Genomic DNA, 48,347 nt, shown 5'->3' with positions numbered 1-48,347 from the left:
GATCGTGCAATCGTGGCGCAGAAACTGGGAGCGCATCACCCCGTTCTTCGATTACCCGCCGGAGGTCAGGCGCATCATCTACACGACCAACGCCATCGAATCGGTGAACATGAGTTTGCGCAAGATCACGAAAAACCGTGGAGCGTTCCCAAGTGACGAGGCGTTGTTGAAACTGTTTTATTTGGCGCTGAACAACATCGCCAAGAAGTGGACGATGCCGGTGCAAAACTGGAAGCCTGTGCTGAACCGATTTACGATCCAGTTTGAGGGAAGGATGCCGACGAATTAACACTCGCTCCGTTTACACAAAATTCGGGACACCCTCCACTGTTCAAGTATTTGCAGTTGTTTGTGATTTCCAACGGCACAGACAGCCGCTACTTTGCCAACACAACGCAGCGCAACAAAAACAGCTACGACTTCACCATGAACTGGGCGAAGGCGGACAACAGTTTGATTAAGGACCTGAAGGATTTCACGGCTACCTTTTTTCAGAAGCAGACTTTGCTGAAGGTGTTGCTGCACTATTCGGTGTTTGATGCGAGTGATACCTTGCTGGTCATGCGCCCTTACCAGATTGCCGCTACCGAGCGCATTTTGTGGAAGATTGGTGGCAGCTATCAGGCTAAAAATTGGAGCACCACAGAAAGCGGCGGCTTTATTTGGCACACCACCGGATCGGGCAAGACGCTGACCAGCTTCAAGGCAGCGCGTTTGGCCACCGAGCTGGACTTTGTGGACAAGGTGTTTTTTGTGGTGGACCGCAAGGACTTGGACTACCAGACTATGAAGGAGTACCAGCGCTTTTCACCCGACAGCGTGAACGGCTCTGAGAGTACGACGGGCCTCAAGCGCAACTTGGAAAAGGACGATAACAAGATCATCGTCACCACCATCCAAAAGCTCAATCACTTGATGCGTACCGAGGCCGATCTAGCTATTTACGGCAAGCAGGTGGTGTTTATTTTTGACGAGTGCCACCGCAGCCAGTTTGGCGAAGCGCAGAAGAACCTGAAGAAAAAGTTCAAGAAGTTTTATCAGTTTGGTTTTACGGGTACGCCGATCTTTCCTCAAAACGCTTTGGGCGCAGAGACCACGGCCAGTGTGTTTGGACGAGAGTTGCATTCCTATGTGATTACCGATGCCATTCGCGATGAGAAGGTGCTCAAGTTCAAGGTGGACTACAACGACGTGCGCCCACAGTTCAAAGCCATTGAAACGGAGCAGGATGAGAAGAAGCTGAGCGCAGCCGAGAACAAACAGGCTTTGCTGCACCCCAAGCGGATTGAGGAAATTTCGCAGTACATCCTGAACAACTTCCGCCGCAAAACCCATCGCTTGCAAACGGGCAGCAAGGGCTTTAACGCCATGTTTGCCGTGAGCAGTGTGGACGCGGCCAAGCTGTATTACGAGACGCTCAAAGACCTGCAAAAGGATAGCGACAAGCCTTTGCGCGTAGCCACCATTTTTTCGTTCGCCGCGAATGAAGAGCAAGAAGCCATTGGCGATATTCAAGACGAGAGCCTGGATGTGTCGGCCCTGAACAGCAGCGCCAAAGAGTTTTTAACAGCCGCGATTGCTGATTACAACGCGCTCTTTAAGACCAGCTTCAGTGTGGACAGTAATGGGTTTCAAAACTATTACCGAGACCTGGCCAAGCAGGTGAAGTCGGGTGAAATTGACTTGCTGATCGTGGTGGGTATGTTTCTGACCGGTTTTGATGCGCCAAGGCTCAACACCTTGTTCGTGGACAAAAACCTTCGCTATCACGGCCTGATTCAGGCCTATTCACGCACCAACCGGATTTTTGATGCCACCAAGACCTTTGGCAACATCGTGACTTTCCGAGATTTGGAAAAAGCCACGGTAGACGCGATCACTCTGTTTGGTGACAAGAACACCAAAAACGTGGTGCTGGAGAAGAGCTACAAGGAATACATGGAAGGCTTCACCGACGTTGTGACGGGTGAGGCGCGACGCGGCTTCGTTGAGGTAGTGGGTGAGTTGGAGCAGCGCTTTCCAGACCCAGCAGTCATCGAAAAAGAAGCCGACAAAAAAGCCTTTGCCAAACTGTTTGGCGAGTATTTGCGCATTGAAAATGTGCTGCAAAACTTTGATGAATTTGCCAGCCTGCGCGCCGCGCAAAGCTTGGACGTGCGTGATGCAACAGCGGTGGAGACTTTCAAGGCGCAGCATGGTTTGACAGACAACGAGCTGACTGCCATGCAGGGCGTGAACATCCCTAGCGAGCGGGCGCTTCAGGATTACCGTTCGGCCTACAACGATATTCGCGATTGGCTACGCCGCGAGCGAGAAGGCAAGCAACCCGAGCAGTCCAGCGTCGATTGGGACGATGTGGTGTTTGAGGTGGACCTGCTGAAGTCGCAAGAGATCAACCTCGATTTCATTTTGGGGTTGATCTTTGACAACAACAAAAAGGTCAAAGACAAAGTGGCGCTGGTTGAAGACGTTCGCCGTTTGATTCGATCTAGCTTAGGTAATCGAGCCAAAGAAAGCTTGCTGGTTGACTTCATCAACCAGTCGGACTTAGACAAGATGGGCGACAAGGCTGGCGTGATTGAAGCTTTCTTTGCTTTTGCGCAAGCAGAGCAACAACGCGAAGCACAAGAGCTGATTAGCTCTGAGAGCCTGAATGCAGAAGCGGCCAAGCGTTACATCACTAACTCTTTAAAGCGTGAGTACGCCAGTGACAATGGCACGGAGCTCAATGCAATCTTGCCCAAGATGAGCCCACTTAATCCGCAATATCTCACTAAAAAGCAAAGCGTATTTCAGAAAATCGCTGCCTTTGTTGAGAAATTCAAAGGCGTGGGTGGGCAGGTCTGAGTTTGCTAATCACCGCATTCGATGCGGTGATTAGGTTGCGTATTCACCGCACTCAATGCACCCCGAGGTAACACCCATCAGCCCGCTCCCCATCCACCTCATCACCTTCTTCGCTGCACAGCGCGGCAATCAAAGCTTGGTCCACCACTTGGCCGGGCAGCAGCAGTTCTTCATTCGTCCAGCGCTTGACCAAGTGACCATTGGCCACGCCGCCGGTGTGTGGGGCTTGGTAGGCGCGGCGGTGTTGCATGGTTAGCCGGCTGTTGGCGTTGGCGATGAAGCGGCTTTCGCCCAAGGCCCAAGGTTCAAAGTAGGCGTTGGCGGCAGCATCGACTTGGCGGAAGTAGCTGCGTGCGCCTTCGGCGTTGAGCTTCTTGCGCACGGTGCGCGTGATGAGGCCTTGCAGGTGGTCTAGCGCGGCGTAGCCCATTTGGCTCAAGGCTTCGGGGCTCATGTCTTGTGTGGCCAGCGCAGATGTGGCGGCCAGCTCTGCAGGCAGCATTTGCACCATGGCTTTGACCACATCGTGATGGGGCGCTACAGCGGTGGCTACGCCGCGTGTTTGCGGCTGGATGGGGCAGCGAATTTCTACAAAGCGCGGCTTGACGGGGCCTGTGCAGCCGTCGTGGTGGTAGTACTCGCCCTGGCTCAGCCGCCCTTTGCTAGAGCGCCCGCGCACGTCGCGGTAGGTGGGGTGTTGGGTGTGCGAATTCAGGCAGACGACCAAGCCGGTGGCGTCGACTAGCTTGTAGAAGGCTTCGCGCCATTCGGGCAACAGCAGTTTGTCGTGCAGGTAGTCGCTGGGCTCGGAGCCTTCATGACCGACTTCACCTTCAATGACCAACACAAAGGGCTTGGGTCGGCGCACGCGCCACAAGGCGTTGGCAAACTCCAGCACCGAGCTGGCGTGTTCAGAGTGTGTGGTGGCGCTGTGGGCCGTGGGTGCTGACATGGTGGGTTTTGAGTTGAGGCCGGGCTCGAACACCGAGCTTGGAACCAAGGGTCAATTTTAAGTGGCGCACCCTGCGCGGTGTGCGGGCTAACGCAAGGCCCTGCGCTGGGCCAACCACAACGCGGCTGTGCTGAGCACGCCCAGTGCAAAAAGCCATTGCAAGGCCAGCGCGTAGCCCTGTTGCGGCGACCACAGCAAGCCCATGGCCAGCGGTGCAGCAGCGCGGGCGAGGGCGATGGGCAGGCCGAGCAAACCGTTGAGTTGCCCCACATGGGCGCGGCTCACGTATTGGGCCATGGCCGTGCCTTTGACGATGGTGTTCATGCCATTGCCCAGACCGAAGAGCACCACAAACACCAACGCCGCGCTGGGGTTGAGGCCGCCGATCAGCAGGGCCAACAAGCCCATCGGAATGAGGGCTGGTATCCAGCGGTTGGCGGTGTGCACGTCCCAGTGGCGCTCAAACACCCACAGCAGCACGCGGCCCACCACTTGAATCACGCCGATGGCCGCCGGAATGGCAATCACCCAAGCGGAGGACAAGCCCGCTTCTTGCAGCAGCGCAATCATGTGCGCAGGCAGGGCCGAGGTGACGCCCATCATCAACAGCATGAAAACGGCCAGCAACCAAAACGGCGATTGCCGCAGATGCGCCCGCACCGACACGGGCCGCGTGTGGGCGTGGTCTGCGTGTTCGTTAGGCACTCGCTTGGGCGTTGCGCCGCGCAACAGCCGCGCATGCAAAGGTGCGCACACCAGCAGCTGCAAAGCCGCCAACGCCCACATGGCTTGACGCCAACCCCACAGGTCAATCCACCAGCTGGTGAGCGGAATAAACACGGTGCTGGCCAGCCCACCTAAAAAAGTCAGGGTGATGATGGCGCGGCGAAAGTCTTGCGGAAAGCGCCGTGTCACCACCGCAAAGGCGGGGCTGTACAAGGTGGCCGCCAGCCCCAAACCTAGCCAGATCCACGCGGCATAAAAACCACCGACCGACTGCACCCAGCTGTGGCCCAACAAGCCCAGCCCCACCCACACTGAGCCCAAGGTCATCACCGCCCGCTCGTGGCCCGCATCGATCCAACGCCCCACTTGGTAAGCCATCAGACCCTCGGCCAGCAACGCCAAACTGAAGGCCAAGGACGACTCGGCGCGGCTCATGCCCAGCTCAGCTTCCAGCGGCGTCATGAGCAACGAGAAGGTGTAAAACACGCTGCCCCAAGTGATGAGCTGCGGCAATGACAACCAAAAACTGAAAGGCCCCAGCGCGGGTGCTTTTGAGAAAAGCGCTTTCAGAAGTGGGTGGCGGTGCAAGTGCATGTGGGCATTATCTTGGCCTTGAATGTGCCGTTTGGCTGTCATGTGAAAGACTGGGGTGACGCCTATGGCGTGCCAGAATTTATGGACTTTTTAAACATAGAGAGACGCACCATGACTTTTAGTTTTCGCCTTGAGAAACGCCTGCGTGTGCAGTGTGTGTTGGGTTTAGCTTTGGCAGTGTTGGGCGCTCAGTCTGCGCTGGCGCAAACGGCGCCATCAACTTTTCCGAGCAAACCCGTCCGCATCGTCGTGCCGCAAACACCCGGCGGCGCGTCCGATGCACTGGCCCGCATGGTGGGGCAAAAGTTGTCTGAAAAATGGGGCCAACCTGTGGTGGTGGAAAACCGCGCAGGAGCAGGCGGCAACATCGGCATGGATGTGGTGGCCAAAGCACTGGGCGATGGCTACACGCTGTTGATGTCTTATGTGGGCTCGCACGCCATCAACCCTAGCATTTACAGCAAGCTGCCGTTTGACCCAGAAGCCGATTTTGTGGCCGTGGCCACGTTGGCCAACGTGCCTTTTATCGCGGTGGTCAACGCGGCTGTGCCAGTGACCAACCTCAAAGGGCTGGTGAGCTACTCGGCCGGCAAGCCGATTGCCTTTGGCTCTGCCGGCAATGGCTCGGTCAACCATTTGTTGGGCGAAATGTTCAACACGGCCAGCGGCGCCAAGATGCAGCATGTGCCCTACAAAGGGGCCGCGCCTGCGTTGACCGATTTGATTTCAGGCCAGATCCAAGTGGTGTTCACCAGCTTGCCTTCGGTGGCGCAGCACATTCGCAGCGGCACGGTCAAAGGCTTGGCGGTGACGGGCTCTAAGCGTGCAGCGGCGTTCAAAGACATTCCCACCATTGCTGAGTCGGGCTTTCCGAGTTTTGTGATCAACCCTTGGTTTGGCTTGTTTGCCTCCAAGGGCACACCTGCTGCCGTGGTCAAGCAGATCAATGCGGATGTGAAGAAAGTCATGGAAGACAAAGAGCTGCTCGATAAATTCACCGCGTTAGGGGCTGAGCCTTTTGAGTCCAGCCCACAAGACTTTCAGGCCATGCTGCACGCCGACATCAAAACGTGGGCGGCCGTGGTCAAGAGTTCAGGCGCGACCGCCGATTGATTCGAACAGACAAGGATTTATTTCAATGAAGATCAAACGCATCGCTGGGGCACTGGGTGCAGAAATTTCAGGCGTCGATTTGACCCAATCCATCTCGCCAGATTTGGCGGCAGAAATTCGTGAAGTTTTTCTGAAGCACGAGGTGATTTTTCTTCGCAACCAGCTCCTGAGTTCTCCGCAGTTCATGGACTTTGCCAACGCCATGGGCGAGCCTGTGGAGTACCCCTTCGTCAAAGGCTTGGATGGCTTCCCGCAGATCATCGAGGTCAAGAAGCTAGAGCATGAAACCGTGAACTTCGGTGGCGTGTGGCACTCCGACACCACCTACCTCGACCTGCCGCCCATGGGCTCGATGTTGCTGGCCAAAGAGATTCCTCCTTACGGCGGCGACACCTTGTTTGCCAGCCAGTACGCCGCTTATGAAGCCTTGTCGGACACCATGCAGCGCCTGCTTGAAGGGCTGCAGGGCATCAGCACCTCGGCCAAAGCCGACGTGTCGAAAACGCGCGAAGACCGCCTCAAAACCGACGGCAAATCCTCGACCCCGAAAGACTTCAGCAGCAAGCATCCGGTGGTGCGCACCCACCCCGAAACAGGTCGCAAAGCCTTGTACGTGAACATCGCGCACACCGCGGGCATTGAGGGTTTGACGGAGCAAGAAAGTACGCCCTTGTTGAACTTTTTGTTCCAGCACCAAGTCAAGCCTGAGTTCACCTGCCGCTGGGCTTGGGAGCCCGACACCTTGACGTTTTGGGACAACCGCTGTGCGCAGCACAACCCCATCAACGACTACCACGGCTTCCGTCGTGTCTTGCACCGCATCACGCTCAAAGGCGACAAGCCCGTTTGATGCCTATGAACATGCAGCCACAGCCCGACTTTGAGATGCGGGGCAACCGCTTCCAGCCCCTGACATGGCAGGCCATGACCGCTGAGCAGCAAGCGATGACGCGTGCCGTTTTGGATGGCAAACGTGGCTCCATGCAAGGCCCATACAACGTGCTGTTGCGCAGTCCTGAAGTGGGCCAATTGGCGCAGCAGTTTGGTGCGCAAACGCGCTTCAACTCGTCGCTGCCTTTGGCCTTGAATGAGCTGGCCATTTTGATGGTGGCGCGCGACTGGACGGCGCAGTTTGTGTGGTGGGCGCACCGTCGCATCGCCGAAGAGGCGGGCTTGTCGACGGCCTTGATACAAGCCATTGCCACCGGTCAATCAGCGCCTGAAGACCTGCTGCCCGAGGTGCGCGTGGTGCATCGTTTTTGCAGCGAATTACTGCGCCACAAGCAGGTGAGCGATGCCACGTATGCCGAAGCCGTCAGTCATTTTGGTGAGCGTGGTGTGGTGGATTTGATGGCCACCATGAGCTACTACACCTTGGTCTGCATGTCACTGAATGTCGATGGCTACCCGTTGCCCGAAGGTGCGCATGCCGAACTGCAAACTCTCACTTAGTTAGCGCAAGGTGTTGATGCGCCAAATCATTGCCAGCTTTTTCGTGGCCGCCGCCCATGCCCAAGCGAGTGATCGCGTCGCTTTGCCTGGCTTCGCCCTCGATCGCACCGAAGTCACCATCGGGCAGTTCGAGCGCTATGTGCGTGCGACGGGCAGCGTCACCCGTGCTGAAAAAGAGGGCGGTGGTTTCGAATACGGGGCAGGGTGGGAGCGGCGACCCGGCTGGACTTGGCGGGCGCTTGCCCACAGGCGCTGAGTGGCAAAAGGCAGGTTTTACCGAAATGCGCGATGCGCCCCCCAACCCATGGGTCAAAGGCCGTACCTACCCGTGGACCACCGGCCACACCCCACAGGGGGCCAACACCAGCGATGCAGATCCTTGGCCGCGAGCGGCGCACAGTAGGCGGCTCTTGGTGGTACGGCGCATTCAACATGAAGGCCGATGTGCAAGCATTCAAACCCGCAGACTTTGATGCGGTGTACATCGGGTTTCGCTGCGCGTATGAGCGTTGAGCTTTCATGAAGCCTTGGCGACACAGCCAAGTCGCGCCACGCAGAACGGGGTTGCACAATCCGCCGAGTTGATGCTTCTATTTTTAAACGTTGGAAAACCCATGACCGAACGCTTATCCCAGATCACCTACGCAGAGTTGCCCGATGCCGTGCGGCCGCTGGCTGACGACATCTTGAAGGTCTCTAGTGCCGCGTTGGGCGGCCCCTACAACGCCTTGCTGCGCAGCCCCGACATGGCCCGGCGTTGCTTTGATTTTTTAGATTACCTGCGCTTCAAAACATCGGTCAACAAACGTTTGAACGAGTTTGCGATTCTGATTCAAGCGCGCATTTCCAATGCTCAGTACGAGTGGTGGGCGCATGAAATCATCGGCCGAAAAGCTGGTTTGTCAGACGCGGTGATGCGCGATTTGCAGCAATGTCGCCGCCCGACCACCATGCAAGCCGATGAGCGACTGGTGTACGACTACTGTGTGCAACTGTCCCTCAACCACCGTGTGCCAGATGCGCTTTGGCAAGAGGCTGTGGACCACATGGGTGAGCAGGCTGTGATTGACTTGACCGTGTTGTCTGGCACTTACGTCATGGTGTCCATGCTCTTGAACGCCACACAGGTCGGCATTCCCAACGGCGGCGTACTGCCGCTTGAAGTGCTGGACCCTGTGGACATTCGTCAACGTTTGCTTGCTTGATAGTTGCTGAGTTTTTAAAAATTAAGGAGACTTTCATGAACACTTCCCTTCGTCGCTCATGGCTCGCGCTTGCTTTGCCTTTTGCAGCCGCATTTTTTAGCCTGCAGGCTGTGGGTCAAGATTTTCCTAACCGACCCATCACCATGATGATGCCGTATGCGCCCGGAGGCCCGGGCGACACCATCACCCGCGTGTTTGCGGGGGCCATGCAAAAGCAACTGGGCCAACAGATCGTGGTGGAAAACACGGCAGGCGCATCAGGCACCATCGGCTCGGCCAAAATCGCACGCGCCAAGCCCGATGGTTACAACTTACTGATGATCCACGTCAGCCATGCCACCAGTCAGGCGATGTTCAAGACCTTGTCGTATCACCCCGTGGATGATTTTGAGCCCATTGGCCGAGCCACCAGTGGCCCCATGGTGATCGTCACTCGCAACGACTTTCCAGCCAAAGACTTGAACGAGTTTGTGGGCTATGTCAAAGCGAATGCTTCCAAGATCAGCTTGGCCCATGCGGGCGTTGGGTCCGCCTCTCACCTGTGCGGTTTGATGATGCAAAGCGCTTTGAACGTGCAGATGAACGACATTCCCTACAAAGGCACAGGCCCAGCACTGACCGATTTGATGGGGGGACAAGTTGATGTGTTGTGCGACCAAACTTCAGGCACCGTGCCGTCGGTCAAGGCTGGAAAAATCAAGGCTTACGCAGCCGCTGGCAAGTCGCGCTTACCGGGTTTGCCTGATGTCCCTGCCATCGTCGAAGCGGGTGTGCAGGGCTTGGACATCAATATTTCGTTCAGTTTGTATGCCCCGAAAGGCACACCCAAACCTGTGCTCGAGCAACTGACGGCTGCTTTGCAAAAGTCGGTCGCTGATCCGGAAGTTCGACAGCGTTTAGAGGCCATGGGTATTTCAGCGGTCACGACCGATCAGGCGCGCCCTGAGGCTTTGCGTGCGCATCTGAAAAACGAGATGGACACCCTCGTCCCCTTGCTCACCAAAGCGGGTGTGAAACCCAATTGAGCAACTGGCTTGCGCTACTGCTGACGCTGGTGATTCAGGCCATGGTGTCGATGGCTCTGTTGACCTTGCCCGTCATGGCGCCGGTGATCGCCAAAGACTTGCAGGTCTCGCCCGCTTTGGTGGGCGTGTACGTGGCCATCACCTATGCCGGTGCGATGGTGTCGAGTTTGATGGGCGGCGCCGCTGTCAAACGCTTGGGGGCCATTCGCGTCAGCCAAGTCGGTTTGATGCTGTGCGCTTTGGGCTTAATGCTCTGCGCCATGCCTTGGTTGGTGGCCACCGCCGTGGGGGCGTTTTGCATTGGCTTGGGTTACGGACCGATCACGCCTGCGAGTTCGCACTTGCTCGCGCGCACCACGCCCAAGCACCAAATGTCGTTGGTCTTTTCGCTCAAACAAACCGGCGTGCCTTTGGGGAGCTTGTTGGCGGGCGCGATTGTGCCCACGCTGCTGCTGGGTTTGCCTTGGCAAGTTTGCATGGCGGTGGTGGCGAGCGTGTGTGTGATTTGCGCCGCCGTCTCACAACCCTTGCGCAACGACCTTGACCACGATCGTCAACCCACTTTACCCATGCACGGGGGCAGTTGGATACAGCCCATTCGTTTGGTGTTGGCGCACCGTGCGTTGGCCAGCATGGCGGCGTGTTCGTTCATGTTCTCGATGGTGCAACTCTCGCTCACCACCTACCTCGTCACCTTTTTGCACGACGATTTGGCCTACGGTTTGGTCGCCGCGGGCTTGGCCTTGTCGGTCACGCAGTTTGGCGGCATGGCGGGACGCATTGTGTGGGGCTATGTGGCGGATCGTTGGCTAGGTGCCAGTCGCATGCTCTTGATTTTGGCGGCCATGATGGCGCTGGGCGCGTTGGCCACGACCACCTTGACGCACGACAGCCCGAAGTCTTGGGTGATTTTTATTTTGCTCACCTTTGGCGCATCGGCCATTGGTTGGAACGGTGTGTACTTGGCTGAAGTGGCCAAACGTGCACCCGAAGGCATGGCCAGCGTGGCCACCGGTGGCACCTTGGTGTTCACTTTCTTTGGCGTGGTGGTGGGCCCACCCGTTTTTGGCGCCTTGTCGGCACTGTTCGGTACCTATCGCGCGGGCTTCACGGCTTTGGTGGTGGTGGCTTCTGTGTGCGGTTGCGTGTTGATTTGGAGTCAGCGCAAGCGCAAGGTGTGAGGCTTGTGCGTCGTTGCCGTCACGGCGAGTGACTGCAAATTTCGGGTTAGCCCGTACTTTGCTGCAAAGCGTCCCATACGCAAATCGCAGCATACGCATCGTTGGCGGCGTAGATCAATTGCGATTCGCTCAACTGCGCATTGGCCCAGTTGCTGGTGGCCGCTTTTTTGGATTTCTGAAAACGTTGGTTGAACAGCACCGCGACAGCGCCTTTGACGCCCATGTCTTTGCGGTAACCGCGCTCGCGAAAGATGGTGTTGAGCTCCAAGATGCCAGCGGGCTCAATGCCCAGTTTGTGGATGATGCGCTTGCGGTCATCACCCAAACCAAACCCAGCTTTGGCGATGCCGCTTCGTGCCAACAAATCTGCCGCCACTGCGCGACATTCGGGCTCGTGCAGCTGAAACACCCACGCGCGTTCGCGTGTGGAGAGCTGCAACACATGCGGCCCGTCCGACGATTCGCCCACACGGAACGTGGGTTTTGATTCGGTGTCAAACCCCCAAGCTTGCGCGACGACCAAGGCGTCGTGGGCGGCACAGGCTTGTGGTCCGGTGTTGACGAGGGTGATGCGGTCGAGGCCCAGGCGCTCGAAGGGCTCAAGCAGGGCGATGGCGTCTTTGTCGGGGGTAGCGTGGCGGGTGTTCATGAAGGCTGGTGTGTCCGTGCTTTTGTGTCAATGTGTTGAGCTCGGACTGTAGCTTCATGCCCCCAACAGTTGGGCGAGTATGGCCTGCGCATGGGTGTCAGCGTGGCCACGCCAAGCCACGATTTGGTCAGGCCGAATCAGGGTCAAGGGGGCTTCGTACAGCGCCAGCAGGTCGTTGCTGGTGTGTCGCACCACTTTCAGGTCGATGCCTTGGGCTTTGGCCGCCAACTCGAAAGCGTGGATGGCAGGGGGTTCAGCGCCTAAAACCAGTAGAGTCCACTCAAAGTTGAACGTGTCAAACAACGAGCGTCCGTCTGGCAGCCAAGCATGGGGCGGGCGTCCACCAGGTGTGGCGCAAGGTATATAGGTGTTGGCGGCATCGGGTGGGGCCGTGGTGCCGTCGCCGCAGATGACGGGGCTGTGGTCGTAGCGCCCGCCAAAGGTCACGCCGGGGATGTTGAACTCGCGCCGCACATGGCCATTGAGGTAGTCCGAGGCCAGCGCGCGGGCTTGTGTGCCTTGTGGGCTGTCGTCTTCCAGCTCGGGGGCGGCTTCAAACAAGCCAATCGAGTCGGCAAACTGCCGCGCGTACGTGGTGTTGCGCACGGCTAGTGCGTGGCGTTCGTGTTGGTAACTGTTGAGTAACGCGGGCGAGGCCTGTCCTTTGATCACGCTGGCCAATTTCCAGCTGAGGTTGACGGCATCCTCGACCGCCGTGTTGTAGCCCAAGCCTCCGGTGGGAGTGAACAGGTGTGCGGCGTCACCACCTAAAAAGACGCGTCCGCGTTGGAATGCTTCGGCGACCAAGGCGTGACCTGCCATCCATGTGGCCATGGACAAGATTTCGATGTCAATGCTTTGGCCAAAGGCCTGCGCAAACAAGCGCCGCGCGTCGGCTTCGGTCAGAGCCTCGGTGGCGGCGTCATCGGCCATCTGGATGTGAAAGGCGAATTCGCTCACGCCATCGACCGACATGATGAAAGCGCGCAGCTCAGGGTTGACCACCACGTACATCCATGCGCGGTCGTTGGGGTTGCGGGCGTAGAAATCGGGGGCCTTGAGGTACACGGCCAGCATCTTGCCGCCCATGAATTTGCGTTTGAAACCGGTGGCCCCTCCCCAAGCAATGCCCAGCTGGCTGCGTACAAAACTACGGGCTCCGTCGGCACCGATCAGGTAGGCCGCTTTCACGGCAACCGGTTCGCCGCCGTCGACCGCTTGCACCACCGCTTCAATGCCTGTGCCCAGATCGCTGAAGCTCTTGAGTTGCCAACCGTAGCGCATGTCGACGCTGGCTTGCTGCTGCGCATGCCGGTGCAGGCAGACTTCGACGTATTTTTGCGAGACACGGTGCGGCAGTTCTGCCGCGCTCCAAGAGCCCGACATGTTTTTGATCGCTTGAGGGGCCGCTGCCGCAGTGGGCAGGCGCAAGCGCGCCAGCTCCGTGCCTGTAAAGCGTGTGAGGTAAGCAATGTCGGTGGGGTGATCGGGCGGCAAGCCCATGCTGCGAATTTCGTGGGCAAAGCCCAGACGCCGGAAATGCTCCATGGTCCGCGCTTGTGTCGCGTTGGCTTGCGGGTTGAAGGCCGTGCCGGGTTTGGCATCCACCAGCAGGCAGCGGATGTTGCGCCGTCCCAGTTCGTTGGCCAGCATGAGACCGCAGGGGCCGCCGCCTGCGATGAGGACGTCGACTGTGAGAGTTTGGGCCATGAGCGTGCAGTGCAGTTGGGTGAAAAGAAGATGTCTAAACGTGTTTGGGATCAGTCTTCGCGGGCCAGCCGAATCGGCAGGTCAATCGCGAAGTACTGCGCGGGCAGCCCCAGCCGTGCGGCGGTGGCTGGGTCAGACTCGCTTTTGAAGTCGCACACCAGCGAGGCGCGCACGCCAAAGACGGCATCCTTGTCGAGCCACGGGTCCGACGCATCAAACACTTCGGTGATCAGGCTGCGGTAGCCGGGGGCTTCAACGATGACGTGGTAGTGGGCTGGACGCCAGGCATCGCGGTGCGACACGCGCAGCAGTTCGCCCACTGGCCCGTCGGTGGGCACGAGGTAGGGGCGAGGTCGGATGCTGGCCAGCTCGAAGCTGCCGTCGGCTTGCACCTTGAGTTGGCAGCGCAGGTTGTCCTGCGGCTGGCTGTCGTCCATTTGCCAGTACATGCCGTTGTCGGCGTTTTGCCAGAAGTCGAGGGTGGCTTCGGGCAGTGCTTGACCGTGGATGTCCGTCACGCGCCCGCGGATCAGCACCGGGTCGCCCACGTTGCCTTTGATCAGGTTACTGCCGTTGTCCATCCAAGGCGAGCCTCGGGTGTGGAAGGGGCCCAGCACGCTGCCTTCGGTGGCCCCAGGTCGAGCGGCCAGCAGGTCCACCAGCGAAGACAGGCCCAGCACATCGGACATCAGGGTGAACTCGCTGCGCGAGGGGCTGCTGATGTCGGCGGCGCGGTGCAAAAAGGCAATGCCGTCGCGCCATTCTTCGTGGGTCAGCTGAGTCTCGGTGGCAAAGGCGTGCAGGTGGTGCGCGAGGCGGTTCACCAAGTGCTTGAGTCGCTCATCGTCGATGTGGGCAAAGCTGCTTTTGACGGTGTCCGTCAGGTTGTCTCGGGTGATGTTTTTCATGGTGCTGTGCTCAGGCTGCGATCAAGCCGCGATCAGTTGGCCATCAGGCCGATTGGGTTGCGCAAAATGCCAACGCCTTCGATGTCGATCTCAATCGTGTCGCCAGGCTTCATCCACACGGGCGGCTTGCGCGCGTAGCCCACGCCGGCGGGCGTGCCCATGACGATCACGTCGCCGGGCTCCAGCGTCATGCAGGCCGACATCATGGCAATCGTGGGGGCCACATGGAACACCATGTCTGTGGTGCTGGCGCTTTGCATGACTTGGCCATTCAGGCGCGACTCGATGTGCAGGCCCACGCAGCCGCGCGGCAATTCGTCGGCGGTGACCAAGTGGGGGCCAAAGCCGCCGGTTTGGTCAAAGTTCTTGCCTACGGTCCATTGGGTGGTTTTGCGCTGGTAGTCGCGGAAGGTCGCGTCGTTGAAGCAGGCGTAGGCAAACACTGAGTCGAGCGCTTCGGCCTCGCTCACGTTGCGCGTGGTCTTGCCAATCACCAAGGCCAGTTCAGCCTCGTAATCCAGCGAGGTGGAGATGGGTGGGATTGGGATGGTGCCGCCATGCGCCAGCAGCGAGGACGGGCCCCGGAAAAAGATGGTCGGGTAGTCGGCCACCTTGTTGCCGCCTTCGGCCGCGTGGTCGTGGTAGTTCACGCCCAAGCAAATGATCTTGCTGGGACGGGGCACGCAGGGCAACAAACTGACTTGGTCCAGCGGCGTGGCCGTGGCGCTGGCTGCGCGCTGGGCAATGCTGGCCATCAGTGGCGCGTTGCCGCTGGCTTGGGCAAAGAAGTCGTTGATGCTGGCGGGCGCGTTGTCCATGCAGTGGCGCATGTCGACCACGCCTTGGTCCAACAAGACCCCGTAGCGTGTGGCGTTGTCGTGCGTGTAGCTGATGAGTTTCATGGTGAATGTCTTGGAATAGAAAAGATAACTTACTGCGGCTGAATCGCGAGGTCGGTGACCAGCTTCTTCATGGCCCGTTGTTGTGACGCAAAAAATTCACGCGCCACAGCCGGGGAATCGACGCGGGGATAGACGCCCATGTCGTTCAGGCGAGCCACCATGTCAGGGGCGTTGATGATGCGGTTGACGTCGGCATTGATCTTGTCGATGACCGCAGCGGGGGTGCCCGCTGGCACGATGATCTGGAACCAGCCAATGGCCTCAAAACCGGGGTAGGTCTCAGCCACGGTCGGAATGTCTAAGCCCGGCAGGCGCTGCGCGGACGTGACCGCCAAGGCCTTGAGTCGACCGCTCTTGATTTGGCCAATCAGGCCAGGAATGCCATCGGTGGTCATCAAGACGTCTCCGCCCAACAGGCCCGCCAGCGCCGCAGGAGGGGCTTGGTACGGCACCGCGGTCATGCCCATGTTGCCGGCTTTGTTCACCATTTCACCGGCCAAGTGCGGCAGCGAATTCGGCTGTGGCGCGGCAAAGTTGGCCTTGCCGGAGTTGGCGCGGGCAAAGCGTGCCAGATCTTGCAGGTTGTTGAGGCCCGAGGATGCATTGGCCACCAACACCAGCGGGCTGGTGCCGATGGTGGCGACGGATGTGAGGTCGGTGTCTGGGTTGAACTGTGGGTTTTTGTAAACCAGCGGTGTGATGGTGCCCATCGCAGCCGGCACGAAGCCGAGGGTGTAGCCGTCATTGGGCGAGCGCGCCAACGCCGACATGCCGGGGATGCCACCCGCGCCGGGTCGGTTCTCCACCACCACGCCTTGTCCCCAAGCTTGACTCAAGCGTTCGCCCAAGAGGCGGGCGATCACATCAGGCGCGGCACCCGCGCCCGCCGGAACGATCAATTTGACAGGTTTGTTGGGCCAACTTTGGGCCATGGCCCCCGTATTCAGCGTGGTCAAGGCAGCGAGCGCGACAGCGCCTAGGAAGCGACGGCTCAGGCCGTGGCGAGGGCTAAATTTCATGTGTGTCTCCATGGGGTGGGTGCCGCTTAGATGAAGCGATCTTGTGCGGAGTCTAGAGCGTCTTGGGGTTCTCAAAGAGAGGGCAAAATATGTTCTCTGTTCACAAAAATAGAACACTTTGATGAAACTCAACCAATTGCGTGATCTCGTGGCCATCGTGGAGCGCGGTAGTTTGCGTGGCGCGGCTCGGTATTTGGATGTGGCGCAGTCAGGCCTGACCCGCAGCATCCGAAATTTGGAGCATGAGCTGGGGCATCCCATGTTTGAGCGCGAGGCCCGTGGCATGGTGTTGACCCCGATGGGGCGGCTTTTTTACCAGCGTGCCAGTTCGGCCATGAATGAGCTCAGGCGGGCCGATGAAGAAATGGCACAGGCGCAGGGTGGGGCGCTGGGTACCGTGGTGGCGGGCTTGTCCATCATGCCCCACCTAGGCATGCTGCCCGGCGCACTGGGCCCTTTTCGGCGCCGCTATCCTGGCGTGACACTCAAGATCATTGAGGGGCTGTACCCAGCGATTGAGCCGGGCCTGCGCAATGGGACCATCGATTTTTATATGGGTGCAGCCTCGCAAGCCGCGCCCGCCCCTGGCTTGATCGCAGAGACGCTTTTTGAAAATACGCGCATCGTGGTGGGGCGCAAAGGGCACCCGCTAGCGGCTGCGCGGTCCTTGAAGGAGCTGAGCATGGCTGACTGGGCCACGCCGTCGTTGGATGTGATTGCGGCGGAAGATCTCAATGAGGTCTTTTCACGCTTCAAGCTGGGGCTGCCTCAGATTCGGTTGCAGGCGAATTCGGCCATGTCGTTGCTGGTGGCGTTGGCGCACTCGGACTTGCTGACCATGTTGCCACGCCAGTGGGCCGAATTTGCACTGACGCAGCATGCGCTGCAGGTGATTCCGGTGCGTGAACGCCTCACAGCGCCACCGATTGTGTTTTTGCGAAGAGCCGACCTCCCGCTGACACCGGCCGCTGAACACCTGAGCGATTTGCTCAAGCGCTATGCCTGAACCGCGCTTCGTGCAGCGCACGATGTGACGAATTCAGTCAACGGCCTGGCCAGACTTTTGTCCTCGCTGCCAAGCGCTGCAGCGGCTGAAAAGTGGTTGTGTTCGGGTAGCACGAGCCAGTCAGGCTGGAATCCATGTCGGGTCACGAGCCGAGAGAACAGGGCGCCAGCCTGCACCTGCATTTGTGGCAGGTCACGTTCAGCCGTGCACACCACGATCGGAAAAGGCGCGGCGTCCATACGCTCGACGATGCTTGCCGCAGCCCAATCCGACCGCTCGGCGCCGAAATACGCGTCATTGCGCGGGTCGGGTGTGTCAATGCCCAGAGGACCACGCGCCATGTGTTCGAGCTGCGCGTCGTAAGGGCCTGAGAGCAAGAACGCTCCGGCGATTTGCCAGTTCTGGGGCTGAAAAGACCGGATCAGCACTGCGGCTGCCACATGCGCGGCCCCAGCTGACTCACCGGCCAAGACGATGGCTTTCGGGTCGCCACCGAAGCTGCTGCACAGTGCGCGCAAGTGCTGGCAAGCGGCCACCACATCTTCGGCGCCAGATGGCCATTGCGCCTCGGGCGCGAGCCGGTAATTGGCCAGCACGGTCACAAAGCCTTGTCGTGCGCCCCACCAGCCCACGTTGGCTCGGTCTGCCTTGTCCCCGCGGATGAAGCCACCGCCATGCAGAAAAAGCAACACGGGCCGGTTGCTGCCAGGGGTTTGGGGAAAGTACACATCCATCCGTTGTCGCGGGTGTGGGCCGTAAGGCTGGTCGGCGGCGAGTTCGAGTCCGGTGCGGTCTTGACCTGCTAAGTGTGAGCTGTAAAAAGCTTTGACCTCGGGCATGCTGGCACGGTTGCCCCAGCTGCGCAGTTGGGCTAACACCTCAGGCGCGGGACCTTGGTTGGCGTGAAAGGGCATGTGTTAGTCCACCTTGGACAAGTTGCGGAACCAGCAGTTGATCGAAGGTTTCAAAGCACATTTCCTCGGCGCTTGATGCTGTCTTCAAAAATATTAATCTATAAAACGTGATGCGCTGACTTACTTGCGCTTACTTGCGCGGCTTTTTCTTCGGCTTGTTTTTCTCAATCGCCTCTTTGCGCACCGCCCGTTCCGCATCGGCTTTTTTGCCCTCAGCCAGCCATGCCGCAAATTGCTCGGGCGTTTCTAGCGTGACGCGGCCTAGCGCTGCTGTGCGGAAATCATGGATGACGATGTGGGCGGTTTTGGTGGTGTTGATGCGCCCACCGCTTTGCACCGCGCCGCGTTTGCGGCCAATGGCCTCCAGCATGTCTTCGTCGGTGTGGCTTGCCACGTCGTCGATGTTGTAGCGCTGGTGCAGCACGTCGGGGTAATGGGGAATGAGGTAGTTGAGCAACTCCAACGCCACGGTTTCTTCGTCAAACGCGTTCACGCCAATCGCGCCGCTGGCGGCCAAGTTGAAGCCACTTTGCTCGACGATGATGCGGGGCCACAACACACCGGGCGTGTCGTAGAGGTAAAAGTCATCGGCCAAGGCGATGCGTTGCTCGGTTTTGGTCACACCCGCTTCGTCGCCCGTTTTGGCGGCGCGTTTGCCTTTGAGGGTGTTGATGAGGGTGGATTTGCCCACGTTGGGAATGCCGCAAATCAACACGCGCATGGGTTTGACCATACCGCCACGGTTGGGCGCGAGTTGCTGGCAGGCGTCAATCAGCGCTTTGGCGGGCGAGGTCATGCTGGTGTCTAGGCCGATGGCGCGCACGCCGGGCATGGCGTTGTAGTGGGCCAGCCACTGCGCGGTGCGAGCGGGGTCGGCCAAGTCTTGCTTGCTCAGAATCTTGAGCGCTGGCTTGCCCTTGATCAGCTCGGCCAACATCGGGTTGGCGCTAGAGCCAGGCAGGCGGGCGTCGAGCATTTCGATGACGACGTCAATCTCTTTGATGCGCTCCCCAATCGCCTTGCGCGTGAGGTGCATGTGTCCGGGGAACCATTGAATCGCCATAAATAGCCGCTGCTGACCGAGGTGTGAAAAGGGGTGATTGTCGGTTACGCCGCTGGTTTTGAAATCAGGGCGTCAGTTGTTGTAGCTTGACGTGCACTGCATCCGTCAAATCCACGGGCTTTTGCTGCTTGGCTTGGAGGTAGCGCGTGGTGTAGACGTCGAGGTAGGCGTCTAGCGTTTGCGAGGCTTGGGTGTCATGGGCCAAGTCCAGACACATGGCCCCCACTTCTGCCGTGCAAAAGTGCGCTTCGGTTTGTGAGCGGCGCAGCTGATAGCGCGAGAGTTGGTCGGGGTGCAGGCTGAGCACGGGAAAGCGGTCGAGGTAGGGGCTTTTGCGAAACATCTTGCGTGCTTCGTCCCATGTGCCGTCGAGCAAGATGAAAAGCGGGCGCTTCAATGTGTCGTGCGGCACTTGATGCACCACGCGCTCGGCATGGGCAAACGCAGCGGGAAACACCACGTAGGGTTGCCATTGCGGGTCGCTCAACAGCGCCAGCAGGGCAGGGTCGACTTCGGTGCGCGCCCAGCCAAAGGCGAAGGTGTCGGCCACCACATCGGCAATCAGCCAGCCGGTGTTGCTGGGCTTCAGGGGCTCGATGTCGGCCATGAGCAAGCACATGCCCGCGCGGGTAGGCACATCGGGGCGCAGAGCGCACATGCAATGGCTGGGGATGAGTCTGCAGCCCGCACAGCGCAGACCTTTTGGGCCGCCTCGGGCTAAAAAAGGTTTGGCGCTGCGGGCGAGACGGGCGGAGCGGAGGCGGCTGACGGCGTGGGGCATGGTGCCCAAAGCTTACGACGTTTTGTGCGTTGCATTCAGCGTCAGCACGCGGTCGATTTCGCTTTGTAGCGCGGCTTGCGACATGGGTTTGGAGACGTAGCCGTCTGCGCCCGCTGCCAAAAATCGTTCTCGGTCCCCAGTGATCGCGTGTGCGGTGACCATCAACACGTTCGTGTGTCTGCCGGTGTTCGCTTCCTCTTGCCGCAGATGGCTGAGGGCGGTGAGGCCATCCATCTCGGGCATCATCACATCCATCAAGACCACATCAAACTGCTCTTGTGCCAAACGGGCCAAGGCTTGGACGCCGTCATTGGCCGTTTGGTAGCGGCAACCCATGCGTTTCAACAAAATTTCTGCCAGCTTGCGGTTGATTTCATGGTCTTCAACCAGCAGCACCGACAAGGCCGGTGTGGTGGGCGATGGCATGGGGGTGTTGGGCTTGGCAAGACCTGCCAGCGCGACTTCTGCGCTGTGCGTGACCACATGCAGCGGCATGCTCGCCACAAAGGTGGCGCCAAGGCCTGGGCGACCTTGGGCCGTGATGTCGCCCCCCATGAGTTGCAACAAACTGCGCGTGATGGCCAGGCCCAAGCCCGTGCCGCCGAAAGAGCGGGTGACCGAGCCATCGGCTTGGGTGAAGGGGCTGAACAAGGCTTGGGTGCGTGCGGGGTCAAACCCAATGCCCGTGTCTTCGATGGTGATGCGCAACCAAGATTTTTCTTCAAGTATTTCGTGATCCACCTGTGTGGTGACCGTCACCGAGCCTTTGTTGGTGAACTTGATGGCGTTGCCAATCAAGTTGGTGAGAACTTGACGCATGCGCACGGGGTCCATCCAGACCAAGTCTGGCAGGCTTGGGTCAGCTTTCAAGTGGAGTTCAATGCCTTTGGCACGCGCGAGTTGCTCCAAAGAGCGGGCGGTGTGTCGAATCAATTGCGCAGGGCAAAGCTCGACGGGCATGAGCTCTAGGGCATTGGCTTCGATTTTGGAGAAGTCCAAAATTTCATTGATGATTTGCAGCAAATGATTGGCTGAGTCTTTGGCCAAAGTCAGATATTCCTTTTGCGCGTCAGACGCTGACAACTCCAGCGCCAGCTCGGTCATGCCCACGATGCCGTTCATGGGGGTGCGAATTTCATGGCTCATATTGGCCAAAAACTCACCGCGCAGTCGGTTGGCTTGTTCGGCCTTGTCTTTGGCCACCACCAATTGCTGCTCTGCTTGTGCGCGTTCCACCATTTCTTGGTTCAGCTGTTGGATGGCGATTTGGCGTTCTTGAGACAACTGACGTGACGTTTGCAACGCCACGCGAATGCGTTGCACCGACAGCCAGACCAGCAACAAGCCAAAGAACAGCACGGCCACCAACACCGTGAAGGTGCGGTTCAGCACCCCCGTGCTGGCGAGTTGCCATTCAGACACCGGCAAGATGATTTCGAGCGCACCACGCACATCACCGACCTTCCATTCGGTGTAAGGCGAGTCGGCGTAGCTGTTGTGGCAGGCGACGCAGTTGGTCAGCATCCGGTCGGCTTGGGCAAACCGCAACACACGCACACCGTTCATCACTTCTTCGCGCGCGAAAGGGGTGTTGGGATCTGATTTGAGATGTTTGAGCGCTTGGCGTTGGAAATCGTCCAGCTGGCGGTCTTTTTCTCGCCAAGGAAAAGGCTTGTCGCTGTACAAGCGCACTTGTGTGCCGCCATCCACCACCGACAAGTAATGGCCAAAATCAATCGTGAGCGTGGCGGGTAAAGGCAACGCGTTGTCACGATTTTTGTAGTCGTGGGTGATGGACATGCCGCCCTTGACGGCCCGAGGCACCAACTCTTGGGCGTAAAAGTTGCGAAACTGGGTGATGGAGTCGGCGTGCGCTTGCGCACTTTCAACGGCGTACTGGTACACCATTCGTTCGCTAGACGCATACGTATAAAAAACAATCCAACAGCAAACGGCGATCAAGATGGCACCTAACCACTGCATGGGCCAGCGCAACAAGCCTTGAGGTGTCATGGTGAAGAAACGGCCAATACGAAGCATTGCTTATTACCTTTTATTTACTTTTGGATCATACCGAGGATGTGAAATCAATCCCGCTTGGCACTCAAGAGGTGCACAAGCTGCGCTCTAGAATCGATTCATCACACCTTTAAGGACTTGTGGCGATGACACTTCCAGCAGCTTCCGTGATTGGCGCAACCCAAGCCGCCTCGGCCAAGATGGCAGACCGGCACACACCATTCATCTTTGACGATTGGTACGTGGCTGCTTTTGCAGAAGATGTGGGCCCTCAGTTGTTGGCAAAAACCTTGCTGGGCAAAGGCATCGTGATGTACCGCAGCGCAGATGGGCAAGTCGTGGCGATGGAAGACCGTTGCCCGCACCGCTCCATGCCCCTGTCTGCCGGTGAGTTGCAAGATGACCACATCGTTTGCGCCTACCACGGCATGAAATTCAACCGAGAAGGTGACTGCGTGCATGTGCCATCGCAAGCCACCTGTCCGCGCTCGATGGGCGTGCGCACTTACGCCACGCTAGAGCGCGGCCCTTTGATTTGGATTTGGATGGGCGACGCCGCCACTGCCGATGAAAGTCGTTTGCCGCCGCAACCTTGGTTGACCTCAAAGGACTGGGAAACCTCCAAGGGCTATATGCACCTCAAAGCCAGCTATGTGCGCTTGCATGAAAACCTGCTGGATTTGACACATTTGAGCTTTTTGCACGCCAAGAGCTTTGGTACGCCCGATTACGCCAGCGCCGCTTACGAAACAGAAATGGGCGAGGGCCAATTTGCCGTCATGCGCAACGTGGTGCCGACCACCTTGCCCCCTGTTTGGGCCGAACCCACAGGGTTGAAGGGGGTTGGGCAGGCTGCGCGCATCGTGCGTTCTCAGTTCCGCAGCCCAGCCATGCATGAGGTGTCGGTGTCGTTTTATGACTGCACCTTGCCTGAAGAGAGCCGCGAAACCTTCCGCATTCGCACCGCGCATTTGCCCACGCCCGAAACCGCCACCAGCACCCATTACTTTGTGGTGCATGGCCGCGATTTTGCGCAGCACGACAAAGCCATGACGCAATTCATGCACGAGCAACTCTTTGTGGCGTTTCACGAAGATGTGACGGGCTTGGCTTTGCAAGAAGAGGTGCTGGCGCGTACGCCTGCTAACGAGCTGTATGAGTTTTCTGTTGGGGCGGATGGCCCGTCAGTGGCCATGCGGCGCTATGTGCTGGCGCGAGCCATTGAGACACAAGCTTGAGGGCTGGCCTGGGCTGGGCTCTAGCGCGTCAGCTCACTCATCCGCCACGTTGCATTCACGGCGCAACAGCGACAGGGCGTCGTGTAGTTTGTAATCGTGGTCGCTTTCTAGTGTGGCTTGCGCGTCTTCGATGAAGGCTTGCCACACGCGCACGTAATCGCCCTGGTGCTCGATGGGGGCGTTGTCCAAAATGAACTGTTTGGCCAGTTCGGTCTGCACGCCCGATTTGCGAATTTTGCGAATCAACGCGGTGGCTGATTTTTCGGTGAGCAAGGTTTTGCCAGTGCTGACTTTTCCGCCTGCGGCGATGCACAAAAACAGCGTGAGCAAGGAGCTGTCGTCGCTATGTCCACCCGTGGCTTTGTGCCAAGCCGCGGAGGCTTCTCGGTCAAAGTGGTCCACTTCGGCCAAGCCGTCTTCCACCCAAAAATAGCGGCCCACAAACGCGGGCGTTTGGTTGAAGAGTTTTTGAGGCGTGAGCTTGGCGTCTAAGATTTTCGGCAAATCAGCTTCGACGCTGTCGCGCACCGCCTCGACCACGGCTTTGAATTCAGCAGGCAACTTTTTGGGCAACGCCAGCACGATGTTTTTGCCTGCTTGCGGCTTGCGCAAGTTGGCCACCATTTTTTGAAACCTCACCCAATCAGGCATTTGGGTTTGGCGGGTGGCGGCGGCCAGCAAGGCCGTGCGAATCACGGCTTCGGCATCGCAGCCTGCTTCTTCTAAGTCGTCCACATGCAGGCCTAAGGCATCGGCCAGCCAAATGGCGGCCTTCATGACTTGCGCCACTTTGTGGCGTTTGACAAATTCGGTTTGGTAATCGGTGAAGCTGCACAGCGACCACTTGGCCAGCAGCGGGATGTGTTTGTCGGTGAACCCACCGTGCTCGTTCATGCCGAAGTGCGTGTTTTGCGGCATCACAATCAGGGCCTTCAGCAGGTCGGAGGCCGCTTTGGAGCGCGACATGAACGAATGGTCACGCAGCAACTCGGCGGCTTGGCGCAAGTCGCCCGCGCTGCTGATCTCTAAGTTCAGGCTTACCAAATTGACGATGCGGTCTTTGGCTTTTTCTAACTCGGGCCGCAAAAACTCGCTGCCAAAGTAACGCGCAATTTGCACCATGCCCTTGGGCGCATCGGTGGCGATGGCGTCGAGTTTGGCGTTGTCCAACATGCCGTGCTGAATGCCGTAGCGCAGGGCTTTTTCAAAAAACGGGCGCTGTTCGTACACCGACACGCCGCCAGCAGACGGCGAGCCAACAGAAGCTGTGCTTTGGGTGGCGTCTGACATGGGCTTAGATGGCGGACTCTTCGTCTGACTCGCGTGCCGCAGGTGTGGCTTTGCCGCGATCGGTGGCGCTGGTTTCAACGCGGTCGTCGTCCTCTTCCTCGTTCTCTTCGGACAAACCGGCTTCAAACGCGCGGGCTTTGGCGCGCAGCACCAGCAGCATTTCAATGAACAAGTCGGGGATTTTGTGGCGCAGGATCCACGCCATTTGCATCCAGTCTTGGTCGGCCACTTCGTCTTCTTCGACGCGGGGACGCACATAGGCCGAGCCGCGCAGGGCGTCTTCGCTCAGCATGTCGCCGTCGTCTTCCATGGTGTCAAAGGTGCCGGTGCGGGCGAAGGCTTCGATGCGGCTCCACTTTTCGGTGAAGTAGTCGGCCAGCGCTTCCGCGCCACCTTCGAGGTCGCCAATGGCGTTCAAGAACTCGATGGTGTCGGCATCGTCGCGGAAGATGATGGAGTTCATCATGCCGCGCAGGTGCGTGCGGGTGAGGTCTTTGTATTGTTTTTCGATCACCACGGCGCGGGCAAATTGCTCGGGGCTGACCAACAGGTTGATGACCGACTCTTTGGACGTGTCGTACTCGCGAATGACGGCCAAGATGTCTTTGGGCGGCATTTGTTCGAGCACCACCATAAGGGCTTGGTCACCTTCAGCGTCGGCCAACTCGACCAAGGCTGCCTCGGCTGCGGCGATGTCGCCTGAGGCAATCAGGCTTTGGGTTTTGGCAATGAGGGTGAGGGCGTTCATGGTGTGTTTCTCAGTCAGACTTGCTTATTCTTTGCTGTCGAAGCCTTGTTCGACCATCCAAGCGTTGCCGGCTTCTTCGCGGGCGCGGGCTTCTTTTTCTTCTTCGTCGAGGTCGGCGTCGTCTCCGGCCTCACCGTCTTCGTTGTCTTCTTCGTCCGCTTGCGGAATGGCTTTGCCCAAGGGACGGTTGTGCATGTACTCCAAGCCCGCGGCCACGCTCATGAACCACTCGCCCATGGGCTCTTTCAAGATTTCTGCGGCAATGGGTTCGGCCCAAGGCTCCAGCTTGAGCCCTTCAGACAGGGCGTCCCACGACAACAGCTCGTCGGCGTCTTGCGTCAAAAAGTGGTCCATCAGTTTGGGCTGCGTGAAGTGAAACGCTTGGTGCAACACCACGGCCACCATTTCGGGGCTGAGTTCGATCATCTTGACCAAAAAGCCCAACTCCTTGCGCTTCTCGTTGAGGCGTCGGCGCAACACGTCTTTGCCTTCGGAGTCGGAGGTCAAGTCGTCGAGCTCGGCTTGGTAGGCGGAGCGCAGTTCTTGGAAGAAGGGGGAAATGCTCATGGTGGGTCAGTGCTTTAAAAAGGGCTGAAAGTAGTGATGCCAGATTTCGCGCGCCGTGTCTGCAGGGTCGTCGAGCAAGCTGCGGCGGCGGTTGTCGTCGTAGGCTTGGCGCTTGTCGGGGTCTGACAGCACATCGTAGGCTTCTTGCGCAGCCCGAAAACGCGCGGGCGCGTCCTCGTCCAAGTTACGGTCGGGGTGAAACTGCGAGGCTTTTTGGCGGAACGCTTTTTTGATGTCCGCCAACGTGGCGTCGCTTTTGAGCCCTAGGGCTGCGTAGTGCTCAGAAACGGGTTTAGACACGGTGTTGGCCTTTTTAAATGGCCGCGTTCAAAGCGGCTGCTTCAGGCGAATTTCTTCGACCTTCACTGGGCCCATGGGCACGGTTTTGGCGCTGGACATTTCGCGCTTGAAGCCCGCCAGTTCATGAAAGCGCATGGCGCGGTCGTTGGCAATGGGCACCCAAATCGACACATGGGTGCAGCCTTCTTCTTGCAAGCCTTCGCGGGCGGCGTCCCACAGGGCCAAGCCCACGCCTTGTGACCAGTAGTCGGCGGCAGCGTAAATGTCCCAAATCTCGCCCATGGTGTTGGGCGTGCCTTTGTCGCGTGAGCGGTCGTAGCCCACAAAGCCAACGATCTTGTCGCCGTCCACGGCCACTTGCACTTGGGGTTCAGCGAACTCGATGGCATCGCGCCAGTACTCGGCGTCTTTGGCTTGGGGCACAGGTGGCACGGCCGAGCCGGTGCGCATGGACTTGAAGGCTTCTTTGGCTGTGGCGGCGTAAAGCGCGGCGATTTGGGCGGCGTCGCGTTGGGTAGCGGGGCGAACTTGTAAGGAGGTCAGGCTGGACATGAAAGGGAGCAGGGTGCGATGCAGAAATTGAGAAAGGGGTGGATTGTCTCCGCAAAAGCGTGGCGCTCGCGTGCGGCGGCGTACCTAGTGGCGAATTGCGGGTTCGAGTTCTGTGTAGAGTAGGCCCCTTTCGCCTAAATTCCCGTACCCCATGATCATCCTTGCCCCCATGGAGGGCCTCCTCGACTTTGTGCTGCGCGACGTGCTGACCCGCATTGGCGGGGTGGACCGCTGTGTGTCCGAGTTCATCCGCGTCACCAACACCTTGCTGCCCGAGCGCACGTTTTTGCGCATCGTGCCCGAGCTGTTGAATGGTGGCTTGACCCCTGCAGGCGTGCCTGTGCGCCCGCAACTATTGGGTTCTGACCCCCATTGTTTGGCCGACAACGCCGCCCGCGTGGCGGGCATGGGTTGCGACGGGGTGGACCTGAACTTTGGCTGCCCCGCCAAGCAAGTCAACCGCCACGGCGGCGGTTCGGTGTTGCTGCAAGACCCCGAGGTGCTGTACCAAATCGTGCGAGCCGTGCGCGCCGCGGTGCCCGCCCACCAAGTGGTGTCGGCCAAGATGCGCTTGGGCTTCAACGACGACAGCACCGCCGAAGAATGCGCTTTGGCACTCGAAGCGGGTGGGGCGAGTGAGATCGTGGTGCACGCCCGCACCAAGGCCGATGCCTACCGCCCACCCGCGTATTGGCACCGCATTGCCGACATCAAAGCCAAGGTCAAAACCCCGCTGGTGGCGAATGGCGAAATTTGGAATGTGCAGGACGCGCTCAATGCCCGCGCCGAATCGGGCTGCTTTGACTTGATGCTGGGCCGCGGCATTGTCACCAACCCCGGCCTAGGGTGGGCCATTCAAGCGCACGACGCGGCTGCACAAGGTTTGCCAGCGCCTGCCTCGCAAGTGCGATGGCAAGACCTGCCACCTCATCTGCACACGTTTTGGCAGATCGTGACCGGCCATGTCAGCGAGCGCCACCAAGCGGGGCGCTTGAAACAATGGCTCAACTTTTTGCGCAAACACTACCCCGAGGCCGAGGCCGCGTACATGCATGTGCGCACCTTGACCAGCCCCCAAGACATTCACGCGTGGCTGCATGCCACCCGCGCCAACCCCGAACACGCCACCTAATCCGCATGAACGACGACCACACCCCAGACCCTTCGCAAGACGACAGCCAAAACGACACCCAAGAGAGCGGCTTTGCGCAAGAACCCCGCCTCTGGCAAAACGAAACCTGGACCGCCAAAGTCATCAAAAACGACGATGACGACGGCTGGGCCGTCGCCATGTTCAAAGACGGTGAATCTGAAGCCGCCCTGATTGGCCCGTGGACCATGGGCCGCGACAAAAAGAACCCCAAACCGCTGGACGGCAACGCCTTCATCACCTTGGTCAAAACGGCCTCAGAGTTTGTGCGCCGCAGCGAGCAGCAGTTGCACGCCACCTTGCACCAGTCGGTCACGGTTAACGGTGAGGCGGGCCGCATCACGGTGTTGCTAGACATCGTGCCTGATGACGACAACCCCTACGCCACGTTAAGCGCCCAAGACGAAGGCAGCGACGTGCTGGCGGAGGTGCGCGTGAGCGCGGGCTTTAAGCTGAACCGCAACACCGCGCAGGCTTGGGTGGATGCGGGGTTTGAGAAGCCGAAGGGGTAAACCTGTCAACTTAGCGCTGCGAAGTTGCTAATTTTCACAACACCGTCGGGGAAGCGGGCCACCACCTCTAGTTCTCCGCCCATGGCTTCGATGTGATTGCGCAGTGTGGACAAATACATATCTGTCCGTTTCTCTAATTTAGCGATCGCGGGTTGCTGCACATGCAACACCTCGGCCAAAGTCTTTTGGGACAAACCGCGAGCTTGACGCAACTCCTGCAGAGGCATCTCAGCCAACATTTCTGTCGTTTTGTTCTTTGCTTTTTCACGCGCTTGAGGTGACATTTGCGCTCGCAAATTTGCAAAATTTTTAGCCATTAATCTGCCCTTCCTTTCGCAGTTCGTCCAAATGGACATCGTAAAGTGCATCTGCCTTTGGCACATTCACCTCGTACCAACGTTCGTTGCCTGTCTTGTCACCGCCCAACAACAAAATTGCATCTCGGCGTGGGTCAAACGCATACAAGGTGCGAAAAGGCCGCCCCGCATGCTGTGTGCGCAATTCACGAAGATGGCCATGCTTAGAGCCTTTGACGGCGCTGGTATGCGGGAAACCCAGCTGCGGGCCGCGAACCTCTAACAGCGCGACAGACGCCGCAACAGAAACCTGCTCATCCTCGGACAGCAAAGCCCACCATGCGCCAAACTCATCGGTGTATTCAACGTTCCAAACCATGTGAATTATGCCCTCCGTGGAATATTGTGTCAAACATGAGCTGCAAGCTTTAAGCGAGTGTGGAAGTCTTTCGCAGCGGTTTTAGGCTCGGTTTTTTGGCGCTGACCGCAGGTGCTTTCACCGCGGTGAGCTTTTCGTACAGCTCAAACAAATAGGCGACGCGACTGGTGTCGTCGTTGCCTTTTTCGTAGCCATAGGCTTCGTCGACGGCTTCATCCACGAGGTCGTGCGCGGTTTGCAAGTTTTTGGGCATGGTTTCGGGGTTGTAGAGCCATGCCAAGCTTTTGCCTGTGTGTTTGGCGCGTGCGTCGAGCACGGCTTGGCCGGCCACTTCGATGGCGGCCATGTGGGCCTTGGTGGGTTTGGGCCACGGGTAGTTGTTGTAGACGATGGTGTTGGAATAGCGGTAACGGCTTTCCAGTCGACCACAGACGGCGCGCGTCCAAGCGTTGTGCATCGTTGAGTTGAGCATGCCGAAGTGGTAGAGCGTGGCGTTGGGGACGGCGAAGGCCAGATTGCTGACGACGACGTTGGCTTCGATATAACCAACTGGCACAAAGGCGCGTCTTTCGGATGAGACGCTGGGAACCAACAAGTAGTTGGTTTTGGGCTGTCGAATTTCCCCAAACAAATGCGCTACTTCAGCCAATTTTTGCGTGGGCACTTTGGTGCTGGCTAGGCGCATGGCACGTACCGCTTCAATGCGCTGGCTGAGTTCGGGTGAGTTGGCGACGTCTTGCGCGGTCACGTCGGCTAGCCACAGGCAGAAGCGCGGCGTGTTGTTCAAAAACTCCTCGGCACCCAAGAATGGGCGAATGTATTTGGCGGCGATGGGGTCAGATTCGCGGATGGCTTTTTCTTCTTCGGGCTTGAGTAGCAAGTGGCCGCCGTCGGTGGGTTGGCTGCCTTTGTTCATTGCTGATACTTTGCAAACTGGTTCGCGACGGTTGGACAGAAAAATGGCGGCGGCGTCTACCAAATACGCATTGATTCGGTTGGTCCTCTTTTGCTTGCCATCGCCACCCAGCGCATACGAGTAGTCCCACAGGTCACACTTTTTGGGCTTGTCCATGCCAAAGCCCACGATGACGCAATGCACCGCGGCCACCCCTGAGCCTTCGTTGCTCCATTTAAACGTGCGGTGCGCAAAGTGGATGTGCAGACCTTGCTCAAACAGCGGCTGCCACAGCACCGACACCTGTTCGCCTTGTGTGATGCTGTTGGTCGACACAAACGCGGCCTTGATGTGCGGGTTGACCTGCATCTGCGCAAAGGCTTTGACGTACCAAGCGGTCACGTAGTCGAGCACGCCTGTGCCTTGGGCGTTGCCGTAGACCAAGGCCATGTCGGCCTTTTGTTCTTTGTTTTGCTGGGTGTAGCCCAAAAACGGCGGGTTGCCCACGATGAAGCTGGTTTGTTTGGCCGCAATCACCTGGTTCCAGTCCGTCTGTAAGGCGTTACCGCGGTGGATGTTGGCTTTGCTGGACAGCGGAATGCGCTTGTAGCCACTGGCCCAGCGTTGGTTCATTTGGTGGTCGGTCAGCCACATGGCCACGGTGGCAATTTCGACCGCCGTGGGGTCAATCTCGATGCCGTGAAACTGGTGCACATTGCACAGCGGAATGGTTTGCTGCGCGCCCTTGACGCTGTTCATTTCCAGCAGGGTTTGCTGCTCTAGCCAGCGCAGCTCGCGGTAAGCCACCACCAGAAAGTTGCCGCAACCGCAGGCGGGGTCAAAGATGTTGAGGCGTGAGAGCTTGGTTTGAAAGTCTTTGAGCTTTTTGGCGTCGTCTTTGCACAAGGCCAGCTCATCTTTGAGAGCGTCTAAAAACAGCGGGTCGATGGCGCGGCGAATGTTGCGTTCGCTGGTGTAGTGGGCCCCAAAGTCGCGGCGCTTTTTGGTTTTTCCCACGGCCTCTTCGTCGTCCCAATGCATGATGTGCTGAAACAGGGTGCCAAAGATGTCGGGGCTGATTTCAGACCAGTCAATTTCGCAGCAGCCCAGCAGGGCTTGGCGTGAGTCGGCATCAAAGTCGCAGTCGGCAATGCGTTTGGTAAACAGTGCGCCGTTGATGTAGGGGAAGTCGAGCAAGTAAGCGTATGGCCCGTCGGTGCGCTGTTGGGTGGTGTTGGCGTCTGTTGCTTTGGCTGTGCTTGTGTCCAATCGAGCAAAGATGCGCTGGAGTTTGCTGCCTAAGTCGTCGCCCGCGCTGTTGGTGTTTTGCACGGCTTGTTTGAAGGCGTCTTCTTTGTTGAACAGGCCCGTGTCGTCAGCAAACAAGCAAAACAGCAGGCGCACCAGCAGGGTTTGCAGGTCTTCGCCGCGAAAGCCAGTTTGCTTGACGGCATCGTGCAAATTGCCCAAGCGGCTGGCGGCTTCGATGCTGGCGGCGGCTTGGCGGTTTTGGTAGATGCGCTCGTAGCCGAGCAAAAAGCCGAGGTCGTTGACGTGGCTTTTGAAGTCGGCCAGCTTGAACTTGATCGGGGCTTTTTCACCTGTCTCGTCGTAGAGATGCAGGTTTTGGAAATCGCTCACCAAAATGTACAGCGGCTTGTCGTCTTTATTTTTGAGCTTGGGGATGTAGCCTTTGGCTTGCTCGTAGGCGTCGTCGAGGTTGACGCCTGCAGACTTCATTTCCACCAGCAGCAGGCCAGGAAAGAAGCCGTCGATGCGGTTGATGCCTTTGCCGCTGTCTTTGGTGACCCGGCGCTCAAAGTCGACTGAGCGCAGGTAGTTCAGCCCATACACGCCGCACAGCTCGCGCACGAAGTTTTGGCCGTGGCCCGATTCGTAGCCGACCTTGGCAAAGTTTTTGGTGAAGGCTTCGGCGCGTTCGTTGAGAAGGTCTTGCAGCTCTTGGTCGGTTTGTGGTGCGGTTTGTGTTTTTGTGTTGATCTTGTTCATTTGTATTTATTGACTAATATTTTTTTAATTAATTTAATTAAAAGAATTCTAATTAGTTATAAATTGATCAACTCAACCTTGGTCCTTTAATGGGAAAGTAATGAATAGTTTTCAAAAAATGCTGTCAGTGCTAGCATTGCTGTCGATAAAGATTTTTTCAAAAGGCCCCGCCATGAGCACCTTGACCATCCGAAACCTTGAACCCGCCATCAAAGACAAGTTGCGTTTGTCCGCCGCGACGCACGGGCGTTCGATGGAAGAGGAGGTGCGCACCATCTTGCGCAGCGTGTTGTCGCAGCCCGCCTTACCCGCGACGGGGTTTGGCAGCCGCATTCATGCGCGGTTTGCAGCGATTGGGGGCGTGGCGTTGGATGTGCCTGCGCGAGACAGTGCAGCGCGTGCGGCAAGTTTTGACACGGAAGGTCAAGCGTGATCGTGTTGGACACCCATGTGGTGTCCGAGTTGATGCGCCCAACCCCAAATGCGGCCGTGCTGACGTGGTTGGACAGCCAAGCCGCCGATGGGCTGTGGCTTAACAGCGTGGTGCTGTCGGAGTTGCTTTACGGCATTGCCCGTATGCCCGAGGGCGCACGTCGTGCCCAATTGGCACAAGCTGTGCAGGCCATGTTGGCCGAAGACTTTGCGGGTCGCGTTTTGCCGTTTGACGCAGAAGCTGCCGCCGCCTATGCCGATTTGGTCGCCACCCGTGAACGCCAAGGCCAGCCCGTTGCCATGGCCGATGCGCAGATTGCCGCGATCTCTTTGGTTCACGGCGCCTCGCTGGCGACCCCCAACACCAAGCACTTTGAAGGTTTGGGTTTGAGCTTGCGTAACCCTTGGTTGAGCGAATGACGCCGTTGCTTCCCAAAATGACGGCATGACCCCAACACCGACGCACCCCCGCGAATTCGCCGAGCAGCACATGCACACCATCCTGGCCCGCTTGGCCGGGCCGGGTGCGGTGCCTCGCGCAGACCAAGTCGACGCCGTGCATGCCGTGCTGCAACCGGCGGCCCGTGTGCTGGTGGTGCAGGCCACGGGCTGGGGCAAGTCGGCGGTGTACTGGGCGGCCACACACGCCATCCGCAGCACGGGCGCTGGCCCCACGCTGGTGGTGTCGCCGCTGCTGGCGCTGATGCGCGACCAGGTGAGCGCCGCCGAGCGGGCGGGTCTGAAGGCCGCCACCGTGAACTCCACCAACATCGACGACTGGGACGAGGTGTTCCAAAGGCTGGACGACGACGCCATCGACGTGCTGCTGGTCTCGCCCGAGCGGCTGGGCAACCCGCGATTTGCGGCGCGGCTGGGCGCTTTGCTGGCCCGGGTGGGCCTGATCGTGATCGACGAGGCGCATTGCATCAGTGACTGGGGTTTTGACTTTCGGCCCGACTACCAGCGGCTGGCGCGGGCGCTGTTGTCCACGCCCACCGCCAGCGTGCTGGCCACCACGGCGACGGCGAACGAGCGGGTGACACTAGACATTGGGGCGCAGTTGAGTGGTGATGCCAAGGGTGGCTCGGCGGGCCGTCATGGCGCAGGCACGGTGACCTTTCGCGGCACACTGGCCCGCACCTCGCTCACGTTGTCGGTGGTGCCAGATTTGTCACCTTTGCAGCGTTACGCCTGGATCGCCGATGCGCTGGAGCAGTTGCCGGGCTCGGGCATTGTGTATGTGCTGACGGTGGCCGAGGCCGAGCGCTTGACGGCGTTTTTGCGCAGCTGCGGCCATGCGGTCGATGCCTACACCGGGCAAACCGATGCCGACAAGCGCCTCCAAGTGGAAGACCGTTTGCGCCACAACCAGGTGAAGGCGGTCGTGGCCACGTCGGCGTTGGGCATGGGTTACGACAAGCCCGACTTGGGCTTTTGCGTGCATGTGGGCTCGCCTTCGACCCCGGTGGCCTATTACCAGCAGGTGGGCCGGGCAGGGCGGGCGGTGGCGCACGCCGAAGGGGTGTTGCTGCCGTCGGATGCCGACGAACGAATCTGGGAATACTTTGCCACCGCGTCAATTCCTGATGCGGCCACGGCGGCCAAAGTCTTGCAAAGTCTGGGCAACGATGGGCGCAGCTTGTTGGAAATCGAAGCCGACACGGGTGTTCGCCGGGGGCGGCTGGAGGCTTTGCTCAAAATTTTGGCCGTCGAAGGCGTGGTGGACAAAGACGGTTCGGCCTGGCGCGCCACGGGCGTGCCCTATGTGCATGACACCGCCAAATGGACTGCGCTGGCGCAGGTGCGCCAGCAAGAGGCGGGCATCATGCGCCAGTACGCGCACGGCGAGGGCTGCCTGATGGCCTATTTGCAGACGGCGCTGGACGATCCCTCGCCCGCGCCTTGTGGGCGCTGCTCGGTGTGCACCGGGCATTTGCCGTTTCCGGGGCTGACGCCGTCACAAGACAAGCTGATCGCTGCCCGCGACTTTTTGCGCGGCATGGACGTGGACATCGAGTCGCGCAAGCGTTGGCCCAGTGGTGTCAGGCGCAAGGGCAATATCCAAGGTTTTGATGCTGGGCGTGCCGTGGCTTTTGCCGACGACCCGGGTTGGGTGGCCGAGTTGCAGGCCTTGAAAATGCAGGCATTCAGAGCGCAGTCTTTGAACATGTCGGGCGCTTCAAGCAGCGCCGAGTCGGGTGACGTGCCGCTGGCTTTGCTCGAAGGTGCCGTGGCTACCTTGGGCCGCTGGGCCAAAAGCTGGCCCGCTCGCCCCGCGTGTGTGGTGCCGCTGCCTGCGCCCGACATGGCGTTGAATCACGCGTTGGCGGCGCACATTGCGCGGCGCGGCAAGCTAGCCCTGCACGATGTGTTGCGCTGGACGGGCGGCCCCGCGCCGGACGACGCAGCGTCAACGCCGGTTGTGGCGCATCTGGAGGCGGCCATTCAATGGCGCGCGCAGACCGACTTGCCTGACTTGCCCGATGGCCCTGTGTTGCTGGTGGCCAGCCATGTGCGCACCCGCTGGGCGGCCACGGTGGCCGCCGCGCTCTTGCGTGAGCATGGGGCTTCGCAAGTGCTGTTGCTGGCTTTGCATTTGCAACCTTAAGCGCTGTCATGGCGGGCACAGCCGCAAGCTGCACGTCGCGCCAAAATGGGGCGCACAAAAAACAGGAGACACCCCATGAACCGTGTTCTGGCCCACACCGGCGCCCGTTACCCCATCTTGCAAGCGCCCATGGGCTGGATTGCGCGCAGCACGCTGGCCTCCGCCGTGTCGCGCGCAGGGGGCCTCGGCATCATCGAAACCTCCTCGGGAGAGACGGCCAACTGCCAGCGTGAAATTCAGGCGATGGTGGACAGCGGTTTGCCTTTTGGGGTGAATTTGCCCATCCGCTTCCTGAAAGACGAGGCCATGTTGCGCTTTGTCTGCGAATCGGGCGTGCGCTTTGTCACCACTTCGGCGGGCAGTCCGGCCAAGTTCATCGCCCCGCTCAAGGCGGCGGGCATCGTGGTCTACCACGCGGTGCCCACGCTGGAGGCGGCCCTCAAGTGTGTCGAGGCGGGGGTGGATGGTCTGGTGGTCGAAGGCTCTGAAGGCGGCGGCTTCAAAAACCCTGAAGAAGTCAGCACGCTGGTGCTGCTGCAAGCCATCCGCGAGGCGGTGGATGTGCCCTTGATCGCCGCCGGCGGTATTGTGGACGGTCGGGGGATGGCTGCGGCGTTTGCGCTGGGGGCCGAGGCCATCCAGATGGGCACACGCTTTGTGGCCAGCGCCGAGAGCCCCGTGCATGCGCACTACAAGGGCGCCATCGTCGACGCCAGCACCACCGGCACTTGGATGCTCAACACCCGCTCCACGCCCTGCATCCGAGCGCTCAAAACCCCGTTCACCCAAACCATCCACGAGGCCGGCCTGATGGGCATGGACACGTTCAATGGCATTCAAGGCGTGTATTTCGGTGGCGACATGAACGCCGCACCCGCGCTGGCGGGCCAGTCGGCGGGTTTGATCCACGGGGTCAAAACGGCGCAGCAAATCATTGACGAAACGGTGGCTCAGTTTCACGACATCACCGCCCGTTTGGGTGCCATGGCCTCCGCCCATCAATTCGGCTGACATTCAGCGACGCCCCTCCAAGCACAACCCATGCGAACAGACACCCCTCATCTTCAACCTTGGCAAGTCATCACCGGCGGCATTTGCGGCTTGGTGTTGACCATTGGCTTGGCGCGTTTTGCCTACACCCCCTTGCTGCCCAGCCTGCAAGCGCAAACCGGTTTGACCGACGCCGCAGCCGGTGGCTTGGCCGCCATCAACTACGCGGGTTACATGACGGGCGCCTTGGCCGCCGCTTGGATTGACGATGTGCGCTGGCGCCATCGCCTGTACAGCGGTGGGCTGTGGATGGCGTTGGTGACGGTGGCGTTGATGGCGTTGTCGACGTGGATGCCGGTCTGGGCACTGGCCCGCTACGTGGGGGGCTTGTGTGGCGCCACGGGCATGTTGCTGGGCTCAGGCTTGGTGCTGGGTTGGCTGATGCGCCAAGGCCGTCGGCCTGAGTTGGGCGTGCATTTCATCGGTTTGGGGCTGGGCATTGTGGTGTCGGCCGTGGGGGCTTGGGGCTTGTCGCAGCTGTGGTCGGTCTGGTCAGACCAATGGCTGGCGTTTGCGGTGCTGGGTTTGGTGTTTTTGTTACCGGCTTGGCGTTGGCGTCCGCCTGTGCCGCCGCATGTGGCGGTGGCCGCGCATGAGGCGGCAGGCGCCACGGCGTCACGCCGCTGGACGTGGACCATGCTGACCAGCTACTTTGCGGCGGGTTGGGGCTTTGTCATCAGCGCCACGTTCACCGTGGCCATCGTGGAGCGCGAGCCCGCTTTGGCCGGTCAGGGCGCTTTGGCTTGGGCGATGGTCGGTTTGGCTGCCATGCCCGCCGTGTTTTTGTGGGACCGCGTGGCGCGCCGATGGGGCGACAAGCAAGCGTTGTTGCTGGCCTTTGGCTTGCAAACGCTGTCGGTGGTGTTGCCCGCGGTGTCGGGCTCGCTGTGGGCGGCGTTGGCAGGGGCCTTGGGCTATGGCGCCACGTTCATTGGCATCGTCAGCTTGACGCTGGCTTTGGTGGGGCGACGCTCGCCGCACAACCCTGGCAAAGCCATGGCCCGTTTGACCTTGAGTTATGGCGCCGCACAAATGCTGGCGCCGGTGGTGGCGGGCTATATGGCGCAGGCCACGGGCACGTTCAAAGGTGCGTTGTGGTTGACGGCGGGGGTGATGCTGGCGGGCATGGCCTTGCTGGCCACGTTGCCTCAAGAGGATTGAGCGAAAACCCCAACTTCTGCGGTCTCGCCAGACCCATCACAATAAGGCGGCGGCCCTGAGCCGCTCAGTTATTGCGCTGTCGCTGTTTTTCTTTCTATTTTTTTCAAGGCGACACCTCCGTGCCCACACAAAGTTACATCCCTGGCAAAGACGCGCCGCTAGAAGCCACCATCAACAGCATGCAGTCCAAATTGCAGGCTTTGGGTTTTCACATCGAAGAGAAGAGCTGGCTCAACCCCGTGGCGGGTGTTTGGTCGGTGCACATCCGCGACCGCGATTGCCCCGCCTTGTTTGCCAACGGCAAAGGGGCCACGCGCATGGCGTGTTTGGCCAGCGCGTTGGGGGAGTTTTTTGAGCGCTTGTCGACCAACTACTTCTGGACCCATTTCTATTTGGGCCCTGGCACGGCGGACGCACCGTTTGTGCATGACCCGCAAGAACGCTGGTTTGACTTGACCGAAGACGGCAGCTGGCCCGAGGGCTTGCTGAACCCCGCGTTGCACGCGCTCTACAACCCCGAAAGCAACATCGATTGCGCGAATTTGGTGGAGTTCAACTCGGGCAACGACGCGCGCGGCATTTGCGCCATTCCCTACGAGCGTCTGCGTGATGGTGCGACCACTTACATCCCCGTCAACATCATTGGCAACCTGTATGTGAGCAACGGCATGTCGGCGGGTAACACCGCGCCAGAGGCCCGCACGCAAGCCTTGTCCGAGATTTTTGAGCGTCACATCAAGGGCAAGATCATCAGCGAAGGCATTTGCTTGCCCGATGTGCCCGAGGCCGTGATCAACCGTTACCCGCGCATTGCCGCTGGCATTGCTGCTTTACGTGCCGCAGGCTTTGGCATTTTGGTCAAAGACGCCTCTTTGGGCGGCAAGTACCCCGTGATGAACGTGACGCTGCTGCACCCCGAAGACCAAGGCTGCTTCGCCAGCTTCGGGGCCCATCCCCGTTTGGAGGTGGCGCTGGAACGTGCGTTGACGGAGCTTCTGCAAGGCCGCGCTTTAGATTCTTTGGCGGGTTTCCCCACCCCCACGTTTGACTTGGAAGAAGCGGCCAGCGCGACCAACATCGAGATTCACTTCGTCGATTCGAGCGGCGTGGTGCATTGGGAGTTCTTGGGCGAGATTCCCGATTACGTGTTTGTGGACTGGAATTTCGCCACCACCACCGCCGAAGACTACGCGTATTGCGTCAACCGCATTCACGACGACGGCTTTGACATTTACGTGGCCGATTTTGAGCACCTGGGCGTGTACAGCTGCCGCATCTTGGTGCCGGGCATGTCCGAGATTTACCCTGTGGACGACCTCGACTTCGAGAACAACAGCATCGCCAACGGCATGCGCGAAGCGATTTTGAATTTGACCGACCTCGACAACGAGGAATGCGCTGATTTGCTGGACAGCTTGAACGAGTCCAGCTTGGCTGACGAGCGGCCTGTGGCCACGGTGATCGGCATGGCCGCTGACGCAGGCAGCTTTTGGGCAGATTTGCGCGTGGGTGAGTTGAAAACCTTGCTGGCCTTGGCGATTGGTGACGAGGCAGCCACGGTGGAAGGGTGCGAGTGGATTCGCCACTTTGACCAAATGCCGCAGCAACGCCGCTTGGTTTATGCGTGCATTGAAACCTTGGTGCTGCTGAGTGACCGTGGCGACACCGCGCCTTTCGTGGGTGCGATTCGCCAGATGTTTGGTGCGGGTGTGTTCGCACAGGCCCATGCGCTGATCATGCAAACCGACCGTTTCATGGGCATTTCAGCGCCCGGCTTGATGATGGACGGTTGCGAGATGCACCAGAAACTGTGGGCCGCTTACGCCAAGGTGCAGAGGCACAAGAAGTTTTAAATCCCCAAGCTCTCCAACGTGACCAAGCCCTTGGGCGTGTGCAGCGTCGCTTTGAGGTTGGCGGCACCTTCGCTCACGCTCACGCGCTTGAGTTCAATCGCGCTGTAGGCCTCTTGCAGCTTTTTGGCGCTGGGGTGGGTGACTTCCAAGCTGTTCAGCGTGACGCCTGAGCGTGGCAGCGTGTTGCGCGGGTGCAGCTTGAGGGGCTCGGTCGCATCAGGTTTGCCCCATTGGATGACGGTGGGCAAGGCGCCATCAAACAGGCGTTGACCGTCGGCGCGCACCGAGATTTGCCAGTTCAGCACGCCTTTGGAGGTACGACGATTGCCGTAGATGGCGGGGCCACGGTCAATGCCTTCCATGCGCAAGGCCATGCGGGCGGCTTTGAGGTCGGGGGTGTTGACCACAAAGTGCACCAAACGCGGCTCGATGGTCACGGCCTTTTGCAAGGCGGGGTTGTCCATATCGAACCAACGTGTGGGGCTGGCTTTTTTAGGGCGTACCGCGTTGGGGTCGATGGCGATGATTTCTAAAAACGCCATGGGATTAGAGGGAGTGGCGATTTTCAAGAGGCGGTTGTGCGTGCCGTAAAGCGTGTGTTCGCCGCCGGGGCCGGGCGTGACGCCAAGGGTTTCTTCGCACCATTGCACGCCTTGTTCTAAGGTTTTGGCAACGATGACGAGATGATCGAGTTGTGTATGCATGGGGCAAGACCTTACCACCTCAAACTGTGGCAGGATGCACCCCCTATGAATTTCAGTCACTCAGCGCCAGAAGGCGAACGTTTGTCCAAACGGGTTATGCAGCTGCGCGGTTGTTCGCGCCGCGAGGCCGAGCAGTACATCGAAGGTGGTTTTGTCCGCGTGGACGGCACGGTGGTCGAAGAGCCCCAGTTTCGCGTGAAGCACCAAACCGTGACGATGGACGCGCACGCCAGCTTGCTCAACCTCACGCCCATTACCTTGATCATCAACAAGCCCGCAGGGTTTACCGATGGTTTGGAGGCCTTGCCCGAGCCTGAACCCATGCAGACAGGACGTGGTGCGCCACCGCGTCGCTCGGCTAAGAAACCGTCGCAAAACGTGCGCAGCTTGCTCACCTCGGCGCAGCACAGCGCCCACGATTTCAGTGGCGTGCGTTTGTTGAAGCGCCATTTGACGCATCTGGATGCCAGCGTGCCGTTGGAGCAGGCCGCGAGCGGTTTGGTGGTGTTTACCCAAGACTTTCGCACCCAGCGCAAGTTGGTCGAAGACATGGCGTTCATGGAGCACGAGCTGATCGTTGATGTGCGTGGCGAAGTGACACCCGATGCCCTGCGCCCAATTGAACGCGCCATGCGCGACGAGCGTTTGCGTTTGCCTGCTTTCAAAATCAGCGTGGGCAGCGCCACGCCAGAGCGCAGCAAATTGCGCTTGGCTGTGAAAGGTGCGCACCCAGGCTTGGCGGCTTATTTGTGCGAAATCGGCGAGTTTGAGATCTTGGCTTTGCGCCGCACCCGCGTGGGGCGCGTGAGTTTGGGCGAGTTGGAAGAGGGCGGCTGGCGCTTTTTGGCGGACGGCGAGCGGTTTTAATGCAAGTTTGAGGCCTTTCATGACCTCGAATGCATGTCAAAATTGCGCACTATTTTTAAGGTGATCGCAATGAAGATTTTGGCTGTGGTGTTGGTATGCATGGGTTTGCAAGCATGTACGGTGCTGGCCGTGGCTGACGCCGCCGCATCGACGGTGGTGTATGGCGTGAAAACCGCCGTGAACGTGGTCGATGCCATCACGCCAGACATCGTCAACAAGAAAAAATAAGTCGCGCTCAGTCAAAGCCACCAATCTAGACACGTAAAAAAGCCGCTGAATCAGCGGCTTTTTCATGGGCGTAGCCTAAAAGGCAGACGCATCGGGCTCAGTTGTTGAGCGACTCGCTTTTGCTCTCCACACGGCGTGCACCGGTGAAGCGGCGTTCCCAATAGGCTTGGCGCATGTCATCGACACGCACTTGCTGGCCGGGTTTGGGGGAGTGGATGAACTTGTTGTCACCCACATAAATGCCCACATGGCTGAAGGTTTGGCGCATGGTGTTGAAGAACACCAAGTCACCGGGTTTGAGGTCTTGTTTGTCAATTTTTTCGGTGGCGGCTGCTTGTTCGCTGGCGCGTCGGGGCAGCACTTTGCCGACCGATTGTTCGAACATGGAGCGCACGAAGCCGCTGCAGTCAAAGCCTGTGTTGGCGTTGGTGCCACCACGACGGTAGGGCACGCCCAAAAACCCCATCGCGTCGAACACCAAATTGGAGGCGGTGTCGCCCACGGACTGACGAACTTGGTCGAGCTGCGCGGAGATGCCGCGTTCGGCCAAGTAGCGCTCAATGTCATCGGCTGCATTGTTGGACGGCGCCGCATGGGCGCTGGCAACACAGCAAAGAATGAGAAGGGCGCGTTTGAACATGGCCGATATTCTAATCGATCGATGCTGTGGCTGATGAGGTAGCGCGCCTAAGTTGTTGATTTTGCAAAGCTTAGTACTCAAGTCGGCAGGGTGTTTAGCAAGATCGTCGATACTTGGGGCCTTCATTTATTTTCCGGATCTCTCTGCATGTTGCTCGACGACCAAGACTCCCAACTCGTGTTGGTGGATTACCAAGCCCGCCTGATGCCCGCTATTTTCGAAGGCGAATTGGTGCTGGCCAACGCCATGCGCTTGGCCCAAGCTGCGCATTGGATGGAGGTGCCGACGTTTGGCACCGAACAAAATCCGGACAAATTGGGCACCAACCCCGCTGCGTTGCGTGAGTTTTGCCGTCGCACTTTGCCCAAGATGAGCTTCAGCGCTTGCGCCGATGGCTTGATCGAGTTGCTCAAGCCCGCCGCGCGCGCGCCGTCTGGCAACGCCCGCAGTCTGCCCAAGCATTTGCAAAAAGCGGTGCCCAAAGAGTCCAACCGCAGCAGCATCGTCATTGCTGGCGTCGAAGCGCACATCTGCTTGTTGCAAACCGCTTTGGATTTGTTGGAAGAAGAATTTGACGTGTGGGTGGTGACCGACGCCTGCGGTTCGCGCACCGAGCGCAACCGTGACGCCGCTTTTGACCGCTTGGCTGGCGCTGGCGCTGAATTGGTGACCACGGAGATGGTGCTTTTTGAGTGGCTGCGCTCGGCTGAGGCTGACCCATTCAAAGAAATACAAGACTTGATTAAATAATCAGAAAGCGCTGACAAAGTCAGCTTGCTGCAAGTCCGCCATTCTCATAATTATGAATTCAGTACATGAGTACGAATTCACAAATAGGAGATGTTTGAATGGTTGCTTACGCAGATTTTCACCGTCGGTCCATCGAAGACCGCGACGCTTTTTGGTCCGAACAGGCCAAGTTGATCGACTGGCAAACCCAGCCCCAACAAATCTGCGATTACAGCAACCCGCCTTTTGCCAAGTGGTTCGTGGGCGGCACGACCAACTTGTGCCACAACGCCGTGGACCGTCACTTGGCCGATCGCGCCGATCAAGCGGCGCTGATCTTTGTGTCGACCGAAACCGACCAAGAACACACCTACACCTACCGCGATTTGCACGCCGAAGTGCAACGCATGGCCGCTATTTTGAAAGCGCAGGGCGTCACCAAAGGCGACCGCGTGTTGATTTACATGCCCATGATTGCCGAGGCCGCATTCGCGATGTTGGCGTGCGCCCGCATTGGTGCGATTCACTCGGTGGTGTTTGGTGGCTTTGCCTCGCATTCATTGGCGACACGCATTGAAGACGCGACACCCAAGGTCATCATCAGCGCGGACGCGGGTTCGCGCGGCGGCAAGGTCATTGCGTACAAGCATTTGTTGGACGAAGGCATCAGCTTGTCCAGCCACAAGCCCGCCAAGGTGTTGATGGTCGACCGCAAGTTGGCGCCGTTCACGCCCGTGGCTGGCCGCGATTTGGATTACGCCACCGAACGTGCCCAGCACATGGACACGCAAGTGCCTTGCGAGTGGGTCGAGTCCACCCACCCCAGCTACACCTTGTACACATCGGGGACCACCGGCAAACCCAAAGGTGTGCAGCGTGACACCGGTGGCTACACCGTGGCATTGGCTTCCAGCATTCCGCACATTTACCAAGGCAAGCCAGGCGGCACCTTCTTCTGTACCAGCGACATCGGCTGGGTCGTGGGCCACAGCTACATCATTTACGGTCCACTGATCGGCGGCATGGCCACCATCATGTACGAAGGCTTGCCGATTCGCCCAGACGGCGGCATCTGGTGGAGCTTGGTCGAAAAGTACAAAGTCAACGTCATGTTCAGCGCGCCCACGGCCATCCGCGTGCTCAAAAAGCAAGACCCTGCGTTGCTGAGCAAGTACGACTTGTCCAGCCTGCAAGCCCTGTTCTTGGCCGGCGAGCCTTTGGATGAGCCCACTGCCAAGTGGATTTCTGAAGGCCTGAACGGCAAACCGATCATTGACAACTACTGGCAAACCGAAACGGGTTGGCCGATTCTGACCATTTGCAACGGCGTGGAAAAAACCGAGAGCAAGTTTGGCTCGCCCGGCAAGGCCGTGTATGGCTACAACGTCAAGTTGGTCGACGACCAAACTGGCGAAGAGTTGACCGGCGCCAATCAAAAAGGCGTGTTGACCATCGAAGGCCCATTGCCTCCCGGCAACTTGCAAACCATTTGGGGCGATGACAAGCGTTTCGTCAGCACCTACTGGAACACCGTGCCGAACAAGCTGGTTTACAGCACCTTCGACTGGGCGGTGCGTGACGAAGACGGCTACTTCTTCATCTTGGGCCGCACCGATGACGTGATCAACGTCGCCGGTCACCGCTTGGGCACCCGCGAGATCGAAGAGAGCATTTCCAGCCATCCCAACATCGCCGAAGTCGCGGTGGTGGGCGTGGCCGACCAGCTCAAAGGACAAGTGGCCATGGCGTTTGCCATTGTCAAAGACACTTCTGGTTTGACCGACGATGCAGCTCGTTTGAAGCTCGAAGGTGAAGTCATGAAGGTGGTGGATGGGCAATTGGGGGCCTTGGCCCGTCCTGCGCGTGTGTTGTTTGTCACGGCCTTGCCCAAGACACGCAGCGGCAAATTGCTGCGTCGTGCCATTCAGGCGGTCTGTGAGAAACGTGATCCGGGCGACTTGACCACCATCGACGACCCCACGGCCTTGACGCAAATTCAAGACCAAATCTCCTAAGAACTATAAAAACGCAGCGATGCTGCTGATCGCATGGCACAATCTTGGGTGTTACTAGGCCTCCTTCCAGCCACAGTCGCATCCGCCAATCGGTCCAGCCGTGTCGCGGAAGGTTTCTTTCAACCAACTAATGTTCCCTCAAGGGGAGCGAAGGTCAAGCGCAATGAGTGAGACAAACGTCTTTCAAGCCTATTCAGGCAACACCTATCTGTTCGGTGGTAATGCTCCGTACGTCGAAGAGATGTATGAGAACTACCTCGCCAATCCCGGCAGCGTCCCAGACACTTGGCGCGAGTACTTCGACGCACTGCAGCATGTGCCTGCCGTCGACGGTTCCAACGCCAAAGACGTGCCCCATTTGCCCGTCATCAACGCCTTTGCTGAGCGCGCCAAATCGGGCGGCACCAAAGTCGTCATGGCCAGCGAAAACGTCGAAATGGGTCGCAAACGCACAGCCGTGCAACAGCTCATTGCGGCTTACCGCAACGTCGGCCAACGTTGGGCCGACCTCGACCCCTTGAAGCGCACTGAGCGCCCAGCCATTCCTGACCTCGACCCCGCTTTCTACGGCTTCACCGATGCCGACCAAGAAACCGTGTTCGACACCAGCAACACCTTCTTTGGCAAAAACAACATGTCTTTGCGCGAGTTGCTCAATGCACTGCGCGAAACCTACTGCGGCACCTTGGGCGCCGAGTACATGTACACCTCCGAGCAAGCTGAAAAGCGCTGGTGGCAAGAAAAGTTGGAAAGCATCCGCAGCAAAGCCAACTTCAACTCTGACAAAAAGAAAGCCATTCTGGAGCGCTTGACCGCTGCGGAAGGCTTGGAGCGTTACCTGCACACGAAATACGTGGGCCAAAAGCGCTTCTCGCTCGAAGGTGGCGAAAGCTTCATCGCCGCGATGGACGAACTGATCCAACAAGCGGGCCTCAAAGGCGTGCAAGAAGTGGTGATCGGTATGGCCCACCGTGGCCGTCTGAACGTGTTGGTCAACACCATGCGCAAGTTGCCTGCTGACTTGTTTGCCGAGTTCGACCACACCGCGCCTGAAGAGTTGCCTGCTGGTGATGTGAAGTACCACCAAGGCTTTAGCTCTGACGTGTCGACCGTGGGTGGCCCTGTGCATTTGTCACTGGCCTTCAACCCCTCACACTTGGAAATCGTGAACCCCGTGGTGGAAGGCTCTGTGCGCGCTCGCATGGACCGCCGCGCTGACCCGCTGGGCAAGCAAGTGCTGCCCGTGTTGGTCCACGGTGACTCCGCCTTCGGCGGTCAAGGCGTGAACCAAGAAACTTTGGCCTTGGCCCAAACCCGTGGTTACACCACAGGCGGCACGGTGCACATCATCGTGAACAACCAAATCGGTTTCACCACCTCTGACCCACGCGACATGCGCTCCAGCGTGTTCTGTACCGACATCGTCAAGATGGTCGAAGCGCCTGTGCTGCACGTCAACGGAGACGATCCAGAAGCCGTGGTGTTGGCCACGCAGCTGGCCCTCGAATACCGCATGGCCTTCAGCAAAGACGTGGTGCTCGACATCGTGTGTTTCCGTAAACTCGGCCACAACGAGCAAGACACCCCCGCGCTGACCCAGCCGCTGATGTACAAAAAAATCGCCGCGCACCCTGGCACCCGCAAGCTGTTCGCCGACAAGTTGGCCACACAAGGCTTGGGCGAGACTTTGGGTGACGACATGGTCAAGGCTTACCGCGCCGCGTTGGACGCTGGCAAGCACACCGATGATCCTGTTTTGACCAACTTCAAGACCAAGTTCACCGTGGACTGGTCACCCTTCATGGGCAAGAAGTGGACCGATGCGGGCGACACCGCGATCCCGATGTCTGAGTGGAAACGCTTGGCTGAAAAGATCACCACCATCCCCGCATCCGTCACACCTCACCAGTTGGTGAAAAAGGTGTACGACGACCGTGCAGCCATGGGCCGTGGCGACACGCCAGTGGATTGGGGCATGGGCGAGCACATGGCTTTCGCCTCCTTGGTGGCCAGTGGCTACCCCGTGCGTTTGTCGGGTGAAGATTGCGGCCGTGGCACCTTCACACACCGCCACGCTGTGATTCACGATCAAAAGCGTGAAAAGTGGGACACCGGCACTTACGTGGCCCTGCAAAACGTCACCGAAAACCAAGCCCCGTTCGTCGTGATCGACTCGATCTTGTCGGAAGAGGCTGTGTTGGGCTTCGAATACGGCTACGCCTCGAACGACCCCAACACCATGGTCATTTGGGAAGCCCAGTTCGGCGACTTCGCCAACGGTGCCCAAGTGGTGATCGACCAGTTCATCGCCTCAGGTGAAGTGAAGTGGGGCCGTGTGAACGGCTTGACCTTGATGCTGCCACACGGCTACGAAGGCCAAGGCCCAGAGCACAGCTCGGCTCGCCTCGAGCGCTTCATGCAACTCGCCGCTGACACCAACATGCAGATCGTGCAGCCCACCACGGCCAGCCAGATCTTCCACGTGTTGCGTCGCCAAATGGTGCGTGACTTGCGCAAGCCTTTGATCATCTTCACACCCAAGTCCTTGCTGCGTAACAAAGACGCGACATCGCCTGTGTCTGAGTTCACCAAGGGTTCGTTCCAAACCGTGATCCCTGAGAACAAAGCGCTCAAGGCCGACAAGGTCAAACGCGTGTTGGTCTGTTCGGGCAAGGTTTACTACGACTTGGTGAAGAAGCGTGAAGAGTTGGGTGCTGACGACGTTGCGATTTTGCGCGCCGAGCAGTTGTACCCCTTCCCACACAAAGCGTTTGCCGCTGAACTCAAGAAGTACCCCAACGCCACTGAGTTGGTGTGGACACAAGACGAGCCACAAAACCAAGGCGCATGGTTCTTCGTGCAGCACTACATCCACGAAAACATGTCGTCGGGTCAAAAGCTCGGTTACTCGGGTCGTGCCGCTTCTGCGTCGCCTGCCGTGGGTTACTCACACCTGCACCAAGAGCAGCAAAAAGCGCTGGTCGAAGGCGCATTCGGCAAGCTCAAGGGCTTCGTGCTCACCAAATAAATCGTTCATACCGACTACCGAAATACTGAAAGAATAAAAATGGCCATCATCGAAGTAAAAGTTCCCCAGCTGTCCGAATCCGTGGCTGAAGCCACCATGCTGCAGTGGAAAAAGAAAGTGGGCGAGTCCGTCGCCGCTGACGAAATCTTGATCGACATCGAGACCGACAAAGTCGTGCTCGAAGTGCCCGCCCCAGCGGCCGGCGTGATCTGTGAAATCTTGGTCGCCGACGGCGGCACCGTGGCTGCTGAGCAGCTCATCGCCCGCATCGACACCGACGGCAAAGTGGGCGCTGCTGCTCCCGCAGCCGCCGCCCCTGTTGCTGCTGCTCCCGCCGCTGCACCTGTGGCTGCTGCTGCCGCAGCTTCTAACAGCAAAGCCGGTGTGGCCATGCCCGCCGCTGCCAAGCTGATGGCTGACAACAACTTGGCCGCTGGCTCGGTGTCTGGCACTGGCAAAGACGGCCGCGTCACCAAAGGTGATGTGTTGTCGGCTGTGGCCGGTGGTGTGCAATCCACTGCTGCCATCATTCCTACAGGCGTGCCGACCAAGGCTTTGCCACAAGTCGCGGCACCTGCTGTGGCTTTGGGCGAGCGTCCAGAGCAGCGCGTGCCCATGACACGTCTGCGTGCTCGCGTGGCTGAGCGTTTGTTGCAATCGCAATCGACCAATGCCATCCTGACCACCTTCAACGAAATCAACATGGCCCCGGTCATGGACATGCGCAAGCGCATGCAAGAGCGTTTCGAGAAGGAACACGGCGTGAAGCTCGGTTTCATGAGCTTCTTCGTCAAAGCCGCCGTGCACGCGCTGAAGAAATTCCCCGTGTTGAACGCATCGGTGGACGGCAACGACATCGTGTACCACGGCTACTTCGACATCGGTATCGCTGTGGGTTCGCCACGCGGTTTGGTGGTGCCCATTTTGCGCAACGCTGACCAAATGAGCTTTGCCGACATCGAGAAGAAAATTGCTGAATTCGGCGTGAAAGCCCGTGACGGCAAGCTCGGTCTCGACGACATGACCGGC

The 48,347-nt window shown here is 58.9% G+C and carries 47 protein-coding genes (1 of these 47 cut by a window edge); 26 read left to right on the top strand and 21 right to left on the bottom strand.

What is annotated here, in order from left to right:
• On the top strand, positions 1-289 hold a 289-nt coding region (locus C5F52_RS12895; RefSeq protein WP_146100083.1), incomplete at its 5' end, for a transposase.
• A 38-nt stretch (positions 290-327) separates the two neighbouring features.
• Positions 328-2,847 carry a type I restriction endonuclease subunit R gene (locus C5F52_RS12890; protein WP_255416364.1) on the top strand — a complete coding sequence of 840 codons (2,520 nt, stop codon included), beginning with the start codon at positions 328-330 and terminating at the stop codon, positions 2,845-2,847.
• 52 nt (positions 2,848-2,899) lie between these two features.
• Here the strand turns inward: C5F52_RS12890 and C5F52_RS12885 are convergent, their stop codons facing one another.
• A complete protein-coding gene (locus C5F52_RS12885; RefSeq protein ID WP_104798780.1) occupies positions 2,900-3,799 on the bottom strand; it encodes a hypothetical protein in 900 nt (299 codons plus the stop codon).
• Between the two features lie 87 nt (positions 3,800-3,886).
• Entirely contained in the window at positions 3,887-5,119 is a 1,233-nt protein-coding gene (locus C5F52_RS12880) for an MFS transporter (protein WP_104798758.1), read from the bottom strand.
• 111 nt (positions 5,120-5,230) lie between these two features.
• Here C5F52_RS12880 and C5F52_RS12875 point away from each other — a divergent pair, with 111 nt between their 5' ends.
• From C5F52_RS12875 to C5F52_RS12845, 8 genes are all read left to right on the top strand, one after another.
• Positions 5,231-6,232 (top strand): tripartite tricarboxylate transporter substrate binding protein, encoded by a 1,002-nt coding sequence (locus C5F52_RS12875; protein ID WP_236657855.1) that lies wholly within the window; start codon positions 5,231-5,233, stop codon positions 6,230-6,232.
• Between the two features lie 25 nt (positions 6,233-6,257).
• Positions 6,258-7,082: a TauD/TfdA family dioxygenase gene (locus C5F52_RS12870; protein WP_104798757.1), complete on the top strand. Its 825-nt coding sequence runs from the start codon at positions 6,258-6,260 to the stop codon at positions 7,080-7,082.
• A complete protein-coding gene (locus C5F52_RS12865) occupies positions 7,082-7,684 on the top strand; it encodes a carboxymuconolactone decarboxylase family protein (RefSeq protein WP_146100082.1) in 603 nt (200 codons plus the stop codon). Before C5F52_RS12870 ends, C5F52_RS12865 begins: the two co-directional genes overlap by 1 nt.
• Before the next feature lie 16 nt (positions 7,685-7,700).
• The gene (locus C5F52_RS30230) at positions 7,701-7,940 is read left to right on the top strand and encodes an SUMF1/EgtB/PvdO family nonheme iron enzyme (RefSeq protein WP_236657859.1); all 240 of its coding nucleotides are present in this window, start codon (positions 7,701-7,703) and stop codon (positions 7,938-7,940) included.
• A gap of 113 nt (positions 7,941-8,053) precedes the next feature.
• Complete coding sequence (locus tag C5F52_RS30225) at positions 8,054-8,197, top strand: hypothetical protein (RefSeq protein ID WP_236657854.1); 144 nt, start codon at positions 8,054-8,056, stop codon at positions 8,195-8,197.
• A gap of 101 nt (positions 8,198-8,298) precedes the next feature.
• The gene (locus C5F52_RS12855) at positions 8,299-8,889 is read left to right on the top strand and encodes a carboxymuconolactone decarboxylase family protein (protein ID WP_104798755.1); all 591 of its coding nucleotides are present in this window, start codon (positions 8,299-8,301) and stop codon (positions 8,887-8,889) included.
• Positions 8,890-8,924: 35 nt separating this feature from the next.
• Positions 8,925-9,914, top strand: coding sequence for a tripartite tricarboxylate transporter substrate-binding protein (locus C5F52_RS12850; RefSeq protein ID WP_104798754.1), 990 nt, complete (start codon positions 8,925-8,927; stop codon positions 9,912-9,914).
• On the top strand, positions 9,911-11,095 hold the full coding sequence (locus tag C5F52_RS12845) for an MFS transporter (protein WP_236657853.1): 1,185 nt from the start codon (positions 9,911-9,913) through the stop codon (positions 11,093-11,095). The genes C5F52_RS12850 and C5F52_RS12845 overlap by 4 nt, the downstream gene beginning before the upstream one ends.
• 46 nt (positions 11,096-11,141) lie before the next feature.
• On the opposite strand, the gene C5F52_RS12840 is transcribed toward C5F52_RS12845, so the two are convergent.
• From C5F52_RS12840 to C5F52_RS12820, 5 genes are read right to left on the bottom strand one after another with little or no spacing between them, the layout of a single operon-like run.
• Positions 11,142-11,744 (bottom strand): 3'-5' exonuclease, encoded by a 603-nt coding sequence (locus C5F52_RS12840; RefSeq protein WP_104798753.1) that lies wholly within the window; start codon positions 11,742-11,744, stop codon positions 11,142-11,144.
• Between the two features lie 54 nt (positions 11,745-11,798).
• A complete protein-coding gene (locus C5F52_RS12835; RefSeq protein ID WP_104798752.1) occupies positions 11,799-13,454 on the bottom strand; it encodes an FAD-dependent oxidoreductase in 1,656 nt (551 codons plus the stop codon).
• A 50-nt stretch (positions 13,455-13,504) separates the two neighbouring features.
• Positions 13,505-14,362: a dioxygenase gene (locus C5F52_RS12830; RefSeq protein WP_104798751.1), complete on the bottom strand. Its 858-nt coding sequence runs from the start codon at positions 14,360-14,362 to the stop codon at positions 13,505-13,507.
• A 32-nt stretch (positions 14,363-14,394) separates the two neighbouring features.
• On the bottom strand, positions 14,395-15,264 hold the full coding sequence (locus C5F52_RS12825; protein ID WP_104798750.1) for a fumarylacetoacetate hydrolase family protein: 870 nt from the start codon (positions 15,262-15,264) through the stop codon (positions 14,395-14,397).
• A gap of 29 nt (positions 15,265-15,293) precedes the next feature.
• A complete protein-coding gene (locus C5F52_RS12820) occupies positions 15,294-16,283 on the bottom strand; it encodes a tripartite tricarboxylate transporter substrate binding protein (protein WP_161499698.1) in 990 nt (329 codons plus the stop codon).
• Between the two features lie 121 nt (positions 16,284-16,404).
• Here C5F52_RS12820 and C5F52_RS12815 point away from each other — a divergent pair, with 121 nt between their 5' ends.
• Entirely contained in the window at positions 16,405-17,289 is an 885-nt protein-coding gene (locus tag C5F52_RS12815) for a LysR substrate-binding domain-containing protein (RefSeq protein WP_146100081.1), read from the top strand.
• On the opposite strand, the gene C5F52_RS12810 is transcribed toward C5F52_RS12815, so the two are convergent.
• The 4 genes from C5F52_RS12810 to C5F52_RS12795 all read right to left on the bottom strand — a co-directional run bounded on the left by C5F52_RS12810 (position 17,280) and on the right by C5F52_RS12795 (position 22,087).
• On the bottom strand, positions 17,280-18,203 hold the full coding sequence (locus C5F52_RS12810; protein ID WP_104798748.1) for an alpha/beta hydrolase: 924 nt from the start codon (positions 18,201-18,203) through the stop codon (positions 17,280-17,282). The genes C5F52_RS12815 and C5F52_RS12810 overlap by 10 nt on opposite strands.
• Positions 18,204-18,333: 130 nt before the next feature.
• The gene (gene ylqF, locus C5F52_RS12805) at positions 18,334-19,266 is read right to left on the bottom strand and encodes a ribosome biogenesis GTPase YlqF (protein WP_104798747.1); all 933 of its coding nucleotides are present in this window, start codon (positions 19,264-19,266) and stop codon (positions 18,334-18,336) included.
• Positions 19,267-19,330: 64 nt separating this feature from the next.
• Entirely contained in the window at positions 19,331-20,047 is a 717-nt protein-coding gene (locus tag C5F52_RS12800; RefSeq protein WP_104798746.1) for a tRNA-uridine aminocarboxypropyltransferase, read from the bottom strand.
• Positions 20,048-20,059: 12 nt separating this feature from the next.
• Positions 20,060-22,087 carry a response regulator gene (locus tag C5F52_RS12795; protein WP_104798745.1) on the bottom strand — a complete coding sequence of 676 codons (2,028 nt, stop codon included), beginning with the start codon at positions 22,085-22,087 and terminating at the stop codon, positions 20,060-20,062.
• A gap of 125 nt (positions 22,088-22,212) precedes the next feature.
• Between C5F52_RS12795 and C5F52_RS12790 the strand changes: the two genes are divergently transcribed.
• Positions 22,213-23,304, top strand: coding sequence for an aromatic ring-hydroxylating dioxygenase subunit alpha (locus C5F52_RS12790; RefSeq protein WP_104798744.1), 1,092 nt, complete (start codon positions 22,213-22,215; stop codon positions 23,302-23,304).
• Positions 23,305-23,337: 33 nt separating this feature from the next.
• Here C5F52_RS12790 and C5F52_RS12785 read toward each other — a convergent pair whose 3' ends face one another.
• From C5F52_RS12785 to C5F52_RS12765, 5 genes are read right to left on the bottom strand one after another with little or no spacing between them, the layout of a single operon-like run.
• The gene (locus C5F52_RS12785; RefSeq protein WP_104798743.1) at positions 23,338-24,594 is read right to left on the bottom strand and encodes a hypothetical protein; all 1,257 of its coding nucleotides are present in this window, start codon (positions 24,592-24,594) and stop codon (positions 23,338-23,340) included.
• 4 nt (positions 24,595-24,598) lie between these two features.
• Positions 24,599-25,342, bottom strand: a complete 744-nt coding sequence (locus C5F52_RS12780) for a hypothetical protein (RefSeq protein ID WP_100132158.1) — start codon at positions 25,340-25,342, stop codon at positions 24,599-24,601.
• Positions 25,343-25,366: 24 nt separating this feature from the next.
• Positions 25,367-25,909 (bottom strand): hypothetical protein, encoded by a 543-nt coding sequence (locus C5F52_RS12775; protein WP_104798742.1) that lies wholly within the window; start codon positions 25,907-25,909, stop codon positions 25,367-25,369.
• 6 nt (positions 25,910-25,915) lie between these two features.
• Positions 25,916-26,209: a DnaJ domain-containing protein gene (locus C5F52_RS12770; protein WP_104798741.1), complete on the bottom strand. Its 294-nt coding sequence runs from the start codon at positions 26,207-26,209 to the stop codon at positions 25,916-25,918.
• A 27-nt stretch (positions 26,210-26,236) separates the two neighbouring features.
• Positions 26,237-26,752, bottom strand: coding sequence for a GNAT family N-acetyltransferase (locus C5F52_RS12765; protein ID WP_104798776.1), 516 nt, complete (start codon positions 26,750-26,752; stop codon positions 26,237-26,239).
• A 160-nt stretch (positions 26,753-26,912) separates the two neighbouring features.
• Here C5F52_RS12765 and C5F52_RS12760 point away from each other — a divergent pair, with 160 nt between their 5' ends.
• Entirely contained in the window at positions 26,913-27,893 is a 981-nt protein-coding gene (locus C5F52_RS12760) for a tRNA-dihydrouridine synthase (RefSeq protein ID WP_104798740.1), read from the top strand.
• A gap of 5 nt (positions 27,894-27,898) precedes the next feature.
• Complete coding sequence (locus tag C5F52_RS12755; RefSeq protein ID WP_104798739.1) at positions 27,899-28,423, top strand: hypothetical protein; 525 nt, start codon at positions 27,899-27,901, stop codon at positions 28,421-28,423.
• A gap of 5 nt (positions 28,424-28,428) precedes the next feature.
• Here C5F52_RS12755 and C5F52_RS12750 read toward each other — a convergent pair whose 3' ends face one another.
• Genes C5F52_RS12750 through C5F52_RS12740 form a run of 3 tightly spaced genes read right to left on the bottom strand, consistent with a single transcriptional unit; the run spans position 28,429 to position 32,003 of the window.
• Positions 28,429-28,707, bottom strand: coding sequence for an XRE family transcriptional regulator (locus C5F52_RS12750; RefSeq protein ID WP_236657852.1), 279 nt, complete (start codon positions 28,705-28,707; stop codon positions 28,429-28,431).
• A gap of 25 nt (positions 28,708-28,732) precedes the next feature.
• On the bottom strand, positions 28,733-29,098 hold the full coding sequence (locus C5F52_RS12745; RefSeq protein ID WP_104798737.1) for a type II toxin-antitoxin system RelE/ParE family toxin: 366 nt from the start codon (positions 29,096-29,098) through the stop codon (positions 28,733-28,735).
• Positions 29,099-29,147: 49 nt separating this feature from the next.
• Positions 29,148-32,003, bottom strand: a complete 2,856-nt coding sequence (locus tag C5F52_RS12740; RefSeq protein WP_146100080.1) for a DNA methyltransferase — start codon at positions 32,001-32,003, stop codon at positions 29,148-29,150.
• A 172-nt stretch (positions 32,004-32,175) separates the two neighbouring features.
• On the opposite strand from C5F52_RS12740, the gene C5F52_RS12735 reads away from it, so the two are divergent.
• The 6 genes from C5F52_RS12735 to ycaO all read left to right on the top strand — a co-directional run bounded on the left by C5F52_RS12735 (position 32,176) and on the right by ycaO (position 39,107).
• A complete protein-coding gene (locus tag C5F52_RS12735) occupies positions 32,176-32,436 on the top strand; it encodes a plasmid stabilization protein (protein ID WP_104798775.1) in 261 nt (86 codons plus the stop codon).
• Positions 32,433-32,855 (top strand): type II toxin-antitoxin system VapC family toxin, encoded by a 423-nt coding sequence (locus C5F52_RS12730; protein WP_104798736.1) that lies wholly within the window; start codon positions 32,433-32,435, stop codon positions 32,853-32,855. The genes C5F52_RS12735 and C5F52_RS12730 overlap by 4 nt, the downstream gene beginning before the upstream one ends.
• 25 nt (positions 32,856-32,880) lie before the next feature.
• A complete protein-coding gene (locus C5F52_RS12725) occupies positions 32,881-35,043 on the top strand; it encodes an ATP-dependent DNA helicase RecQ (RefSeq protein ID WP_236657851.1) in 2,163 nt (720 codons plus the stop codon).
• A 75-nt stretch (positions 35,044-35,118) separates the two neighbouring features.
• Complete coding sequence (locus C5F52_RS12720) at positions 35,119-36,054, top strand: nitronate monooxygenase family protein (protein ID WP_104798734.1); 936 nt, start codon at positions 35,119-35,121, stop codon at positions 36,052-36,054.
• 30 nt (positions 36,055-36,084) lie between these two features.
• Positions 36,085-37,254 carry a YbfB/YjiJ family MFS transporter gene (locus tag C5F52_RS12715; RefSeq protein ID WP_104798733.1) on the top strand — a complete coding sequence of 390 codons (1,170 nt, stop codon included), beginning with the start codon at positions 36,085-36,087 and terminating at the stop codon, positions 37,252-37,254.
• 119 nt (positions 37,255-37,373) lie between these two features.
• Positions 37,374-39,107 carry a 30S ribosomal protein S12 methylthiotransferase accessory factor YcaO gene (gene ycaO, locus C5F52_RS12710; RefSeq protein ID WP_104798732.1) on the top strand — a complete coding sequence of 578 codons (1,734 nt, stop codon included), beginning with the start codon at positions 37,374-37,376 and terminating at the stop codon, positions 39,105-39,107.
• Here the strand turns inward: ycaO and C5F52_RS12705 are convergent.
• Positions 39,104-39,811: a VOC family protein gene (locus C5F52_RS12705; RefSeq protein WP_104798731.1), complete on the bottom strand. Its 708-nt coding sequence runs from the start codon at positions 39,809-39,811 to the stop codon at positions 39,104-39,106. The two genes, ycaO and C5F52_RS12705, sit on opposite strands and share 4 nt — an antisense overlap.
• Positions 39,812-39,856: 45 nt before the next feature.
• Between C5F52_RS12705 and C5F52_RS12700 the strand changes: the two genes are divergently transcribed.
• Together C5F52_RS12700 and C5F52_RS29900 are read left to right on the top strand one after the other, a co-directional pair.
• Positions 39,857-40,678, top strand: coding sequence for an RNA pseudouridine synthase (locus C5F52_RS12700; protein ID WP_104798730.1), 822 nt, complete (start codon positions 39,857-39,859; stop codon positions 40,676-40,678).
• 69 nt (positions 40,679-40,747) lie between these two features.
• Entirely contained in the window at positions 40,748-40,906 is a 159-nt protein-coding gene (locus C5F52_RS29900; RefSeq protein ID WP_161499697.1) for a hypothetical protein, read from the top strand.
• 97 nt (positions 40,907-41,003) lie between these two features.
• Here the strand turns inward: C5F52_RS29900 and C5F52_RS12695 are convergent, their stop codons facing one another.
• Positions 41,004-41,546: a C40 family peptidase gene (locus C5F52_RS12695; RefSeq protein ID WP_104798729.1), complete on the bottom strand. Its 543-nt coding sequence runs from the start codon at positions 41,544-41,546 to the stop codon at positions 41,004-41,006.
• Positions 41,547-41,693: 147 nt separating this feature from the next.
• On the opposite strand from C5F52_RS12695, the gene C5F52_RS12690 reads away from it, so the two are divergent.
• The 4 genes from C5F52_RS12690 to odhB form a co-directional block, all read left to right on the top strand.
• The gene (locus C5F52_RS12690) at positions 41,694-42,296 is read left to right on the top strand and encodes an isochorismatase family protein (protein ID WP_104798728.1); all 603 of its coding nucleotides are present in this window, start codon (positions 41,694-41,696) and stop codon (positions 42,294-42,296) included.
• Positions 42,297-42,394: 98 nt separating this feature from the next.
• Positions 42,395-44,290, top strand: coding sequence for a propionate--CoA ligase (locus tag C5F52_RS12685; protein ID WP_104798727.1), 1,896 nt, complete (start codon positions 42,395-42,397; stop codon positions 44,288-44,290).
• Positions 44,291-44,453: 163 nt separating this feature from the next.
• Entirely contained in the window at positions 44,454-47,318 is a 2,865-nt protein-coding gene (locus C5F52_RS12680; protein ID WP_104798726.1) for a 2-oxoglutarate dehydrogenase E1 component, read from the top strand.
• Positions 47,319-47,357: 39 nt separating this feature from the next.
• Positions 47,358-48,347, top strand: the 5' portion of a protein-coding gene (gene odhB, locus C5F52_RS12675; protein WP_104798725.1) for a 2-oxoglutarate dehydrogenase complex dihydrolipoyllysine-residue succinyltransferase. Its footprint extends 264 nt past the window's final position; only the first 990 of its 1,254 coding nucleotides appear in the window; the start codon lies at positions 47,358-47,360; the stop codon falls past the right edge of the window.

This window comes from Limnohabitans sp. TS-CS-82, from assembly GCF_002943475.1.
The sequence above is the reverse complement of the archived record's forward strand: the minus strand, read 5'-3'. Positions and strand labels throughout refer to the sequence as shown.

Coding starts and splice junctions, on each gene's coding strand:
- C5F52_RS12685 (WP_104798727.1), top strand. CDS start 42,395: ATGGTTGCTTACGCAGATTTTCACCGTCGGTCCATCGAAGACCGCGAC.
- C5F52_RS12740 (WP_146100080.1), bottom strand. CDS start 32,003: ATGAACAAGATCAACACAAAAACACAAACCGCACCACAAACCGACCAA.
- C5F52_RS12840 (WP_104798753.1), bottom strand. CDS start 11,744: ATGAACACCCGCCACGCTACCCCCGACAAAGACGCCATCGCCCTGCTT.
- C5F52_RS12865 (WP_146100082.1), top strand. CDS start 7,082: ATGCCTATGAACATGCAGCCACAGCCCGACTTTGAGATGCGGGGCAAC.
- C5F52_RS30230 (WP_236657859.1), top strand. CDS start 7,701: ATGCGCCAAATCATTGCCAGCTTTTTCGTGGCCGCCGCCCATGCCCAA.
- C5F52_RS12800 (WP_104798746.1), bottom strand. CDS start 20,047: ATGCCCCACGCCGTCAGCCGCCTCCGCTCCGCCCGTCTCGCCCGCAGC.
- C5F52_RS12830 (WP_104798751.1), bottom strand. CDS start 14,362: ATGAAAAACATCACCCGAGACAACCTGACGGACACCGTCAAAAGCAGC.
- C5F52_RS12695 (WP_104798729.1), bottom strand. CDS start 41,546: ATGTTCAAACGCGCCCTTCTCATTCTTTGCTGTGTTGCCAGCGCCCAT.
- C5F52_RS12810 (WP_104798748.1), bottom strand. CDS start 18,203: ATGCCCTTTCACGCCAACCAAGGTCCCGCGCCTGAGGTGTTAGCCCAA.
- C5F52_RS12720 (WP_104798734.1), top strand. CDS start 35,119: ATGAACCGTGTTCTGGCCCACACCGGCGCCCGTTACCCCATCTTGCAA.
- C5F52_RS12715 (WP_104798733.1), top strand. CDS start 36,085: ATGCGAACAGACACCCCTCATCTTCAACCTTGGCAAGTCATCACCGGC.
- C5F52_RS29900 (WP_161499697.1), top strand. CDS start 40,748: ATGAAGATTTTGGCTGTGGTGTTGGTATGCATGGGTTTGCAAGCATGT.
- C5F52_RS12760 (WP_104798740.1), top strand. CDS start 26,913: ATGATCATCCTTGCCCCCATGGAGGGCCTCCTCGACTTTGTGCTGCGC.
- C5F52_RS12705 (WP_104798731.1), bottom strand. CDS start 39,811: ATGCATACACAACTCGATCATCTCGTCATCGTTGCCAAAACCTTAGAA.
- C5F52_RS12880 (WP_104798758.1), bottom strand. CDS start 5,119: ATGCACTTGCACCGCCACCCACTTCTGAAAGCGCTTTTCTCAAAAGCA.
- C5F52_RS12870 (WP_104798757.1), top strand. CDS start 6,258: ATGAAGATCAAACGCATCGCTGGGGCACTGGGTGCAGAAATTTCAGGC.
- C5F52_RS12775 (WP_104798742.1), bottom strand. CDS start 25,909: ATGAGCATTTCCCCCTTCTTCCAAGAACTGCGCTCCGCCTACCAAGCC.
- C5F52_RS12735 (WP_104798775.1), top strand. CDS start 32,176: ATGAGCACCTTGACCATCCGAAACCTTGAACCCGCCATCAAAGACAAG.
- C5F52_RS12790 (WP_104798744.1), top strand. CDS start 22,213: ATGACACTTCCAGCAGCTTCCGTGATTGGCGCAACCCAAGCCGCCTCG.
- C5F52_RS30225 (WP_236657854.1), top strand. CDS start 8,054: ATGCAGATCCTTGGCCGCGAGCGGCGCACAGTAGGCGGCTCTTGGTGG.
- C5F52_RS12820 (WP_161499698.1), bottom strand. CDS start 16,283: ATGAAATTTAGCCCTCGCCACGGCCTGAGCCGTCGCTTCCTAGGCGCT.
- C5F52_RS12825 (WP_104798750.1), bottom strand. CDS start 15,264: ATGAAACTCATCAGCTACACGCACGACAACGCCACACGCTACGGGGTC.
- C5F52_RS12795 (WP_104798745.1), bottom strand. CDS start 22,087: ATGCTTCGTATTGGCCGTTTCTTCACCATGACACCTCAAGGCTTGTTG.
- C5F52_RS12745 (WP_104798737.1), bottom strand. CDS start 29,098: ATGGTTTGGAACGTTGAATACACCGATGAGTTTGGCGCATGGTGGGCT.
- C5F52_RS12875 (WP_236657855.1), top strand. CDS start 5,231: ATGACTTTTAGTTTTCGCCTTGAGAAACGCCTGCGTGTGCAGTGTGTG.
- C5F52_RS12885 (WP_104798780.1), bottom strand. CDS start 3,799: ATGTCAGCACCCACGGCCCACAGCGCCACCACACACTCTGAACACGCC.
- C5F52_RS12780 (WP_100132158.1), bottom strand. CDS start 25,342: ATGAACGCCCTCACCCTCATTGCCAAAACCCAAAGCCTGATTGCCTCA.
- C5F52_RS12835 (WP_104798752.1), bottom strand. CDS start 13,454: ATGGCCCAAACTCTCACAGTCGACGTCCTCATCGCAGGCGGCGGCCCC.
- C5F52_RS12785 (WP_104798743.1), bottom strand. CDS start 24,594: ATGTCAGACGCCACCCAAAGCACAGCTTCTGTTGGCTCGCCGTCTGCT.
- ylqF (WP_104798747.1), bottom strand. CDS start 19,266: ATGGCGATTCAATGGTTCCCCGGACACATGCACCTCACGCGCAAGGCG.
- C5F52_RS12690 (WP_104798728.1), top strand. CDS start 41,694: ATGTTGCTCGACGACCAAGACTCCCAACTCGTGTTGGTGGATTACCAA.
- C5F52_RS12850 (WP_104798754.1), top strand. CDS start 8,925: ATGAACACTTCCCTTCGTCGCTCATGGCTCGCGCTTGCTTTGCCTTTT.
- C5F52_RS12725 (WP_236657851.1), top strand. CDS start 32,881: ATGACCCCAACACCGACGCACCCCCGCGAATTCGCCGAGCAGCACATG.
- C5F52_RS12680 (WP_104798726.1), top strand. CDS start 44,454: ATGAGTGAGACAAACGTCTTTCAAGCCTATTCAGGCAACACCTATCTG.
- C5F52_RS12750 (WP_236657852.1), bottom strand. CDS start 28,707: ATGTCACCTCAAGCGCGTGAAAAAGCAAAGAACAAAACGACAGAAATG.
- C5F52_RS12855 (WP_104798755.1), top strand. CDS start 8,299: ATGACCGAACGCTTATCCCAGATCACCTACGCAGAGTTGCCCGATGCC.
- C5F52_RS12815 (WP_146100081.1), top strand. CDS start 16,405: ATGAAACTCAACCAATTGCGTGATCTCGTGGCCATCGTGGAGCGCGGT.
- C5F52_RS12755 (WP_104798739.1), top strand. CDS start 27,899: ATGAACGACGACCACACCCCAGACCCTTCGCAAGACGACAGCCAAAAC.
- C5F52_RS12700 (WP_104798730.1), top strand. CDS start 39,857: ATGAATTTCAGTCACTCAGCGCCAGAAGGCGAACGTTTGTCCAAACGG.